Origin of the sequence: Campylobacter concisus (assembly GCF_902460895.1) — a bacterium.
GTDB lineage: Bacteria > Campylobacterota > Campylobacteria > Campylobacterales > Campylobacteraceae > Campylobacter_A > Campylobacter_A concisus_BC.
Map to the genome: position 1 here is coordinate 271,248 of NZ_CABPVL010000002.1, position 56,685 is coordinate 327,932.

A 56,685-nucleotide genomic window follows, 5' to 3' on the forward strand; every position below is an offset into this window, starting at 1 on the left:
TGTATAAAAAATGTTTTCATACCACTTGGATACACTTTTATATAAAGTTCTTTTGGATTGCCCACAGCCTTTTTATATACTCTATTGGCTGGCAACATTGCCCTTATATCTTTATCAAACAAATTTGCGGTAGAAACTCTTGGCATCTTTTGCTCCTTTTTTAAAAGTTACCTTTATGCAGTAAGAATTACCTTATATGTAACTAGAATTATCTGGAAGTAATTGTATATAAAAAAGAAGTAAAAAGAATTAGATAGCTACTTTTAGCCCATGAAATCGGAATTATAAAGAAATAAAAAGAATTAAAAAGAAGTATAAGGAATTATAAAAAACATAAAATGGTGGGTTCACCAGGACTCGAACCTGGGACCATCCGGTTATGAGCCGGATGCTCTAACCAACTGAGCTATGAACCCACAGTTGAAAGAAAATCGTATTATACAAGAAAAAGCTTATCTAAATATAAAAATAGCCTTTTTAGTATGGCGTATAAAAACGAACAAATTTAAAAAGAAAAAGCCCTAAAATAGGGCTTATAAATTATTTATAATTTTTTATCGCAGCGTCTAAAATCTCTTTTGCAGCGTTTGCGTCTTTAAATTCTTTCACTTTAACCCATTTGTTTGGCTCAAGAATTTTATAAGTTTCAAAGAAATTTTTGATCTTATTTAGTGTCGCAACTGGCAAGTCTTCGTAGCTTTTTATCGCCTCATATCTTGGATCGATCTTTGTAACTGGCACAGCCAAAAGCTTCTCATCCATGCCTGCTTCATCCTCCATCACCAAAACGCCTATCAAGCGGCAAGGGATGACGCTACCAGCTTGGAGTGGATACTCGTTTAGCACTAAAATATCAGCTGGATCGCCGTCAGCTGCAAGTGTGTTTGGCACAAAGCCGTAGTTTGCTGGGTAGAACATCGCTGAGTAAAGCACGCGATCAACCACGACTGCACCACTATCTTTGTCGATCTCGTATTTGATATTTGAGCCATAAGGTATTTCGATTACGGCATTGATTTTGTCTGGGTTTGAGCCAAATTTGATCTTTGAAACGTCCATATATTTGTCCTTTGTGTTAGAAATTTTCGTGATTTTAGTATTTTTTGCATTAAATACTCGTAAATTTAACTACCTTACAACCTCTACGCTATCTACGTCGATCTTCGTTTTTGTAAGCTCTTTATCCACCTCGCCTCTTATTCTTAAAGGCGTATCTTCGTTAGCTGTTACATTGCCCCACTTGTTATTGTCAATCTCAACAACGATAACGTCGCCATTTTTATCAACAAATTCATATTTGTCTGATTTGATGTGTGACTTTACCTTGCCCTCAAGCACGACTTTGGTGTCGTCATTTAGCTTTAATGCCTCTTTTACGCTTATAACATTTTCACTTTTTTGATTTGAGACAAAGCCTCCAGCCATTGCGATGCTAGCAGCTAGTGAAGCGATGATGATTTTTTTCATTTTTTCCTTTTTGGTTGGTTGCTAAATTTAAAGGATATTACATTTTTGGTGTTAATAAATGGTAAGTTTTAAAACCTTGCACCTTTTGATGCAAGGTCTGTAAATTATATAAGTTTAGCTAGTAAATTTTTGATGTCAGCTACGATCTCGTCGATGCCACGCTCGCCATTTACCACGTGAAGTAGCTCTTTTTCGCTGTAAAATTTGCGGATAGGTTTGATCGGATCAAGATAGACTTTCATGCGGTTGTTAAAGACTTCGTTGTTGTCGTCAGCGCCTCTTGCACGGCCAAGCACTCTAGCTCTTGCCACATCTTCGCTAACATCTACTTCGATGACACCTTTTAGAGAAATTTCATCTTGCTCGCTTAAGACTTTGTCAAGCTCAGTCATTTGCTCAACGCTTCTTGGATAGCCGTCGATTATGATGTTTGATTTATTCGAGCTTTTGATAGCTGAGACGATCGCATTTACAACAACGTCAAGTGGGACCAAATTTCCTTTTGAGATAAAGCCGTCTATTAGTTTGCCAAGCTCGCTACCGCTAGCTACTTCAGCTCTTAAAAGATCGCCAGTTGAAAAGTGAGCAAATTTCTCATCATGCTGTGCGATGATCGATGCGTCTGTTGTTTTGCCGCTGCCTGGAGCGCCGATGATTAAAAATAAATTCTTCATTTTTTCCCTTTTATTGCCTTTGTCTTTTGAGCGCTTTTTGCGGAGCTAGTAAAATTTAGCTTGATGAACTAAGTGTTCTATCTGCGCAAAATTTTACGTCGCAACCACAAAAATCATCTCAAACTACTTAGGCAAGTTTTGATTTAATTAGCCGCCAAGTTGGAGGCATCTTTTTTATAAATTTAAATTACAGGATGGAATTTTGTCTAAGAAAAATATCTAAAGACAAATTCCATCTCTTTTTAAAGGCAAATTTTAAGCCTTTTGCTCTTTTTCTCTTATCCTTAGTCCTAGCTCTCTAAGCTGCTCGTTGCTAGCGTAGCTTGGTGCCTTTGTGAGTGGGCACTGAGCGCGCTGTGTTTTAGGGAAGGCTATGACGTCGCGGATCGAGCTTGCTTTATTTACAAGCATATTTAGTCTGTCAAAGCCGATCGCGATACCACCATGTGGAGGCGCACCAAATGTCAAGGCATCAAGCAAGAAGCCAAATTTCTCACGCTGTTCGGCTTCATCTATGCCAAGAAGCTTAAAGACCTTTTGTTGGATGTCGTTTTTGTGAATTCTTATACTTCCACCGCCAAGCTCAAAGCCGTTTAGCACGACGTCGTGAGCGATAGAGAGGATATCTTCAAGATCAGGCTCGTCTATATTTTTTGGCATAGTAAATGGATGGTGCATCGCAGAGTAGCTACCATCGTCATTTTGCTCAAACATCGGGAAGTCAAGCACCCATAAAAACTCAAGTCTATCTTGATCGATGATGCCCATTTGCTCTGCTAGGAAAATTCTAAATCGTCCCATATAATCAAGCACGATCTTCTTCTTGCCAGCACCAAAGAATACGACGTCTCCAACTTTTAGCTCACATCTTGAGACGATCTCGTCAAGATCGCTTTGCTCGAAAAATTTGCAAAGCGGGCCTTTTAAACCATCTTCTTTCATCTGGAAGTAGCCAAGGCCTTGTGCGCCAAATTTACGTACAAATTCTTCAAATCTATTCATCTCGCGCTTACTAAAGATATTGTCGCCATTTGGCACTTTTAGCGCTTTTATGCGGTTTTTCTTCTTATCTTTTGCGATAGAGCTAAAAATTTCATTGCTTGAGCGCTCGAAAATATCGATCACGTCGATCATTTTTAGGTCATATCTAAGATCAGGCTTGTCTGAGCCGTAAGTCTCGGTTGCCTCTTTATAGCTCATACGTCTAAATGGCGTTTTGATGTCGTATCCGCAGGCCTTAAAGATATCTTTTAGCATCGTCTCAGCCATATTTATGATATCTTCTTGCTCGACAAAGCTCATTTCGATATCTATTTGAGTAAATTCTGGTTGGCGATCAGCCCTTAAGTCCTCGTCGCGGAAGCATTTTGCTATCTGAAAATACTTATCAAAGCCAGAACACATCAAAAGTTGTTTAAATAGCTGTGGGCTTTGCGGGAGCGCGTAAAATTGGCCTGGATACACGCGGCTTGGCACTAGATAGTCTCTCGCACCTTCTGGAGTTGCGCGTGTTAAAACCGGAGTTTCAAACTCGATAAAGCCCATTTTATCTAGGCTGTTTCTAGCTGCGATCGCCGCACGAGAACGCATTTTAAAGATATTTTGCAAGCGCTCGCTTCTAAGGTCTAAAAAGCGGTATTTTAGCCTGATGTCCTCATTTACGCTCTCATCGCCTATCATAAATGGTAGTGGCTCGCTTGGATTTTCGATGATAAGCTCGCTTACTATCACCTCTATCTCGCCAGTTTTTAGCTTTGGATTGGTTAGTCCTTCGCCTCTAGCCCTTACTTTTCCTTTTGCTTTTAAGACATATTCATCTCTTACTTTTGCAGCCACGTCGTGTGCTTCTTTGCTGTCAGCAGGGTCACAAACTAATTGTATAAGCCCGCTAACGTCTCTTAAGTCGATGAAAACAACGCCACCGTGGTCTCTATATGTGTTTGCCCAGCCACAAAGTATTACTTCTTTGCCGATGTCAGCTTTGCTAAGATCGGTGCAATAATGACTTCGCATAAAATGCTCCTTTGCAATGTTTTTTAGGCAATTATAATCGCTTTTTTCTTTTGAAAAGCTTTGTTAAAATAAAATATGTTACAATCATTTCTATGAAAAATGAACAAAAATTTAATACCACAAACGCCAAAAAAGTGGGACTTATCGCGAAAGATTATCCATTATTTAATCAGGATTTAGCAAAGCTAGAAAAAATTTTAAAAAAGTATAACGCAGAAATTTTACTTGAAAAAAGCTGCGCAAAGCAGGTAGAAAAAAGTGGCTTTGAGCTGATAAAACTAGCCAAAGAGTGCGAATTTCTTATCACGCTTGGCGGCGATGGCACGATCATCTCAACTTGCAGAAAGCTAGCTCACATCTCACCACTAATCCTAGGCATACACGCTGGTAGACTCGGCTTTTTAACAGATATCACGATAAATGAGAGTGAGAAGTTTTTTAAAGACTTTTTTGATGATAAATTTGAGGTGGAAACACCTTTTATGCTTGATGTGACGCTTCATAAAAATGATGGCAAAACTGAGAAAAAGATAGCATTTAACGACGCGGTCATCGTTAGTAAAAATGGCGGCTCGATGACGCATATCGAGGCACTTTTAAATGAAAAGTATTTTAACTCATATTTTGGAGACGGCGTCATAGTGGCGACACCTGCTGGCACAACGGCATATAATATGAGCGCAAATGGTCCTATCATATATCCGCTAAGCGAGGTCTTTGCGCTAACTCCCATCTGCTCGCACTCACTCACGCAGCGTCCAGTCGTGCTTACGAAAAATCACACGGTTAAATTTAGAACAAATAGCGACGCCATTTTAGTAATAGACGGCCAAAACCGCTTTGATATGAGTAAAATTTCAGCTGTTAGCATGAGCCTAAGCGATAAAAAAGCGAGGCTGATACGCCACATCGGTAGGGATTATTTTCAAATTTTAAAAGAGAAACTTCACTGGGGTTATAATGATTGATCGAATTTTGATTAAGGATTATCTAAATTTTAAAAATGTCGAGCTAAATTTCAAAGAGGGGCTTAGCGTATTTACGGGCGTTAGTGGCGCTGGTAAGTCGGTGCTGATGAGCGCTATAATGGCTGTTTTTGGGCTAAAAGATAGCGAGGCAAGGCTAATAGAAGCTGATGTGGAGCATAAATTTGAGCTTGATGAGTTTGGCATAGAAAACGAAGAGGTCAATATTTTCAAGCTTTTAAAAGATAAGAGCACGAGGTATTTTATAAACCAACAAGCCATCTCAAAGAGAAATTTAGCCCAAGTAGCGCGCGAACACATCAAATATCTCTCGGCAAAAGAGGCAAATGAATTTGAAAATGAGAAATTTCTAAATTTGCTTGACAGGCTTGAAATTTCAAAAAATGAGAAATTTAAAGAGATAAAGCAGGAATTTGAAGAGGCGTTTTTGGAATTTTCTAAAATTTCAAAAGAGCTAGCCACTATAAAAGAGGAAGAGAAAAAGGTCGAGGAGCTAAAAGAGCTTGCTAGTTTTGAGATCGAGAAGATAAGAAGTGTCGGGCCTAAAAAAGGCGAGTTTGAAGAGCTTATGGAGACTAAAAAGAGGCTTAGTAAAAAGGATAAGATAAATGAGGCGTGGGCTAGGGCTGAGCGGATATTTGAGCTAGAGCACAGCGTAAATGAGGCGCTAAGCATCAGCGACCTTGACAACGGCTTTTTTGAAGATGCGATGAACGAGCTAAGGGTCGCAAGAGATAGCCTAAATATGGAGGAGCTTGACGATATCGACGTGGAGAGCGTGCTTGATAGGATAGAAGCTCTTAATGCCATCATCAGGCGATACGGCAGCGAGGAAGAGGCGTTAGAAGCGCTTGCTAAAAAGGAAAAAGAGCTTACTAGATATGAAAATTTAAGCTTTGAAAAGAGCGAGCTTGAGAAGAAATTTGAAATTTTAAGCAAAAAGGCAAATGAGCTAGCCAGCACTTTAAGCAAGGCAAGGAGCGTAAATTTAAAAGAGCTTGAGGCGATGATAAATTTATACCTAAAAGAGCTTTATATGCCAGATATTACGCTAAGGATTGAGGGCAAAAAGCTTGATATCTTAGGCGCTGATGAAATTTGTCTAAATTTAAACGAGACCTCGCTTAAAAATTTAAGCTCAGGCGAGCTAAACCGCCTAAGGCTGGCCTTTATAGCTGCTTCTAGTGAGATCACAAAAACGGGCGGTGATGTCATAATTTTAGATGAAATAGATGCAAATTTAAGTGGAAAAGAGGCGATGAGTATCGCAAATGTCTTGCTTAAGCTTGCAAATTTCTATCAAATTTTTGCTATTTCACACCAGCCACAGCTTAGCTCAAAGGCAAATTCGCACTTTTTAGTAGAGCGTCACGGCGAGAGCTCAGTCGTAAGAGAGCTTGACAAAGAGGAGCGTGTAAATGAGCTTGCACGTATGATAAGCGGCGAGCATATCAGCGAAGAGGCGATAAATTTTGCAAAAGGACTTTTAAAATAGCTTGAAATTTAAGTTTTAAATTTAAGCTTTGTGATTAGGTTTATTTGTTAAAATCCGAGCTAATTTAATAAAAAATCGCAGGAATAATATGGAAAGAATTCTAGTAGTTGATGATAATAAGGCACTTGCTAAGCTAATCGTCATGCAGATGGAAAAGAGCATTGAGGATATGGCGATCGACGTTGCGTACGATTTTGCCGAAGCCCAGATGCTAATTAGCGAGCACGGCAAAGATTATTTTATGACTATCTTGGATCTAAATTTACCTGACGCACCAAATGGTGAGATCGTTGATTACGTCCTTGCACAAGGGCTCTGTGCTATCGTTTTAACTGGCAGCATTGATGATAAGACGAAAGAATTTTTTATAAACAAAGATATAGTTGATTACGTCTATAAAGGCAACATGGATGATATCAACTATATCTTTCAAATGATAAATAGACTAAGTAAAAATAGACAATACAAAGTCCTTGTCGTTGAGGACTCACTGCCTTTTAGAAATATGATAAAAAAAATCTTAACTAGCCTTCAGTTTAAGGTCCTAGCAGCAGCCCACGGCGAAGAGGCGATGAGCTATTTTGCTGATAATCCTGATATAAATTTAATCATAACTGACTATAGAATGCCTGTTAAAGATGGTTTAGAAGTCTTAAAAGAGGTTAGAAAAGAGAAAGATAAAAACCACCTTGGCGTGATCGTGATGACCTCGCCTAGCGAAAAAACAGATGCTGCGATATTTTTAAAAAATGGAGCTAGTGACTTTATAGCAAAGCCATTTTCTAAAGAAGAGCTTATTTGTCGTATAAATAACACCATCGAGGCGATGGAAAACATAAATAAGATAGCAAATTTTGCTAACCGCGACTTTTTAACTGGTGCTTATAATAGAAGATATTTCTACCAAGATATAGAAGAATACGTTCAAACAGCTGAAGAGCTTGATGAGCCTTATGCGTTTGCTATGCTTGATATTGATCATTTTAAAAAGATAAACGATACATACGGGCATGATGGTGGCGATAAGATACTAAAATCACTCGCAAAAATACTAACTGACAACACAAAAGGAAGCGATGTGGTCGCTAGGTTTGGCGGCGAGGAGTTTTGCGTCGTTCTTAAAAAGATAGCAAAAGAGGAGGCGATTAAATTTTTTGTAAATTTAAGAGCAAAAGTGGCTGAAAATGAGGTAGTGATAAAAGATAAAATCGTAAGAATCACTGTTTCTATCGGCATATCTTTTGGAAAAGGTCACTGCGAGATAGATGATATGCTCGAAGCTTGTGACTCAGCGCTTTATGTCGCTAAAGAAAATGGTAGAAATAGGGTAGAAATAGCTTTATGATTATAGATACGCATTGCCATTTGGATAGTAAAGTTTATGATTTTGACCTAGAGCAAATTTTATCTGAAGCTAGAAATTTAGGGCTAAAAGGCTTTATTATCCCTGGAGCTGATATTAATGATTTACCAAAAGCGGCTAAAATAGCGCACGAAAAAAATGACATTTTCTTTGCCGTTGGGGTTCATCCATACGATAAAGAGAATTTTGATATTGAAACTTTAAGAGAATTTGCCAAAGATAAAAAGTGCGTGGCTATCGGTGAATGTGGGCTTGACTACTACCGCTTGCCAAAAGATGAAGAAGAAAAGCTAAGAGAAAAAGAAGATCAAAAACGTGTTTTTCTAGCTCAACTTGATTTGGCAGTTGAGTTAAAAAAACCCGTTATCCTCCACATCAGAGAGGCTAATGAGGACTCTTTTAACATTTTAAAAGAGTATGCGCCAAAGCTTGAAGCTGGAGCGGTTTTGCATTGTTATAATGCCTCGCCACTTCTTTTGGAGCTTTGCAAATTTGGGAATTTTTACTTTGGCATAGGTGGCGTTTTGACATTTAAAAACGCTAAGAATTTAGTTGAAATTCTGCCAAAAATTCCTTTTGATAGGGTATTAATAGAGACTGACGCCCCTTATCTCACGCCAGAACCAAATCGTGGCAAGAGAAATGAGCCGGCGTTTACGACATTTGTTGCTAAAAAGATAGCTGAAATTTTAAACCTTGAATTTGAAGTAGTTTGTAAAACGACTTCAGATAATGCCAAAAGGTTATTTAAGTGCTTTGCCTAAATTTTGGGCATTGTGCTTGCTTAAGATGCTAGCATCATTAAGCTTTGACACGAAAAAGGATAGAAATGAAAGCAATGCTTAAGATATTTTTATTATTTGCATGTAGCACCTTGCTACTAGCAAACGCGCCTGAGAAGAGCTCTTACGACACTCAGGTTAAAATTTTAAAAGAGCTAGACATCGATGCTAGCTTTATGAAAACTTCTCACTATGCAAAGATGAGACAAGGCATACAAAACTCACAGGTAAGAACATTTACAGATGCCTTGAAAAATGGCTATATGTATATACCAATGATAAAAGAGCAGATCAAAAAATCAGGCGTGCCTGAGTCGTTTTTTTATCTAGCGATGATAGAGTCAGGCTTTTCAAATCACACTGTCTCAAATGCTAAAGCTACTGGTATGTGGCAGTTTATGGAGCAAACAGCAAAAATTCATGGCCTAAAAGTAGGGCAATACACCGATGAGAGAAAAGATCCGGTTGAATCAACTGTCGCAGCTACAAACTATCTAAGATCACTTAAAAATCAATTTGGCAAATGGTACTTGGCGGCAATGGCATATAACTGCGGCGATGGTGCGCTAAAAAAAGCTATACAAAAAGCTGGTACAGACGATCTTGTAACACTTCTTGATGCTGAGAAAAAATACCTCCCAGCTGAGACTAGAAATTTCATCATTAAAATTTTAAGAGCGGCATATATAGCAAAAGATGCGGACTTTTTGATCTCTAAAGAGTCATCTTTGCTAAATATAAATGGCGGCCTTAAACTTACAAAAGTAAAAGTACCTGGCGGTACAAATTTAGCTCAAATAGGCGATAGCATCGGTCTTAGCACAAAAAAGATGAAAAGCAACAACCCACATTTAAAATTTGTATTTACTCCGCCAACTCTAAAAGACTACTACGTCTACATTCCTGAGAATAAAAAGCAGCTTTTCTCTGAAAATTTCAAACCATTTAATGGCAAAAACAACTTCTATGCCTACACAGTTAAAAAGGGTGAGACGCTACTTTCTATATCTAAAAAGACAGGCGTTAGCCACAGAGCGATCAAGGACTACAACGAGCTTAGCACAAACGCAGTAAGCTATAATCAAAAACTAATAATCCCTTTTTCTACTCAAAACAAATCTCACAACTATGTAGTTCAAACAGGCGATACGATCGCATCTTTATCAAAGAAATTTAATGTAAGTGAAAAAGATATAAAAGATGCAAATTCTTTGGCTAGTTCAAATTTAAATGTCGGAGCAAATATTGTCATACCGTAAGAGCCTAAATTTCTACTTAGGACTAAGTTTTACACTTCTAATCACTGGTTGTTCTTGGAGTGGGGCTCCATTTACTCCAAGTGGCCCAACTAATGTAAGAGGCAACAACTCCGCCTCAGTTCAAAAAGCAACAATGAGACCATACACGATAAACGGCAAAACCTACTATCCAACCGTCGTAAGTGTCGGCGATAAAGCTAGCGGAACGGCAAGCTGGTATGGTCCAAATTTTCACGGCAAAACAACATCTAATGGCGAAGTTTATAATATGTATAATATGACTGCGGCGCATAAGACTTTGCCGATGAATACAATACTTAAAGTAACAAATTTAAGAAATCAAAAAAGTGTTATCGTGCGTGTAAATGACAGAGGACCTTTTGTGGCTGACAGGGTGCTTGACCTCTCAAAAGCAGCTGCGATGAAGCTTGATGTCATCGGCACCGGCACAGCTCCAGTTAGTATGGAGGTTATCGGCTTTAATGAAGACATCAATGCCGTTACAACCGCTAGCGCGCAACCAACAAAACCAACAAGCACTGGCATAAAAGTGCCAAATCCAGTCTCTCCAACAGCTCCAGTTGGTGGCATTGTGATCTCATCAGAGCAACGCGTTGTGGGTGGAGATTTTATGGTACAAATTGGCTCGTTTAAGAACCTTGAAGGCGCAAACAGATACCAAAGAGAGCACAAAAGCATAGATGGTTATAGATCAGTCGTTAAGACATTTACGATAGATGGCTCAACCATTTATAGGGTATTTTTAAATGGCTTTAGAAGCGAGGATGAGGCTAGGGATTACGCAAGAAGCGGTAAATTCCAAGGCGCATTTATAGTAAGAGGTTAGGGCGTGAGAGAGGATATTTTAGAACTAACTAGAAACACAAAAGAGACGCAAATTTCAATGAAACTTAAAATTTACGGCTCTGGGATTGCAAAGATAAGCACAGACATTGGCTTTTTTGACCATATGCTTGAAGCTTTTACAAAGCACTCTTTGCTCGATCTTGAAATTTCATGCAAGGGCGACACGCATGTGGATTTTCACCACAGTGTCGAGGATGTAGGCATAGTTTTGGGGCAACTTTTAAAAGAGGCTTTATATCCATTAAGCGGTGTTGAGAGGTTTGGCGAGGCGAGCGTTGTTATGGACGAGGCGGCTGTTTTTTGCGCGCTAGATCTTAGTAACAGAGCTTACCTTGTATATGAAAATTTTAATGAAAATGCTAAGGTTGGCGAGTTTGACACTGAGCTTGTGGAGGAGTTTTTTAGAGCAGTTGCTATAAATTCGGCCATCACTCTTCATCTAAATCAAATTCGTGGCAAAAATACTCACCACATCATCGAAGCAACGTTTAAATCATTTGCCGTAGCACTCCGCAGAGCGCTTGCCAAAAATGCAAGGATCGGCACTCCAAGCACTAAGGGTGTTTTATGATAGAAATTATATTTTTAGACGTTGATGGGTGCCTCACTGATGGCAAGATCATCTACAATGCAAACGGCGAAGAGCTTAAATTTTTTGATGTAAAAGATGGCTACGCGATAGAGAGCTGGCTAAAGCTTGGCAAGAAAGTAGCTATCATCACTGGCAGAAAGTCGGCTATCGTTGAGCGAAGGGCTGAGGATCTAAAGATAAACCACGTCTATCAAGGCGTTGGCGATAAATTTGAAGTAGCAAGCGAGATATTAAAATTTGAAGGGCTTAGCTTTAAAAACGCAGCAGCTATCGGCGATGACTACAACGACTATAAAATTTTAGACGCAGTTGCATGGAGCTTTAAGCCAAAAGATGCCATTAAAGAGCTTGATGTAAAGACAAAGCTAAAGCACAAAGGTGGCAATGGCGCTGTTAGAGAGATGATCGAGATGATCATAAAATCAGAAAATTTATATGACGAGTGGTCTAAGCGTTGGTTGTAAAAATTTTCTACTTCGTCGTGGCTATTTTTAGTGCTGTGATGATATTTTTAGCGGCTCAAGACCCATACTTAGCAAACGTGCTAAAGGTTGATACAAAGATATCAAATATGCAGGTAAATGATGTGGTTGATTACGAGATAAACTCGACTAAGATAAGCGGAATTTACGAGGCTGACGAGCTAAACAGATATAGCGACAGGGATGAATTTTTAGACTTTAAAGCGAGAATTTTAAGGGGAAATTTAAGACATTTTCTAAGCTCAGATAAGGCTATCTCGCAAAACGATGAGATAATCTTTCAAAAAAATGCAAACTATGAAAATAATGATAGTTTGAAATTTAAAAGCGATGAAGTTATATATAACACAAAGACAAAAATAGTAAGATCAGAGGCAAATTTCACCATCACTAGAAATGGCGACAAAGTACTAGGCGATAGTGGAAGCTACGATCTAAATAAAAAACAAACGCAGATAAAAGGGTTAAGGGCATGGGTAGAAGAAAAGCAGCGATTTTAGCGGTGATTTTGGGCTTTACATTTTTAAATGCAGAGCAAGTTGAGATCACTTCAAATGATTTTTTCGCAGATGAAAATAAGCAAATCAGCGAATTTGTAGGCAATGTAAATATCAAAAAAGGCTCATACGACGAGCTAAAAGCAAACAAAGTCGTTGTGCATTTTGATAAAAAGCGCCAGCCAGTAAAATATGTAGCAACAGGCAACGCTAGAGCTAAAATTTTTATGAAAGATAAGCACTATGACGGCAAGGGCGACACGCTCACATACGAGCCTGCAAAGCAAACATACACAGTAACTGGCAACGGCTATTTGCACGAAGTGGAGACTGACAAAAATGTCTATGGTGACAAGATCGTAGTCAATCAAAAAGATGGCACATATAGTGTAAATAGCGACGAGAAAAAGCCGGTTAAATTTATCTTTCAAATAGAGGATAAAACCAAGTGATAAGAGCTTTGAGCGCTAAATTTATCACTTCAAGCCCAAGCATAAAGGAGGCTCCAAGTTTTGTGACAAGCGAGGTGGTCTTTTTGGGCAGGTCAAATGTGGGTAAAAGTAGCCTCATAAACGCACTTGTCAATCAAAAAAATTTAGCCAAAAGCTCGTCCACTCCTGGTAAAACGCAGCTTATAAATTTCTTTGAGGCTGAGTTTTGCGAACAAAAAGATGAGCAAGAGGAAAAAGAGAAATTTAAGCTCATCTTGGTCGATTTACCTGGTTTTGGCTACGCAAAAGTAGCAAAGTCAAAACACGATGAGTGGCGTAAAAATTTAGATGAGTTTTTGAAATTTAGAAGCGACATCAGACTTTTTATACATCTAATCGATGCCAGGCACTTTGACTTAGACATTGACGTGAACGTGGATTCTTACCTAAAAAGCTTTTTAAGAGCTGATCAGAAAATCTTAAATTTATACACAAAAAGCGACAAGCTAAATCAAAGCCAAAAGAGTGCGATAATGAAATTTGACCCAAGCGGCATTTTAGTCTCGACACTCAGCAAAAGCGGCATCGACAAGGCACGGGAAGCTATCATAAACCACGCTCTTGGTAGGTAAAATGCAAACCATAAGCAGCTTGGACATTAAAATTTTTAAAGGCTTTTGGTGGGCCATTTTTTTGCTCTCTTACGAGATCGCAACTACGCAGTTTGGCTTCTTGCCGCCACTTATTGGCATTTTTTTTACATATATGATTTTGGAGTATTCAAGAAAACAAAAGCACTATGATGAGTTTAAGCCATCATGGTATTTTTCACTCATTTTCTTGGTCTTTGCCGAGCAAATTCATGGCTTTTATCTCTTTTCAACGATCATTGCATTTTTGCTATTTTACAACTTCGTGCTAGACTGGCTCTATACGACGATGAAGTGGCGAAACTGCCTGCTCATCATCTTTGTCGCCTCTGGCTATGTGCTAACTTTTCTTGTAAATAATCTTTTTGCCTACGTCTTAAACGAGCCAAATTTGACTTTTAGCGCAGAGTATCTATTTTTTATAGCGCTTGAAAGTGTGCTTGCTATCGTGCTTTTTAGGGATAAAGTGCTATGAGGATGCGTATCGTTTTTGGCGTGATCGCTCTTTTTTGGATCATGCTTTTGGGGCGAATTTACCACCTAAGTGTAAATTCAAACACCTACTACAACGAGATCGCCGAGCAAAATGCGATAAAAACTATCTACATCCCGCCAGTTAGAGGCATCATCTTTGATGCACACGACAAGCCTATGGCGGTCAATCGTCTAGGCTTTTCTATCTATGTAAAGCCGCACCTTAGCGCAAACAAAAAGGTGAAAATTTTAGACGATGAACTAGCCTATATTGGCTCGCTATTTGGCGATCTAAATGTCACCAAGCTTAAAAATGAATACATAAAAAACGACTCAGCCTACAACCAAGACTTCATAAACGTGGTCGAATTTGTTGATTATGATAAATTTTTGCCATTTTTTGCGCCACTTTCTCTGCGTGAAAATTTAGAGATAAGACCCGCTTCAAAGCGCCACTATCCATACAACGACCTAGCCTCTCACATCATCGGCTACGTCGGCAGGGCAAACCAAAAAGATATGGAAAACGATCCTTTGACAAAGCTTACAAACTATATCGGTAGAAGCGGAGTAGAGCGCTTTTATAACCCGATCTTGCAAGGAATTCAAGGCTTTAAAAAGATCAAGGTAAATGCGCTAAATGAGGAGATCGAGCAGGTGAGCTATCAAGCGCCACAAAGTCAAAACATAAAGCTCGCCGTCGATCTTGAGCTTCAGCAGTTCGTCGCTGATGTCTTTGGCAAAGATGCAGGAAGCGTCATAGTTATGAGCTTAAAAGATGGCGCCATCATCGCAGCAGGAAGCTTTCCTGAGTATGATCTAAATCCGTTTGTACTTGGAATTTCTCAGGCTGAGTGGGAGGAGCTTGTAAAAAACGTCGATCATCCATTTACAAATAAGCTGATAAACGGCCTCTATCCGCCAGGATCTGTCGTAAAAATGGGTATGGCACTTGCCTTTTTAGACAATGGCATGAGCAAATATGATAGCTTTTTTTGCAGTGGCTCGTATGAGCTTGGAGGGCGTAAATTTCGCTGCTGGAACTCGCATGGTCATGGCACGGTTAATATGAACACGGCAATTAGAGAGAGCTGTGATGACTACTTTTACAAGGGTAGCCAAAAGATCGGCATAGACGCCATTGTGCCGATACTTGAGCGTATGGGCTTTGGTAGAAAAACAGAGGTTGATTTACCAAATGAATTTGTGGGGACCTTGCCAAGTAGGGAGTGGAAGATGAGGAAGTATGGCAAGGCGTGGTTTCAAGGCGAGACGCTCATCACCTCTATCGGACAGGGAAATTTTCTAGTCACGCCTATGCAGGTGGCTAAATACACAGCAGGCCTTGCAACTGGGCTAAATGTGACGCCACATTTTTTAAAGAGCATAGATGGCAAGGATGTTGATTTTACGCCAACAGATGATGCTTTTACGCCGTTTGAGAAGTCGCAGCTACCTGCCATTAGGCATGCGATGTATGAGGTGGCAAATCACCCAAGAGGCACGGCAAATAGGCACTTTGTGGGAAGTCTTGTAAAGGTTGCGGCAAAGACTGGAACAGCTCAAGTCGTTGGCATCTCGCAAACTGAAAAGAAACGTATGAAAGAAGAAGATATGGCGTATCTGCAAAGATCTCACGCGTGGATGACGACCTATGCGCCTTTTGAGGATCCACAATACGTCATAACGATGGTTGTCGAGCACGGCGGTCACGGCGGTAGCGCTGCTGGACCAAAAATCTCTCAAATTTATAACAAGCTAGTTGAAATGGGATATATAAAACTTGATAAAGTTCAGACTGAGAAAGATAAAAAACAATAAATTCTATCTCTAAAAAATTACTAAATATGTGTATTTGTTTGCTCGCAAAACGTGAAATAGTTCTTAAAAGATAAAAATTATAATTAATGATTAGCTATCTTATGGGTGACATGTATTCTTAATTTTGATATTAATTAAAATGAATATTTAAATTTGTAATGAAGTGATTAAAAATAGTTTTTGAAATTTTAGCCCAAAATAGGGCTAAAATTTATGGATTATAGACCTTCAAAAGGATTTGAAGCTACGTCTTTGCGATCAACTATGTAAGGTATGATAGCTGCGTGGCGAGCTCTTTTGATCGCTTTTTCTACCATCTCTTGGTATCTTTTTGATGTGCCAGTTAGGCGTCTTGGCATGATTTTAAATCTCTCTGACAAGCAATACTTCAAAAGTGAAGTGTCTTTGTAGTCTATAAAGTCAATTTTTGCTTCTGTAAATTTGCAATATTTGCGTGAATATTTTCTTTTTTCTGCCATTTTTTATCCTTTAAAATTAAAACGGTATTTCTTCATTGTTGAAGCTATCAGCATCAACGTCTATATCAGGAACTTCCGAATAGCTCTCCTGCTTTCTTTGCGGCGCAGCTTGTGGTCTAGTTTCTTGTTGGCGGTTATATTGGTTATTTTGATATCCGCCTTGCTGTCCGTAGCCACCGCTATTTTGGCTATTCATAGAGTATCCGCCTTGTTGCGTTTGGTTATTTGAGCCAAGCATCTCCATGCTCTCAACGGCGATAGAGTGTTTTGAGCGATTTTGTCCGTTATTGTCGGTCCACTGATCAAATTTGAGTCTTCCTTCGATAAGCAGCTTCGATCCCTTGTTGAGATATTGGTTTGCTATCTCTGCACTCTTGCCAAAAAATGATATATCAATAAAGCAAGTCTCATCTCTTCTTTCCCCATTTGAGGTGATTTTGCGTGTCACAGCTATACTAGAATTTCCTATGGCAACGCCGCTAGTAGTATATCTAAGCTCTATATCTCTGGTTAAATTTCCAACTAATACTACTTTATTGAACATTTTTTATCCTTGATTATTCTTCTGTAAATGTTTGCTCGTCTACTTTTTCAGCTCTTGGCTCGCGTGGTGCTCTTGGCTCGCGAGGTTCTTTTTTTATAGTTTGCTTGATACCTTTGCAAAGTCTTTCCCAAGCTGCGATTTCGCGTTTGTTTTCATATTTAACGCTTAAAAATCTTATGATATCTTCAGTGATCCTTACGTTTCTTGTAAGCTCTGCAAGAAGTGCTGGTGGAGCTTTGTAGTAGATAACAAAATATGTTCCACGCTCATATTTTTTGATGGTATAAGCTAGTTTTCTAGTACCCATCTCAACGACAGTAGCGATCTCGCCGCCGTTTTTTGTTATGACTTCTTTTACGAAATCAACCTTAGCTTTAACTTCCTCTTCCGTCAATGTCGGCTTAAGAATAAATAAAAGCTCGTAATGTTTCATTTTTTCTCCTTATGGATATTTAGCTCACTTTGTGAGCAAGGATTTTGCATTAAGCAAGGGTGGATTTTAGCTTAAATTTACTTAATATTTGCTGTTGATATGAGGTGCTGCAGATTTAAAATGGTTGATAAAACGAAAATTTCTTTATCCATTTTCGTATTTGTTTTTAGTTCTAGCTCGGCTAAATTTAGCGTTTTAAATATCTCTAAATAGGCATTTAAACTTAGCTTTAAGCTATTTGCTTTTAGTAAATTTGCCACATTTACAGGAGGCTGATACCCTATCGCTTCGTCTAAATTTAAGCGGCCATTTATCTTGATGTAAGAGTAAATTTTAAATAGTCTAAAAAATGCTTTGTATAGTGAGTTTAGAAGTAAAATTTCATTAAAATTTGGATCTTCTAAGTAGGTAAAAAAGTCGTTTTTTATATCTTTTAGAGCCATAAATTTATTGAAAAAATCATCAAAATTTATCCCGCCAAGCCCAAAAACCAGCCTTTTTACATCGTCTTGTTCGATGTGAGCGTTTAGGCTCTTTAGTTTTGTAAGCTCGCTTGCTGCAAGGTATAAATTTTCATTATGCGTAAAATAAAGCTCATAAAGCGCGTTTTTGGTTATGTTTAGGCCTATTTTGGCTGAGTTTTTGGCTAGTAAATTTATCGCTTCATCTGGGTTTGAGGGCTTAAAAAATCTCGCAAAATTTGTCCCAAAAGCCTTTTGCGTATCAAAAACTAGCTTCATATCGGCCTCATAAAGCTCAAATAAAAAGTAGTTGTCATGGCTTTTTGAACAAAGCGAGATGAGTTCTTTTAGCTCTTTTGCCGGGATCTTTTTGTCGCTTTTTACATAAAGGATATTTTTGCCGCCAAAAAGCGACTGCTCGCTTAGGTGAGAGCTTGCTTGCGCATAGTTGTACTCGTCAAAATAAAGGCTTAATAAATTTGCATCTTCGCTTGCATAAAAGCTCAAAATTTCCTTACCAAAAAGCTCGATCTGAAACTCGTCCGCCCCAAAAAGCAAGAAGTAGTTGCTTAAATTTGCATTTGCTAAATTTAGCTCCAAATCTTTTCTATACATCGATCTTTCTTATCACTTTTGCAAAAATTTTAGCGCTCGCGATGTCGGCCTCTGTGATCTTTACGACAAGCTTTTGAAGTAAATTTGCACTGTATCCAGTGATGAAAATCCTAGCACCAACAAAATGATCATCAAGCTTAGCAACCAAAACATTTTGGTTTTCGCTAACGTAGCAACGCACCTCTTTGCCGATATTTGCGGCTGCCCAGCGTGCAAATTTCCTATCCATAAAGTCGTAGGCTACCTTGTCAGCCTCTCTTTCAAGCTCGCTTAAGGTTGCGCATGTGCTTTGGATGTTTAAAAGTAAGAAGTTGTAAAGCTTCTCATCTTTTGAAATTTTAGCCTTTAAAAGTCTGTGCAAAATAAGGTCAGAATAGCGTCTAATAGGGCTTGTAAAGTGTGTATATCTGTCAAATCCAAGTCCAAAGTGGCCTAAATTTTCACTTGAATATTCAGCCTTTTTTTGTGACTTGATGATGAGCTTGTCTATCTCTTCGCGGTTGCCTAGTTCATCGGCCTTTGCTTGGATCTTTCTTATCAAATTTGCAAGGTCACTCTCGTATGTAAAGTCAAGCCCCAAAAGCTGTAAGTCCTCAAGCAAGGTATCTATCTTTTTAAAATCAGGCGAAGCGTGGTTTCTAAAAACGCCCTTTGTGATGAGCTTTGCAGCAGCCTTGTTTGCTAAAAGCATGCAGTCCTCTACTAGTCTATGTGAGTCGGAGTCGCTTTCAAACATAGTTTGCGAAATTTGCCCTTCATCATCAAGGCTCATTCTAAGCTCTTTTGTCCTAAAGTCAAATGCGTGTAAAAGCCTTTTTTTGCGAAGCTTTGTGGTGAGTTTAAAAAGTGGCTTGATCCATGAAATTTCACACTCTCTTTTGCCTTCTAAAATTTCATCGATCTCGTCGTAGTTAAAGCGCCTTTTTGAAAGGATGATCGCCTCAAAAAGCTCCTCTTTTTTTACATCGTTGTTTGCATCGAGTGAAATTTTAAAACAAAATGCAAGGCGTGGCACGTCTGGCTTTAGCGAGCAGATATTTTCACTAAGTGCGCGCGGCAACATCGGCACTGAGATGTGCGGAAAGTAGATAGAAAAGCCTCTTTTTTTAGCCTCGCTATCAATGGCGCTATATGCAGTCACATACTCGCTTACATCGGCGATTGCTACGTAAATTTCTCGCTTTTTCTCATCAAAATATATGGCATCGTCAAAGTCCTTAGCATCGACTGGATCGATCGTGCAAAAGTCTAAATTTCTTAGATCGACCCTGTTTGGATACATGCTAGCATCGACTTCATCGCCAAAGGCCTTTGCTTCAAGCTCGCAAGCCTCGCTAAATTTATCATTTTTATTATAAATAGCAAGCGAAATTTTCTCGTCGCTTAGCGGATCTTCTAAATTTCCTAAAACCTCGACTATTTCGTTGTTTAGATTGTTTATCTTTAGTAGCGTCCCAAGCGGGAGCATCTTTAGGCTTTTTTGCGTTGCCTTTAGGGTTGTGCTTAGCCCAGTTTTTAAATTTACCCCTAAAATGGCCGCCCCAAAGCGTTTTGTATAGACCACGCTTGTCTCATTTGCAAGCTTTAGACTCATCACTATCTTAGCGCTTTGGCGTTTTTTCTTAAGCGGCAAAAGCTTTGCTAACACGATATCGCCAAGGTGAGAGTTGTTTAAATTTTTACTTTCTACGATGATATCTTGCTTGAAGCGCTTGTCAAATGGCATGATAAAGCCAGTTGCGTTTTGGCTGATGTCTAGCTTGCCGCAGACATAGCCGTTGTTTAGGTAAAATTTATCTTTATGTAAGCTTACGGCACCAAGGTTTAGGAGATTACGTAAGATCTCTTTATCTTCGTTTGATATCTCTTTTTCTTTGATGCCAACTAGAAGTGATGTTAAAAATTCTTTCACAAATTGTCTTTGACTTTGCTAACAGCCATTAAAAATGTATCTCTCTCAAAGCCATATTCATTTATAAGAAGTGTTGCGTTATTTACGCTTACATCGTCAAGTTGGTTAAAGATATTAACCGCTGTTTTTACTACTTTTAACGCTCTTGCGTACTCTTTTATATGATCAGGAGCCTCTTCTGGAGTGTTTGAGTAGAGGATAGAATTTCCAAGCTCGATCTCTAAATTCCACTGCTCAAAAATTTTAGCTGTGACCTCTTCGTTTGTGATGTCTAAAATTTCAGACTCTAAAAGTGCAAGGTCGTATGTAGATGAAATTTGTTTTAACTTTGTTTTAAACTCAGCAACTTGATTATTTTCTGTGAGCTCATGTGCTAAAACGATCTTGCCAACTTCAAGCATAAATGAAGCAGGAGAGAGAATTTCTAGATTTTTAGGTTTTATCTTTGAATACCAGTGATACATCAAAGCATTTTGCATGATTGAGATATTTAAAAAATCTTGTGCGGTAATGTCGTATGGCTCTAAATTTATAGAAAAGGTCTTTTTAATAGCACTTGATAGCGCAAAACCGCGGATAGTAGCCATGCCAAAAAGTGAAATGGCTCTTGCGATAGTTGTGATCTCTTGAGAAAATCCGTAAAGTGGTGAGTTTGCTGAACGCAAGATATTTGCTGTTAGCATAGGGTCTTTTTCGACCACTTTTGTGAGGTCATTTATCGAGCTATTTTCGTCAGCATGTAGGCGCTGGATCTGTATGACAGTGTCGTCTAGTGGCGGAAGCGCTTTGATTTTTTTAAAGATTGATTCATTCATGTAAAGTGACTCTTTTGGTTAAAAATTTTGTCACATTATAGCAAAAAGCTGCAGCATAAAACTTAAAGATACTTTTTTGCTCTTTTTCAGCAACGTTTTTGTTGCTAAAATGTATAATCTCGCCAAAATTTAACAATAGGAGAAACAATGGCTATAAGTGTTTATTATGATAAAGACTGCGATTTAAGCCTTATTCAGAGTAAAAAAGTAGCGATTATTGGCTTTGGCTCACAAGGTCACGCACACGCTGAAAATTTAAGAGACAATGGCGTAAGTGTCGTAATCGGTCTTGCAAAAGGTGGCAAAAGCTGGGCAAAAGCTGAGGCAAAAGGCTTTGAAGTAAAAACTGTAAGCGAAGCTACAAAAGGCGCTGATGTAGTTATGATCCTAACACCAGATGAGCTTCAAGCTGAAATTTATAAAAATGAGATCGAGCCAAATTTAAAAGATCACGCTGCTATCGCATTTGGACATGGTTTTAATGTTCATTTTGGACAGATCAAAGCTCCAGCAAACATAGACGTCATCATGATTGCTCCAAAAGCCCCAGGACACACAGTTAGAAGCGAATTTTTAAGAGGTGGAGGCATACCTGATCTTATCGCTGTTGAACAAAATGCAAGCGGAAAGGCTAAAGAGATCGCTCTAAGCTATGCTTGCGGTATAGGCGGCGGTAGAACTGGCATCATCGAGACAACATTTAAAGATGAAACTGAAACAGATTTATTTGGCGAACAAGCTGTGCTTTGCGGTGGTCTTTGCGCACTTGTAAATGCTGGATTTGATACGCTTGTAGAGGCTGGATATGAACCTGAGATGGCGTATTTTGAGTGCTTGCACGAGCTAAAACTAATCGTTGATCTAATGTATCAAGGCGGCATGGCTGATATGCGCTACTCTATCTCAAACACAGCTGAATATGGCGACTACGTAAGTGGCGTAAGAGTAGTTGGTGAAGAGAGCAGAAAAGCTATGAAAGAAGTTTTAAGAGAAATCCAAAATGGTAAATTTGCAAAAGACTTCATCCTAGAGAGAAAAGCAGGATATGTTAGAATGAATGCTGAGCGCGGCATAGCTGAGAGAAGCTTGCTAAATAAAACTGGCAAAAAACTTCGCGCAATGATGCCTTGGATAACTAACGGCAAACTTATAGATCAAAGCAAAAACTAAGCCTTGAGCGAAAAAAAGACTACAAAGAAGCGTCCTGTAAAAAAGAGTGCAGGTCGCTCTCATAATAAAATTTTCCTTGGTATCGGCGTCATCGCTGCTATTTTGATAGTAGCACTTATCGCAGCTCTTAGCATCAAAAACAAAGATGTTGAGCAGATAAGCAAAGTAAATGAGCCAAAGAGCGAGAAGCAAATTCCAAAAAAAGCTGAGCAAAAAGTTGCTAGCAAAGATAAAAAACAAGAGTACGAGAAGAGAAAATACCCTCTAAAATTTGATGAAGATGAAAATTTAAGTAAAATTTTTACCGATCCTAAACATAAAAGCGAACTTGCTCTAAAGCCAAAAACTGAGCCAAAAGAGCAAAAAAAGATAACTCCTGAGACAAAATCTGAAGTAAAAGTAGAAACTAAAAAAGAAGAGCCAAAAAAAGAGCAAAACGATACGAAAAATCTACTTGCAAATTTATATAAAAATATGCAAAGTAGCGTAGATGCAAGCCATGAAGCAAAGAGTGAAGAAAAGCCAGAATTAAAGGTCGAGCAAGTAATCGAGCCATTTTACGCAGGCAAAAATGAGACAAAAACAGAGACAAAAACAGAGCAAAACAAAAGCACTGAAGCAAATTTAAGCATAAAAGAAAATTTAAAGCATAGTGAAATTTTAAAACCAGAGCCTACTAAAAAAAGTGAGACCGAGCCTGGCAAAAAAGACAAGAAGCAAATTTACAGCGAAAAACCGCAAAAAGAGAGTGCAAAAAAAGATGACTTCGCTGTGGTGCCATTTACTCCAAATAGCAGCGTGAAAGGGCGTGCAAAGCTGGTGCTAATAATCGATGATGTGGCGACATTTGAGCACGCTAGTATGGTAAAATCAATCGGTCTAAGGATAACGCCGTCCATTTTCCCAGCGACAAAAACCCATCCAGATACGCCAAATATCGCTAGAACATTTGAGTTTTACATGATACATCTGCCGATGCAAGCAAAGCACTTTGATAGCCCAGAGATAGGCACGCTCACGGTAAATGAGAGCTTTGAGAGCATGCTTGAGAAGATAAAAAAGATACGAAGAGACTTTCCGCGCGCAAAATATACAAACAACCACACAGGATCACGATTTACTAGTGATTATGACGCGATGGATAAGGCATATAGAGCGCTGATAGAGCAGGGCTTTATCTTTGTTGATAGTAAGACGATCGCTCAAACAGCCGTAGCAAGGGCTGCGAAAAAATACAACCAGCCTTACATTTCAAGAGATATATTTTTAGATGATGATCCATCTGCTGCAGCTGTCAGACGCGAGCTTGTAGCTGCTGTAAATTTAGCCAAAAAAAGGGGCTACGCGATCGCCATCGGACATCCAAAGAAAAACACGATCGCAGTGATAAAAGCTAGCAAAAACAATATCTTAAAAGATGTAGAAGTTGTTTATCTAAAAGATATTTTATGAAGCTTGAAATCATCTCAGAGGCGCTAAATAGGCTAAAAAATCCCCCAAAAGAGCTAAATTTCATAGGCGACACCTCGCTTCTTAGCATGCCAAAAGTCGCAGTCGTTGGCTCAAGAAAGGCAAGTGTCTATACAAAAGAGTGTGTCACGGCACTTTGCGCAGCGCTAAAAAACGCAAATGTCTGTGTGGTAAGTGGTGGGGCTATCGGTGTGGATATCACGGCACACAAGGCTGCCATGCCACTAACTATCGGCGTTTTTGCAAATGGACTTGACATCATCTATCCAGCGCAAAATAAAGCAGTGATAAGAGAAATTTATGAAAAGGGCTTGGCTCTAAGTGAGTATGACGAGGGCGAGCCGCCGATCGCGTATAGGTTTTTAGAGAGAAACCGCATAGTTGTGGGGCTTGCGCAAGCTCTTGTGGTCGCACAAGCTGATCTAAGAAGCGGCTCGATGCAAAGTGCAAGGCTTGCAAATGAGCTTAAAATCCCTCTCTTTGTCCTGCCTCAGCGCATAAATGAGAGTAGTGGGACAAATGCCTTGCTAGCTAGCAAAAAGGCCGAACTTATCGATGATTACGTTAAATTTGCCTCACTTTTTGGCGAGGTAAAAGAGCAAGCAAAAGCTGATGATGAGATCTTGAAATTTTGCAAAAATGGCGTTAGCCTTGATGAAGCATTGGCTAAATTTGGCGAGATCATCTATGAGTACGAGCTTGACGGGCTAGTTGAAATTTCAAATTTAAGAGTAAAAAGCGCGCTATGAGAGAGAAATTTATGGCGATCGATGTTGGACTAAAGCGCATAGGGCTTGCTTTTGGCTTTGGCGAGGTCGTGACACCCCTTGAGCCAGTGCTTAGAAAAAATAGAAATCAAGCCGCAAGAGATGTGAGCCAAAAAGTAAATGAATACGCTCCAAACACGCTAGTAGTGGGCGTTCCGATCGGCGGCAGTAGCGAAGATGAGATGAGAAGGCGCATAGAGCATTTTGTCTCGCTTCTTGATGTGCAGGCTAATATCGTCTATCAAGACGAAGCCTTTAGCAGCAGCGAGGCAAGTGAAATTTACACAAATACAAAGCGAGATGGTAGGCTTGATAGCGTCTCAGCCACCATCATCTTAAAGAGATATCTAAAAATTTTATAAATTTCTAGCCACCACCCCTAAAGTCTCGTGCAAGCTATCGCTAGTAAATGGCTGTCTAAGCGTAGTCATCTTCTCACTTTTGATGCTTTTGGCTTCATCCTTGCTGATGATGACGATGTAGAAATTCTTAAGCTTTTGATAAGTTAGCATCTCATCAAGCCTTGCTTTGTCGCTTAGATACTCCTTTTGCACGAAGATGATGTCTGGCTTAAAAATGGCATCTTTTATGTGTAAATTTAAACTCTCGAAGCTCTTTTGTTTGCTGAGCTTTAGCCCCGTAAAGCTTAGCTCATGACTGAGCGTTAAAAATAAATTTTCATCATCGCAAGCTATTATCGCATTTTTGCCTAGAAGGCTTGCTATCTCTACGCTTTGCCTTTTAAATGTCCCACTTTTTGGTAGCGGCACGCTTATGCTTATATTAAAGCCGTCCTCAGATTTACTCATCTTGGCATTTAGCTCTTTTAGTAGCTCGCCAGCTTCTTTTACCAGCCTCTCATTTGGCTTTTGCGGGCATGAAGTGCATCTTATATGTATATCAAAATGCACCAAACTTAGGCTATAGCTTACTAGAGTAAAGGAGATCAGCAGTTTTGAGTTGCTTACGTCATTTAGGTAAAATTTGCTTAAATTTTTGATCGCGCCTATTAGCTTATGCGCTTCAAAGCTTAGATAGCGTGGGTAGTTTGGGTTGTAGTTAAAGACGATGGCGTTGTTTCTAGCTGTTGCGTCCTTAAAAAGTGCCTCTAAAAAAAGCTCCATTTGCGCGACAAAATCGACATTTTTCATATCACAAGCATCCCATCGCCATAAGAGTAAAATCTATACTTTTCGCTAACTGCCGTTTCATAAATCCTCATCGTCTCTTCAAGCCCTATAAAGCTAGTAACTAGCATGATCAGTGTTGATTTTGGCAGGTGAAAATTTGTTAAAAGGTAGTTTTGCCTGATCGGTCTATTATTTAGATTTAAAAATAGCTTGCAAAAGCCGCTTGGCTGCTTGCTTCTAGCAAACTCTTCAACGCATCTAGTAACCGTCGTGCCAACGCCAAGGATGGGCTTATCAGAGTTTATGATCTCTTGAGCTTTTTTGCTTAGCTCATAAAACTCAGAGTGCATTTTGTGGTCGTTTATGTTTTGGCACTCCACGCCCTTAAATGTCCCAGCACCCACGTGAAGCGTGATGTAGGTGACCTCGTGCTTTGATTTTATCTGCTCTAGCATCTGCTCGCTAAAGTGCAGGCTAGCTGTCGGAGCTGCGACTGCGCCGCTATTTTTAGCAAATATACTTTGATACCAGCTCTCGTCATCCTTTGTATCAGCCCTTTTGATATATGGCGGGAGTGGGACGTGGCCGATCTTTTCAAGCTCGCTAAAAAGTCGCGCCGTATCTAAAATAACGCCATTTTTGGTGAAATTTACCACCCTTGAGCCATCATCATTTAGCTCAAGCACATTTACTTTTATATCATCAGCGAAATTTAAAACGCTACCGACACCTACTCTGCCTCTTATATAGACGCTAAATTTATTATCGCTAAGTGGTTGATTTAGCATCACTTCGCAGGCTCCGCCACTTTGTTTGTGTCCCAAAATGCGAGCCTTAACTACCTTTGTATTGTTAAAAATGACTGCCGCGTCTTCTGGGATGAGGCTGGCTAGATCTTTAAATTTATAGTGTTTTATCTCTTTTGTTTTTTTAAGATAAACAAGCAATCTTGCCTCTTCTTTGGGCAAAATTGGCTCTTTTGCTATGAGCTCACTAGGCAAAAAATAATCATAACTTGAGATGTCGTTTATATCACTCATCGTCTGCGTCGCTATTTGTGTCGCTATCTTGCTCATCGTCGTCGCTTTTACCGGCTCTTTTGGCGACTATGATAGAAATTCCATAAAGTCCGATGAGTGGCAGTGCCATTAAAATTTGACTTATAACATCTGGTGGTGTGACGATAGCTGCAAAGATGAAGATGACAACTACTGCGTATCTGAAATAATCTTTTAGCATCTTGTCATCAACAAGCCCTATCTTTGCTAAGAAAAATGTAATGACTGGCAGCTCAAATGAAATTCCAAAGCCGATCAGAAGTTTTGTAAAAAAGCCAACGTACTCGCCTATGCTTGGCAGTGCCGTAAAGAGCTGACCGCCAAAATTTACCAAAAATGTAAAGCCAAGCGGGATAACCACGTAGTAGCAAAACGCCGCCCCGCACGCAAACATAAATGAAGCAGAGAGGACAAATGGGATCACATATTTTTTTTCATTATCATAAAGTCCAGGTGCGACAAATAGCCAAAACTGCCAAAAAATGATAGGCAAAGCGACCACGAGGCCAGCAAAAAAGGCGACCTTCATCGCTGTGAAAAATGGCTCTTGAATTTGAGTAAAGATGATGTTTGAGCCAGCTGGCAAGACCTGCTTTAGCGGCTCGCTCATCCATGCAAGCAGTGGATTCCAAAATGTAAAACAGATGCCAAAACAGACGAAAACGCTTACTATGCTTATAAAAAGCCTCTTTCTAAGTTCGATCAAATGGGGTCTTAGCTCTTCAAACATCACGCCTCTTTTTTATCGTTTAAGATCGCATCTTTAACTAAATTTGTTGGATTTTGTATATTTTCTACCGTTTTTTTGGTGTCGCTTACGACGTTTTGTATGCTCTCAGTGACGTCGCTTGCGCTTTTTTTGATCTCGTCAAGCTCTTCAAATGTGAGCTTTTTACGCACGCTTTGCGCACTTTGAGTTATGCTCTCTTTGTATTTTTGAGCGTCTTCTTTGAGCTCGGCTATCTTCATCTCTTGATCAAATGTTGATTTTGCGTCGTTTATGCCTTTTTTAAACATCTTTAGAAATTTGGCGATCTGCACCATAGCGCTTGGCAGCTTGTCAGGGCCCAAAACTAGCACAGCGATCACGGCGATGACCAAGATCTCAGAAAAACTCATTCCAAACATTTTTGCCTCTGTTAAATTTTATTTAAGCTTTGTATTTTATCTTGACTTTGCTCAAATTTTTATAAATTTAGCCCTCGATAAAGAGTGTGATCTCGTCGCTTAGTAAGAAATTTGGGTTGTAAAATTTGCCATTTTTAAAGAGTAGTTTTTCATTTTCTACAAGTAAATTTGCTCTTTTTTTCTGAGCTTCATTTAAGCGCCCAGCCTCCACGCCTACGACGCTTCTAAGCCCTAAAAATATATGCTCTCTTACTAGCTCGCTTTGGCTTAAAATTTCTCTTTCTCTATGTTTTGGCTGCGTGATATAGGCATCTATGCTATTTTTGGCGTAGTATCTGGTGCCATTTATAAAGCCCACGCTAAAAGCCCCTACACCAAGGTAGTTTTTGCCCTGCCAGTAGCCAAGATTGTGCTTGCAAATTTCTCCAAAATTTGAAATTTCATACTGCTTAAAGCCAGCCCTCTGGATCTGCTCTATCATAAATTTAGCCAAAGTGTCGCTATCCTTTTTATAGCTTTTTTTGCCAGAAAATGGGGTGTTTTCTTCAAGTGTGAGCGAGTAGGCGCTTAGATGCGTGATAGCAAGGCTTTTTAAATTTTCAGTCTCAGCTAAAAGGCGCTTTTTGGTATCAAATTTAGTGTCATAGATGAGGTCTAAATTTATGCTCTTAAAGCCAGCTGCATGGGCATTTTCAACTGCTTTAAAAATTTGCTCCCTGCTGTGGATGCGCCCTAGAAATTTAAGCTTATCTTCAAAAAAGCTTTGAGCGCCAAAGCTTATGCGGTTTGCGCCTAAATTTTTTACATGCTTTAGCCAGGCTAAATTTGCAGAATTTGGATTTGCTTCAAAGGTGATCTCAGTTTTAGGCGTGCAAAGTGGAGCTAAAATGCTAAAAATCTCATCATAAAGCTTAGCATTTACCGCACTTGGTGTGCCACCGCCAAAAAAAATGGTTGAAATTTCTTTTACATTTTGGCTTTTTAGCTGGAAATTTAGATCAAAGCAAAGCGCTTTAAAATAGGCGCCAACCTTCTTAAATTCGTCATCGCTTGAGCCAAAGGCGCAGTATGGACACTTGCTCTCGCAAAATGGCACGTGGATATAAACTTGCAAATTTCTCTCTTTTTAAAATTTGGGCGATTATAAGAAATTTGGCATTTAGAGCAGTTTAAAAGTAGCTTTTTTGCCTTATTAGCTCGCTTGGTAAAAAGCCAAAAGTGCCTTTAAAAATTTTTGCAAAATGCGCTGCATTTGTGTAGCCAACGATGCTGGCAGCCTCTTTTATGCTGATATCATTTTGCTTTAAAAGGGCAAATGCCAGCTTTAATCGCTCTTTTGCTAAAAGCTGATAGATCGTCTCTTTGAAAAAGAGTTTGAAATTTTTCTTAAGCCAAAAGTCATTAGTGCCGCAAAGATGGGCTAGCTCTTTGATGCTTGGGGGATTTTGCATGCGAGTAAGTAAGATTTTCTTAGCCTTTAAAAGCACTTTTTCTTCGTCACTGCTAAAATAAATTTTCTCATCTTTTAAAGCTTTGCTCTTATAGATAAGCTCTAAAATTTTTGACTCTATAAAGATCTCTCTCATCATGCCATCATATAAATTTGTCGTCTCAAGCTCGTTTAAAACGCAAATTTGATCCTCATCTTTTTTATATTTTATAAGATCAAATTTCTCTTCAAGCCTAAGCTCACTAAAAATTTCAAGCTTATTTGCGTAGTTTTCTTCAAAAAGCAAGGTTTTGGTTTTATAAAATTTATTTTGATATTCAAAAACGCCTTTTAAGCTATCATTTACCAGCCCTATGCAAAACTCATCCCTGCTTAAAAGATACTCTTTTTTATCAAGCTTGAAGCAAAGATTATCTTTTGCTTCGTTAAACATCAAAAATAGATATTTTCTATCTCCCTGGCTCTCTCTTTTTATGATTTCATTACATAAAATCTCGCTTTTTAGGTAGCTGATGCCATTAGCTTGTTTAAAAAATTCTACATTTATCCGCTTGTTACTTTGTGAGATTTTACTTATGCCATATCTTTTATCTAAATTTGTCATTTTATCCCTTGAGCGTTAAATTTAATCCCTCTAGCGTTATGTCTGATATTGATAACGATTATTTAATTTTAGTAAAATATGATTTAAATTTTAATAAGGAGTTTTTTTGTGAGAAGTCTATTAAAAATTTCTATTTGTGCGGCAGTTTTTATAAATTTACCGCTTTTTGCAAATGAAGATAAAGTTCTGCCAGAGGTTAAAGTAGTGAGTGCAACTGGCTTTGAGCAAAATATCAAAGACGCCCCTGCAACGCTTAGCGTCATCACTCAAGATGCGCTAGAAAAGAGAAATCACAAGGACGTTGAGAGCATGGTAAAAGATGTGCCAAGCCTTTTTGGAACGACTCCCGAAGCGGCAAATAGACGAGGAATTTCTATACGCGGATTCTCTCCAAGATTTACTAAAATTTTAGTAAATGGCATACCAGTGCCAGGAGATAACGCTTACAAGGGGCTAAGAAGCGTTGGAGGCTCATACAGCTTCATCCCGCCAGCAAGTGCGATAAGCCGTATCGAGGTGATACGCGGCCCTATGAGCTCGCTTTATGGCAGTGACGCACTGGGTGGCGTGATAACATCATAACAGACGAGTTTAGCAACGACTTTCATGCAAATCTTGGCTCAAGCTATAAATTTGCAAGAAATAAAAACATAAGCGGCGAGTTTTACAACAGCCTCTATCTACACTCTGGGCTAATAGACGATGTTTTAAGCATCTCAGTTTATGGTAAAAATTTAAACAAATCAGAGGATAAAATCTCATACGCAAACAGAGAGCAAAAGGATAGAAATTTTGGCACGAAGCTCTTTTTTAGGCCAAATGAAAACAACGACATCACGCTTGAGCTTGCAAGAAGCGACGTAAAGTATAAAAGAAGCAAGGGTAAAACTTTAGCCTCTGGTACAAATAATAGCTCAGTCGATCTTGAGCGCATAAAAGGTGATATGATAAATTTAAGCCACGAAGCAAGGCTTGATGATATCTTGCTTCAAAGCTATTTATCTTATGGAAGGATAAAAGAGATAGCACAACAAAATTTGACGCTAAAAACACTAAATTTTGATACAAAAGGTTCATATTTTACTGATAACAACGCCTTTACATTAGGACTAAATGCTAAAAAAGAAAAGCTTGACGAAAAGGCAACCACCGCAGACGCTGCAAATGTAAAAAGATATGACATTTCGCTTTATGGCGAAGATGATTATCACATTACAAAAGACTTTATCTTAAGCACTGGCATTCGCTATAACTACGATGAGAACTACGGTTCGCACGTTTCACCAAGAATTTATGGTATCTATAACTTAAATGACTTTTTTGCCCTAAAAGGCGGAGTTAGCACAGGATACGCGACACCTGACATCAAACAACGCACGCAAGATCTTGCATTGCCATTTGCTGGAGGACGTGGAGCACAGCTTGGTAGAAGCAGCCTTAAGCCAGAGACAAGCGTGAGCTATGAATTTGGCGGCGTTTATAATAACAATGAAGGTTTTGAAGCTTCACTAACTGGCTTTTACACAAGCTTTAAAGATATGTTAAGCTATAGCCCTATCTGCTCAAGAGGCAGTGTTTGCAGACATAAAGGCAAAATTTATCCAAATGGTATTTGGGAGAGTGTAAATATCGGCAAAGCTGAAATTTACGGAGTTGAACTAACAAATGAGTGGCAGGTGACAAATGCTCTTAGGCTAAATCAAAGCTACGTCTATACAAGATCAAAGCAAAAAGATGGAGCGGAGATCGGCAAAAGCTTAAACAACTATCCGCTTCATACATTTAAATTTGGAGCGAACTACGAGCTAAACAGATGGCTAAATTTCTGGTCTCAGATAAATTATTATGGTAGGACTAAAAACTCATTTAGCTATGCTGATGATATGAGACCTTACGTGATCGCTGATCTTGGTATAAACTACAACGTAACAAAGAATTTCAGTCTAAATTTGAGCGTTTATAACCTCTTTAATGAGTATTTTACGACAAGATCTGGCAGATACGACATCTTGATAGCTGACGGACAAAAGATCGAGCTTGGTTTTAATCTAAAGTTTTAAAATGATAAAAATTTTGAAAAAATTTCATCTTATTTTGGCTTTTATCTTTGCCTTGCCGCTTCTTGTGCTTAGCATTAGCGGGGCGATCATCTCGTATCATGATGAGATAATCGATATCTTTAGCAAAGATGAGGTCGTGGCTGGCAAAAAGCCTTTAGAGATAGATGAAATTTTAAAAATTTTTAGCAAGAGCGAGCCAAATTTTAATCTTAGCTACCTAAAGATAAAAGCAGAGGCAAACAAGGCTTACGTCATAAGCGGAACTAACGAAAATGGCGAGTTTGAGTCGTTTTTTATAGATCCTTACACTGGAGAAATTTCTGGCAAAAACAAGGCAGAGAAATTTATAGGGTTGGTTTTAAATTTGCATAAAAACTTAGCCCTTTCGCTTTTTAAAAATGAAAAATTGAGCAAATTTGCAAGCGAGCTAGTAGCACTTTCTACGCTTGCATTGCTTTTTATCTTGATAAGCGGGGCGGTGATATATTTTTGGAGGTTTAGAAGCAGGGTAGGGGAGGCATTTAAGCTAAATTTAAAAGCAAAGAAATTTGCGTTTTTGTATTCGCTACACGGCTTTTTAGGTATCTATCTTGGCGCCATTTTAAGCGTGATTTGCATTAGTGGGCTTTACTTTTCTTATGAGAGCTTTGCTAAGGTTATAAATCAAATTTGTGGCGAGGAAAAGGTCTTTAAAAAGCCAAATTTTACAAACAAAAATGGCTTTAACTTAAGCAATGAGCAAAAGGTGGCAAACCTTAAAAAAGCCTATGAAATTTTCATTTCTAAATTTGGGGACGAGTTTGAGGCTTTAAATTTTATAGCAAATAGTGGTGGCATCAAATTTATGCTCTTTTACCTGCCAAAGGGGGCTAGCGAGAGAGATGGCGTTAGGCTTTTAGTAGATACAAAAAGCGAGCAAATTTCAAAAAATGCCATGCCAAAGTCATTTGAAATTTATAAATTTATGCTTGATCTGCACGCTGGATATATCTTTGGCGAGCTTGGTAAATTTATATTTTGCCTAGCATCATGCGGTGTGGTTTTGCTACTTTTTAGTGGAGGTGCGATTTATTACAAACGGCGTAAAAACTAACTCTTATTTATCTATCTCTTAACTCTTTTTCGTTATCATCTCAAATAAAATTTTTTTGGAAAAAACATGCAAAAAAAATATAGACCAAATGTAGCAGCTGTCATTTTGTCTAGTTCTTACCCTTTTAAATGCGAAATTTTAGTCGCAAAAAGGGTTGATATGGACGATATCTGGCAGTTTCCTCAAGGTGGCATAGATGAAGGCGAAAGTCCAAAACAAGCGCTAAAAAGGGAGCTTAAAGAGGAGATCGGAACTGATAAATTTGACTTCTTAGAAGAGTATCCTGAGTGGCTTAGCTACGACTTTCCAGCAAATGCGTCAAAGAAATTTTACCCATTTGATGGGCAGACGCAAAAGTACTTTTTAGTTAGGCTTAAAAATGGTGCGAGCATAAATTTAAAGACTGAGCATCCAGAGTTTAGCGAGTATAAATTTGTAGATATCAACAAGGCTTTAGAGGGGATAAATCACTTCAAAAAGCCTATTTATGACAAAGTTTTGAGTTATTTTAAAGAGAAAGGATATTTTTGATGTTAATCGTTCAAAAATTTGGCGGAACTAGCGTAGGCACGCTTGAGCGCATCGAAGCTGTGGCAAACAGGGTCATAGAGACTAAAAACAGCGGCGCTGACGTGGTTGTGGTAGTTTCTGCGATGAGTGGAGTTACAAATCAATTGGTTGAATATAGTGAGTATTTCTCAAAGCACCCAGACGGAGTTGCTACTGATATGCTTTTAAGCTCTGGAGAGCAAGTAACCACCGCACTTTTAACGATTGCACTTAATGCAAAAGGCTATGCGTGCGTAGGACTAACTGGCGCAATGGCTGGGATAATAACAGATGAAATTCACACAAAAGCTAGGATAGAAAAGATAGACACCACTAGGCTAAAAGCTGAGCTAAAAGCTGGCAGGATCGTCGTCGTAGCAGGCTTTCAAGGCATAGACGACAAAGGTGATATCACTACTCTTGGCAGGGGCGGAAGCGACCTTAGTGCGGTTGCGCTAGCTGGTGCGCTCGAAGCTGATCTGTGTGAAATTTTTACCGACGTTGATGGCGTTTATACGACTGATCCAAGGATAGAAAAAAAGGCAAAAAAGCTAGAAAAGATAAGCTATGACGAGATGCTTGAGCTTGCCTCTGCTGGGGCAAAAGTGCTTCAAAATCGCTCAGTCGAGCTAGCAAAAAAACTAAATGTCAAACTAATCACAAGAAGCAGTTTTAACCACAACGAAGGTACATTAATAGCAAAGGAAGATAATATGGAAGCGGTTTTAGTAAGCGGTATAGCACTAGATAAAAATCAAGCAAGAGTAACTTTAAGAGGCGTAGTCGATAAGCCTGGCATCGCAGCTGAAATTTTCACAGCTCTAGCTCATCAAAATATAAATGTAGATATGATCATCCAAAACGTAGGACACGATGGCACGACAAATTTAGGCTTTACAGTGCCACAAAACGAGCTTGATCTAGCAAAAGAGACTATGCAAAAGCTCTCAGCTGCAAAACATGTCGAGTATGACGATGCGATCGTGAAAGTCTCAGTCATCGGCGTAGGCATGAAGAGCCACAGCGGCGTAGCATGTCTAGCATTTGAGACGCTTGCAAAAGAGGGGATAAATATCCAGATGATCTCAACAAGCGAGATAAAGATATCAATGATCGTCGATCAAAAATATGGCGAGCTCGCAGTTCGCGTGCTTCACGATGCGTATAAGTTAGATAAATAATGCAAGATTTTATCCAATGGACGCTTGAGACTATAAGAAGCGAAAGATATATGAGCTGGATGGAGGAGAAGCGCGTCGAATGGACGCCTTTGCTCGCATCTAGGCTTAAATTTTTGCTTGATAGCAAGGCTTTTATAGTCATCTGCGACGATGAGCGAGAGTGGTTTGAAAACTATCTTTTAAGAAATATCAACCGCACAAAAAGCGAGCGTCCATTTTTGCCATTTTTTAGCCTAAGATCGCTCTATCCAGCCTTTGACAGCGTCGAGACAAACGAGCAAAAGCAGCTTTTAAAAGATATGCTAAGCCTTGCCTTTCCAAATGGCTACATCTTTTTTTACATCGGCAAAAGCATAGACAAGCGTGCAAATTTAGCTAAGACTGATGAAAACAGCTATATGTGGCTCTTTGATGAGCAGGCGCAAAATAGCTTCACGCTAAGCTCGAGCGATGAAAACTTAGACATCAAACTTCTAAATTTATACAAACTTTTTGACAAGAGCATAGACGCCGTGCTATTTGCAAAGGTGATACTCTAAATGCTAAATAAAATCGTCATAACAAGCGATTTTGAAAATTTAAAAGCCAAGCTTGAAGCCGAGTTTGGCGTAAATAACTTAAGATTTTTTATAAGCGATGATTTTTTACTAGAAAATGCAAAAGAGGTCATCGCTGAAGCCTACATCGCCGAAAAAGATGAGAAAATTTTAGTCATAGAGGCGAAGTCTTTTCGCACCGAGGCTCAAAACGCACTTTTAAAGATCATTGAAGAGCCCCCAAGAAATATCAAATTTATAATAGTAACGCAGAGTAAAAATTTACTTCTACCAACGATAAGATCGAGGATGCTCATAGAAAATAAGCTCACCAAAAAGCCAAAAATGAGTGTGGAGCTAAATTTAAAATCGCTCAGCCTAAAAGAGCTAACAAGCTTTATCGACCAAAAGATAGCAGAGGAACAGGCGCAAAAATTTGGCAAAAACGAGCTAAAAGAGCTTGTGGGCGCTATCGTAACAAAGGCGGTTGATAGCGGGTATAAATTTAGTGGCGATGAGATGGAGTATTTTTTCTCGCTCATCAAGCTTGCTGATCTAAACGCCAAGTCTCACGCCGTTTTGACGCCTCTTTTGCTTACTATCTTTGAGAAAGGACGACGTTGAAATTTTATAAGATAAATAACAAAAGCGACTTTGATGAAATTTGCAAGGCCGTCTCGCCAAGTCCGGCTGGTGCGAAGCTCATGCAAGAAAAGAGCGAGATAAATTTTATTTTTATCGATGAGATAAAGACCCCAGCGGCAAATATCCTAAAGCAAGACGCCCTAAGTGTTGGCGCCGAGCTTGTGACGCATAATGATACGATCTTGGGTCGCGAGAGCCTAAACAAAGCCTTGCTAATGGCGACAAACGCGCAGCTAAGGCAGCTAGCTAAAAAAGAGAAGCTGCAAGACTTTGGGCTTAAAAAGCTTGCCGTCTTTTTAGAGACTAAATTTACAAAGCCCACAAAGCCACTTATAATGGGCGTTGCAAATATAAATAGAGATAGTTTTAACGAGCAAAGCCGCATAAATACGCAAAATGGCATAGCAAAAATCGAAGCCATGATCGAAGCAGGCGCAGACTACATCGACCTTGGCGGCGTTAGCTCAAGGCCAGGGAGCGAGTATTGCGGACGTGAGGAGGAGTTTAGGCGCATAAAAGATATCATAGAAGAAATTTATAGGCTAAATTTACATGAAAAGGCAAAATTTAGCCTTGATAGCTTTGATGAGTATTGCTTAGAATTTGCGCTAAATCACGGCTTTAAGATGATAAATGACATCACGGCAAATGCAAATTTAGCCCCGCTTGCTGCAAGATACGACGCGCAGTTTTGCATGATGCACATGCAAGGCGATCCTGCCACGATGCAGATCGCGCCAAAGTATAACGACTTAATTGGCGAAATTTCAGACTTTTTTGAGCAAAAGATCGTCCTAGCTAGGGAGCTTGGCGCTAAAAAGATAGTGCTTGATGTTGGCATCGGCTTTGGCAAAACTGCTGAGCAAAATTTACTGCTTATTAAGCATTTGGAGCATTTTTTGAAATTTGGCTGCCCGCTGCTAGTCGGCGCTAGCCGTAAATCAGTCATAAATCACTACTATAAAAGCGAGGTCAAAGACCGCTTGCCAGGCTCGCTTTATCTGCACCTAAAGGCTTACGAAAATGGCGCGCAGATCATAAGAACGCACGATGTGGCCGAGCATAAGCAGCTTTTTAATATGCATGAGGCGATGAGCCAAGCCACGCTTTGGTAGAGCGCTTGGCCAAAAAGAGGCTAGATGAAGAATTTATTGCCACCACCTTGGATCAAATTTCCAAGTATAGATCCATTTTCCATCGGCTGGAGGATGGGCGCTGGCGAGGATTATAAGTTTAAATTTAATGGCTGGCTAAAAACGCTAAGCCAAGATGAAAAACGTCAATACGAGCAGCTCTTTGCTGAGCCTGCGACGTGGCGTGGATACTGGGATGAGAGGCTAGGCAAGGATGAAAGCACGCTTTTTATAAATGGCGACTTTGTTATAGACCTTTGGGAGCGTGAGCCTAGATATGATCTAAAATGGCTTAAAAAGCGCTACAACGCTGGCAAGTCGGATAAATTTCTCTTATTTTGGGGTCATCAAAAGAGCGCAAATTTAAGCGCAAGCTGCCTTAGTCAGTGGTTTAACTCTATCTTTTGGCAAGACGAAACTAAATACATTTGCGCTGAGCAATATATGATGGCTAAAAAGGCTCTGTGTTTTGGTGATAAAGAGGCTTTGGAGCAAATTTTATCCGCCAAAGATCCAGCGCAGATGAAGGCGCTTGGCAGGCAGGTGCGTGGCTTTGATGCTAAGGTATGGGACGAGGTCAAATTTGGCGTCGTGCTAAATGCGAGCTATCTAAAATTTAGCCAAAATGCCATTTTGCGTGACTTTTTGCTACAAACTGGGAGCAAAATTTTAGTCGAGGCAAGCCCAGTTGATAAAATTTGGGGCATAGGCTTGGGCGCAAGCGATGAAAATGCGCAAAATCCTATGAAGTGGCGAGGGCAAAATTTACTTGGCTTTGCGCTGATGAGAGCTAGAGATGAGATAGCAAAGGTCTATAAAAATGTCCATTTATGTGACGCGAGAGAGTTAAATTTGGATCATTTATAAAGTATGTTTAAGATAAAATGCGGTGTAAATTTGGAGCAAAAATGACAAAACAAGAGTATGAAAAAGCGGTAGATACGCTAAATGCGTGGGCAAAGGCCTACTACGACGAGGACGAGCCGCTTGCAAGCGACGAGGAGTATGACGCGCTATATCACGCGGTTTTGGCTTTCGAGCAGGCAAATCCGAGTGAAATTTCGCTATTTTCGCCGACTAAGCGAGTGGGCGGAGGCGTAAAAGAGGGCTTTAGCAAGGCAAGCCACATAAAGCGCATGTGGAGCATGGAGGATATCTTTAGCCTTGGCGAGCTTGATGCGTGGCTAAAGCGCGGCGATAAAGAGAACTTAACCTTTGTTGCTGAGCCAAAATTTGATGGTGCGAGCCTAAATTTACTATATGAAAATGGCGTTTTAGTTAGAGCGATCACAAGAGGCGACGGCGTTACCGGCGAAGATGTGACGCAAAATGCAAGGACGATAAATTCTGTTTTAAAGAGCATTAACTACAAAGGGCTCATTGAAATCCGTGGCGAAGTCGTCATAAGAAAAGATGACTTTGAGCTACTAAACGCAGAGCGCGCAAAAGAGGGCGAAGCGCCACTTTCAAACCCTAGAAATGCAGCTGCTGGAAGCCTTAGACAGCTTGATAGCGCGGTAACTGCAAAAAGAAAGCTACTTTTCATACCTTGGGGCGTGGGCGAGCAGAGCCTTGGGCTAAAAGATCACAGCGAGGTGATGAAATTTGTGCGAGATCTTGGCTTTGAGAGGGATGAATTTTTCAAAATTTTAAAAAAAGATGAGCTTGAGGCTGCGTATAACGAGCTACTAGCGAGCCGTGAGGCAAAGAGCGTGATGATGGATGGCATGGTGATACGCGTAAATGACCTTGCGCGCTGTGAAGAGCTAGGCTACACAGTCAAATTTCCAAAATTTATGGTGGCGTTTAAATTTCCAGCCATTGAAAAGGTGACTAGACTAAGAGATGTCGCGCTTCAAGTTGGTAGAAGCGGCGTAGTAACGCCTGTTGGCGTGCTTGATGAGGTAAATATAGATGGCGCAAATGTAAAATCCGCCACCCTTCATAACTTTGACGAGATAGAGCGCCTTGGCGTCATGAAAAACGACTACATCGGCATCATCCGCTCAGGAGATGTGATACCAAAGATCACAAAGGTTTTTAAAGATAGGCGAGATGGCAGCGAGCAAGCGATAGAGAGGCCTAAATTTTGCCCAGTTTGTGGCTCGCACCTGCTTGATGAAGGTGTCTTTGTAAAGTGTCAAAATTTAAGCTGCAGGGCAAGAGTGGTGGGCTCAATAATTCACTACGCATCGAAAAAGTGCCTAAACATAGACGGTCTTGGCGATGCGATCGTAAATTTGCTATTTGACAAGGGGCTGATCGCTTGCATAAAAGACATTTACGGCCTTAAATTTGATGATCTCATGGCACTTGAGGGCTTTAAAGAGAAAAAGGTAAATAACCTTTTAAATGCGATAGAGGCTAGCAAAGGTGCGGAGCTATCGCGCTTTATCACCGGTCTTGGCTGCGAGCACATCGGCGAGGTGGCGGCTAAAAAGCTAGCAAGCAGTTTTGGACTAAGCTGGCTTGATGCTAGTTTTGAGGAACTTGTCTCGCTTGAGGGCTTTGGCGCGGAGATGGCAAATAGTTTAACCGACTTTGCCGAGGTAAATAGAGATGAAATTTTAGCCCTAAGCCAGATCGTGCAGCCAAGCGTGACGCAGGTGCAGAGCATCTCAAACGCACTAAGTGGCAAAACGGTCGTGATAACTGGCACGCTAAGTCGCCCAAGAGATGAGATAAAGGCCGAGCTTGAGAGCTTTGGCGCAAAGGTTTCTGGCTCAGTTTCTAAAAAAACGGACTTTGTCTTAGCTGGTGAGGAGGCTGGCAGTAAGCTTGATAAAGCAAATGAGCTAGGCGTGCGAGTGATCGATGAGAGCGAATATGAGAGGCTAAAACTTGAGGTTTGATAACTACGTCGCAAGCGTTTTAAATATAAGTAGAAACAAGGCGAGCGAGCTAATAAAATCTGGCAAGGTGCTAACAAACGGAGAGATTTGCACCAAGGTTTCAAGCGAGGTTAGCGAGGCTAAAATTTCACTGCTTGATGAAATTTACGTTGGGCGAGGGGCTTTGAAGCTAAAAAGCTTTTTAGAGGCGATGAAATTTGACCTAGCTGGCAAAAACGCACTTGATATCGGCAGCTCAACTGGCGGCTTTATGCAAATTTTGCTTGAGCGTGGCGTAAAGAGCGTGACTGGTGTCGATGTGGGCACTGATCAGCTAGATGCCAGCCTAAGAAGCGACGAGCGGGTGAAAATTTATGAAAAAACTGACGTCAGGGAGTTTGCCAAATCGCATCAAAATAAATTTAACCTCATAACCTGCGACGTGAGCTTTATCTCTTTGGCTGAAATTTTGCCTGCTATTTGCGAGCTTGCAAGCGAAAATTCGCTTATCATCACGCTTTTTAAACCGCAGTTTGAAGTGGGCGTTGGCGTAAAACGCAACAAAAAAGGCGTTGTCACCGACGTTAAGGCTGTAAATTTAGCGATGAAGCGCTTTGAAGTGCTAGCAAGCAGCTTGAAATTTGAACTGATAGCTTGCAAAGAGTGCGAGGTCAAGGGAAAGGAAGGAAATGCCGAATTTTTCTACGCTTTTAACAAAAGATAATATCACTGCCGTTGCGATAGGGCATTTTGACGGCGTACACAGGGGGCACAAGCAGCTTTTAAAGCAGCTAGGCGAGTTTGGCGGCCTTGTTGTCATAGACAAAAACAAAGCCAACATCACGCCAAAGCTAAAGCGAGCCGAGTACTCGAGCTACCCATGTTTTTTGTATGATTTTGACGCTATAAAGGGGCTTAGCGGGGAGGAATTTATCGCGCTTTTAAAGCATGATTTTAAAAATTTAAAAAAGATCGTTGTTGGATTTGATTTTAGATTTGGCAGAAATAGGGCTTGGGATAAGTATGATCTGGAGAGAATTTTTGATGGCGAGGTAGTCGTCGTTGATGAGGTTTGCTATGACGGCATGGGCGTGCATAGCTCCTCCATCAGAGAGCTGATACGCCAAGGCAACATCGATGAGGCAAACAGGCTAATAGGCAGAGAGTACTCGATCGAAGGCAACGTGATAAAAGGGCAGGGCATCGGCGCAAAAGAGCTGGTTGCTACGCTAAATTTAGATATAAAAAGCTATCTTTTGCCGCGCGAGGGCGTCTATGCGACAAGAACGAGGATGGGCTCATACACCTATGGCTCGGTCACTTTTATAGGCAACAGACTTAGCACTGATGGAAATTTTAGCGTCGAGACGCACATCCTAGACGAGGTCGCGCCAAAAGTGACAAAGCACGTCGCCGTTTGCTTTATAAAACGTTTGCGCGATAATAAGAAATTTAATAATCTAAGCGAGCTAAAAGAGCAGATAAAACGCGATATAAACGAGGCTAGGCAGTGTGTGGGCGTGTGTGATCTCTTTTTTGGAGAGACGATGAGATACTTTGACGGATATGGAGCTGGTATATGAGAGATGAAATTTTTAAAGAACCTATAAGCAAGCAGTTTGAATTTGATGATTTTGTGGCGAGCGTTTTTGATGATATGATCTCGCGCTCGGTGCCATTTTACGATGTTAGCTCAAATTTAAATGCAAAGTTGCTATCTAAAATTTTGCCAAAATCAGCAAAAGTGTGCGACCTTGGCTGCTCTACGGCAAATAGCCTGCTTTTGCTAAACAACCTTAGAAACGACCTCGTGCTAAGCGGCGTGGATAACTCTGAGTCGATGCTGGCAAACGCTAAAAACAAGGCAAAAGCTTATGGGGCTGATATTGAATTTATTTTAGATGACATCTTAGAGTGTGAGCTAGAAGGCTTTGACGCGGTTTTGGCAAACTACACTTTGCAGTTTATCAGACCGCCAAAAAGGGCTGATCTTGTGCAAAAAATTTATAACGGACTAAATGAAAATGGCGTCTTTTTGTTTAGCGAAAAGATCATCTTTGAAGATAAAAAGCTTACAAAAAGCGTCATAGAAATTTACGAGGACTACAAGCAGGCGCAAGGCTACTCACGCTACGAGATCGCCCAAAAAAGAGAGGCACTTGAAAATGTGCTGGTGCCATACACTGAAGAAGAAAATAGAAGCTTAGCCCTAAATGCCGGCTTTAAGCGTGTCGAGAGCACGTTTAAATGGGGAAATTTTATGAGCTTTTTTGCGTTTAAGTAAATTTAAAAATATCTGCTTTTGTATTTAAATATAAAATTTAATCATAAACATTGAATTTAAAATTTAGATTTTGCTTTGCAATGTCAGCATTTTTGGATAATGAAATTTAATAGTAAAGAAATTTAGCGGGATAGCTCCCGCTAAATTTACTCATTTATCGCTGCGTTTCCATGGTGGTGGAAGTCATCGTAGATGATCTTTGAAGTTTGGAATTTCTCGCGTTTTAGCTCGCGAACTCGTAAAAATTCCTCTTCATCGATCTTTTTGATCTGGATAGCTGCTTTAAATGTCGGAGTCTTGCTGATGTAGTCCCAACCGCTGCTTGTTAGCTCGTTGCAAGAGCTCTCCCAGTAGTGGAAAGTCATCTGGATGATACCATCAGGCACGATGTCAGTCACTTCAGCTTTTACGACTATGTAGCCGTATCTACTCCAAGCTTTGATAAAGTCACCTTGTTTTAGTCCGTATCTTTCTGCAAGCGCTGGGCTCATCTCTGCGATAGGTCCGATGCTATCTCCGCCCTCTTCGATAGCACGTGAGCGTCTTGTCATGGTGCCAACTGTGTATTGATAAACTTTTCTTGTAGTTAAAAGCTGTATCGGATACTCAGCGTCAGTCTTCTCATCGACTGAACCAGCCATGATAGGATACTCTGGTGACATATTCATCTTCTTAGCAAACTCAAGTTTTGCGCTCTCGATCTCATCAGCTTTATCCACAAACAAGCAAGGCACAAAGCGACCTTTGCCATCAGGGGTAAAGAATTTCTTATCAAGATAGAGGCTTTGACCACCCATATCATCTTCAGTTGGGCATGGCCAGTGAAGTCCGTGATATTTTTTAAGTCTATAGTAGCTCATACCGCCGTAGCGTCTAGGGTCGCATTTTCTAACTTCTTCCCAAATCTCTTCTGGTGAATTGAAGTTAAAGCCCTCAGTTGCGCCCAAACGACGTGCGATCTCGCAAACGATCCACCAGTCTTGTCTAGCATCACCTGGAGGTGTGATGACTGCTTCGTTGTGCTGGACACGGCGCTCTGCGTTTGTGTAAAGACCCTCTTTTTCGCTACTTGCAACGCCAGGGAGAACGACGTCAGCTTTTAGTGAAGTCTCAGTTAAGAATAGATCTTGAACCACGTAGAAATCGACATTTGCGATGCCTTTTAAGAAGTGGTTTGTATTTGGCTCAGAGATGACTGGGTTTTCGCCGATAGTCCAGAAGAAATGCACTCTGCCATCAAGGATCGCATCAGGTACTTCAGTTTTATGGATACCTATCTTTGAGTTTAAAAATCCAGGTTCTAGGTGCCACATTTTCTCAAACCAAGCTCTTTGCTCAGAGTCGGTGACTGAGCCAAGATTTGGGAAGATATTTGGTAAAACGCCCATGTCGCAGCAGCCTTGAACATTCTCTTGACCTCTAAGCGGCAAGTCGCCTGTGCCAAGCTCACAGATGTTGCCAGTGATCAAGAATAAATTTGATACATCACAAACTCCGCCAACACCGTGGTTAAAGTGAGTTACGCCCATACCGTGGGTGATGACGGCTGGTTTTGTCGTAGCGTACATTCTAGCAGCTGCTCTGATATCCTCTGGATTTAGCCTTGTGTATTTTGCTACAACCTCTGGGGCATAGTCTTTTACAGCCTCTTTGACGTACTCGATGCCTATTGTGTGATCTCTTACAAATTCCTCATTTACAAGGCCTTCTTCAATGATAGTATAAAGAAGTGCGTTGATAACTGGGATGTTGTGCTCAGGCTCTAGCTGCAAGTGGATGTCTGCTCTACTTGCAAACTCAGTCTTGATAGGGTCGATAACGATCAGTTTTGCACCGCGGTTTAGCGCTCTTTGGATGTGCATAGCTGCGATTGGGTGGCCATTTTCTGGGTTTGAGCCTATCATTAATATACAGTTACTATAAGTGCCAATCTCTGTAAAGCTATTTGTGGCAGCTCCGTTTCCGATTGTTTTAGCAAGTCCTGCTACTGTCGGAGCGTGTCAAATTCTAGCGCAGTGATCGACGTTATTTGTGCCTATAACTGCGCGCATTAGCTTTTGAGCGACGTAGTTGTCCTCTAATGTACAGCGTGCTGAGAAGTTTCCTGCTAATGAGTCAGGGCCGTATTTCTCTTTTGCTTCTTTCATTTTTTCTACGACAAGATCAAGCGCCTCGTCCCAGCTTGCTTCTTCAAATTCACCATCTTTTGAAAAAACGCCGTTTTTCTTTCTGATGAGCGGTTTTGTTAGCCTATCTGGACTTGCTACGTAGTCCCAGCCATAAAAGCCTTTTAAACATAAATTTCCTTGATTGACTGGATTGTCTTCGACGCCAGTAGCGGCACGAACAACGTTGTTTTCCACGTGCAAGGTTACTTGACAGCCTGTCCCGCAATAAGGACAGATGACTTTGCCTTCTTTCATCACTTTCTCCTTCTAATTATGCATTTTCTGCATATTTATTTTGAGTAATATTACTAGTGCGAAACTTAATCTTTTATGAAAAATTCTTTATTTAAAAAATAAATTTTAATTTTAAGTTATATTTTATATAAAAAATAAAAAGCCGAATATATAGGAATTTAAAAAATATGCTAAATTTGCATGAATTTCTAAAATTTATCAAATAAGAAATAAATTGTGTAAATTTGACACAGAAGCTAAAATTGTTAAATTAATTTTACATATTTACGAAAAAGAGAAATTTAGGTGAAAAGAATTTGGAAATTTAAAGGGAGAGCAGGTCGCTCTCCGTGAGATTATTTATCTCTTAAGCCAAGCTCAGAGATTAGTTTTGAATATGTAGTATAGTCTTTGTTTTTAAGATACTTTAAAAGTCTTTTTCTTTGACCAACTAGTTTCAAAAGACCTAAACGTGATGAAAAGTCTTTTTTGAAAATTTTAAGGTGTTCTGTAAGTTCAGTTATTCTAGCTGTTAAAAGAGCTATTTGAACTTCTGGAGAGCCTGTATCTCCCTCTTTTCTAGCGAATTTCGCAACTATTTGAGCTTTTTTAGCCGAATCCAAAGCCATGATGACCTCCTGATTGGTGAATTTTGGAAGAGCGATTATAGCATTTAAAACATAAAGTTAGATAAAATTACGCTTTTTAAAAATTAATGAAAAATGCAGTAAAAATTTAATAAAATTAGGGCTATTTAAAGAGTTAAGGAAGATAAATGCTTTTTACAAAGGCAAGCGAATACGCTCTACTTTCGCTTATTTTAATATCTCAAAAATCATCGCCAGTTGATGTTGATACGATCTCAAATGAGCTTAAAATTTCAAAAAGTTTTCTGGCAAAAATTTTACAAAATTTGGCAAAAGATGGAGTTTTAAAGTCATTTAAAGGAGCAAATGGCGGTTTTGCACTAAACGGCGAACCTGAAAATTTAAGCATAAAAAAGATAATCGAATGCGCCGAAAAGCGCGAACTAAGCGTCTTTGAGTGCTCATCTTCAGCGCTTGGTTGCCCATCAAACAAAGCCTCAAGCTGTCAAATTTGGTCGATGTTTAGCGGCCTTCAAGGCAAGATCGACGAGATGCTTGACGCGATAAAACTAAGTGACATCGTTAAGAAGTAAAGTTGGCAAAGCAAAAAAATAATATCTTGACTCTTGTCGCACCGTTTCTTGCGCCAATTGTCAAATTTAAAAGTCTCAGCATAGTTGGCATCATCGTTGCCATCCTTGCTATCATCATCGTGCCGCTTCCAAGCGCGGTGCTTGACTTTTTCTTAGCACTTTCGATCTCGATTTCAGTGCTTATTATTTTGATCTCTATCTACGTGCCAAAACCAACTGACCTTAGCACGTTTCCAACTCTCATTCTCATCATCACGCTTTTTCGCCTCTCGCTAAACATCGCAACGACGCGTATGATCTTAAGCGAGGGTCACAACGGTCCAGAAGCGGTCAGTGAGATCATCTCAAGCTTTGGAAATTTCGTCGTTGGTGGCAACTTCGTCATCGGTACCATCGTATTTTGTATCTTGGTACTCATAAATTTCATGGTCGTAACAAAGGGTTCAACCCGTGTGAGTGAGGTGCAAGCTCGTTTTACACTCGATGCTATGCCTGGTAAGCAAATGGCGATAGATGCGGACCTAAACGCAGGTCTAATCGACGAAAAAACGGCGCGCGAAAGACGTCAAGCCATCATTGGCGAGGCAAATTTCTATGGCGCGATGGATGGTTCGTCTAAATTTATAAAAGGTGACGCCGTCGCTGGCATCATCATCACTATCATAAACATCATCGGCGGCTTTGCTATCGGCTCGTTTCAACACGGCCTTGATATGGCGACATCGGCCCAGTACTATACGATCTTAACTATCGGCGATGGCCTTGTTAGTCAGATCCCAGGACTTATCACTTCAACAGCGACAGCTATCATCATCACAAGGGCTAGCAAAGACGACGAGGACTTTGCAGAGGGCACGCTAAATCAGCTATTAGGGGACTATAAAACATTGCTGATAGTGGGCTTCATACTATTTATGTTTGCCCTTGTGCCAGGTCTGCCAACCCTATCTCTTGGCTTTATAGCGCTGCTATTTTTGGGGCTTGGCTACATCATCAAGCAGACCAAAGATGGCGGGCTAAATTTAAGCCTTGCGCCAAAAGAGAAAACTGCTTCTAAAAAGGCTGGAGCTGCTACGCCAAGTGGGGCAGGGGCGGCAGCTGCAAGCGGCGGGGCTGCTAAGGCACCAAAGAAGAGCGACGAAGAGATCGCAAGAGAAGAAGAGACAAAGATAAATGACATCTTAAAGCTTGAAATTTTAGAGCTTGACCTGGGATATGGCCTACTAAAGCTAGCTGATGTGGATCTCATTGAGAGAATTCGCGCTATGAGGCGAAATATCGCTTCAAGTCTTGGCTTTTTGATGCCAAAGATAAGGATCCGCGACAACCTCCAGCTACCGCCAAACGAGTACCGCTTCAAGCTAAAAGGCATTGTGATCGGTCAGGGCGAAATTTATGCGGATAAATTTCTAGCCATGGATAGTGGCTTAGTTAGCGAGGATATAGAAGGAATTCCGACAAAAGAGCCAGCTTTTGGGCTGGATGCTCTTTGGATCGATGCTAGCGTCAAAGAGGACGCCATACTCAGTGGCTACACGATAGTTGATCCTGCAAGTGTCATCTCAACGCACATGAGCGAGCTTATCAAGCAAAATGCAGCCGAACTTCTAACTCGCCAAGAGACGCAAAATTTACTAGACAAACTAAAGATCGACTACCCAGTCGTGGTCGAGGATACGCTAAGGATCGCACCTATAAATTTGATCCAAAAGGTCTTAAAAACGCTGCTTAAAGACAATATCCCGATCAAAGACCTACTTAGCATACTTGAAGCCATCAGCGATATCGCCGAGGTTAGCAAAAATTTAGATATGATCATCGAGCACGTGCGTGCAGCGCTTTCACGCGTCATCACCTCGCTTTATGTAGATGAAAAGGGACAGCTAAATTTCTACATCCTAGACACCGCCGTGCAGCAAAAGCTGATGGACGCGGTGCAGTATAAAGACGGCGCCTATCACCTGATGATAAACGTGGCGCAGACATCATCTATCGTGCAAGCACTTAGGCGTGAAAAAGAGAAACGACCGATGAGCCAGCACGGAGAGATGGTGCTTTGCGTGGAGCCAAGCTTGCGCAAATTTATAGCAAATATCTGCGCAAATTTTGCCATCGATATAGTGGTGCTAAGCTTTGCTGAGATCTCGGCAAATACGCCATTTGAAACAGTTGGCGTAATAGAAATAGAAAATTTATAAAGGAAAAAGATGAAAATTTATCACCTCTCACACACCGATCTTGACGGATACGGCGCGCAATACATAACAAATTTTTACTTCAAAGATGTGAAATTTCTAAACTCAAACTACGGCAGAGAGATAGATGATAAATTTGCTCAAATTCTATCTGAGATAGACGCCTCAAACGATGATAAAAACGTCATTTTGATCACCGATCTAAATTTAAGCCTAGCTCAGTGTGAGAGCTTTGAGGAGATGATAGATGGTAAAAATATAAAGCTATTTTTGCTAGATCATCACCAAAGCGGTGCCGAGTGCGCGAGCGCTTACTCATGGTACTTTTTAGATAGTTCAAGGTGCGCTACAAAGATCACTTACGACTTTTTTGCGGGCATTTTTGGCAAAAACAAGGAGCTTGAAATTTTTAGTGACGTCGTAAATGCCGTGGATATCTGGCTAAAAGATGATAAAAATTTCGAGATGGGCAAGGTCTGCTTGGGGCTTGTGGCAAACGCTAAAGAGATAAATAAGGTGATGTTTGAAGCCGAAAACAACCTCTATATGGATCACATCTTAAAAGAAGCGAGCAAATTTTTTAACGAGAAAAACGACTATATCGGCCTTGACATGCAGGTGCATGCCATTAAAAAGTCATTTTTCAAAGAGGATAAAGACGATACGCTAAGCAACTTGATCTCAAACTACGTCGTAAAAAAACTTAGTGAAAATAAAGAGAAATTTAGCATAGACTATAAAGATCATAAAGGAATTTTAACCTACAATGTCGGCAACGTTTCGGTTATCGGCAACGACTTTTTGGTGGCAAATCCTGAATTTGACTTCTTTATCGACGTGACAAATAAAAAAACGCTAAGCTTTCGTGCAAATGGCAAGCTTGATGTTAGCGCCATGGCAAAACACCTAGTTGGCGGCGGCGGACACGTGAACGCTAGTGGCGGGCTATTTGCAAATTTCAAAGATGGCTTTAGCTATGAGCCAATCAAGGCGCAGATAGTTGATCTAATAACTAAAAAAACACAGGAGGAGATATGAAAGAAGAAGAGGTAAGCGTAGAGGAGCTTAGCTACGAGCTTAGCATGGTGCTTGAAGCGATGTTTTACTATGCTGGCGTGAAAAAAGACAAGCTTGAAGAGGCGGCAAATCTCTATGTCGAGTGCATCGATGATGCGCTAGAAAACTCTGATGCTAGCGGTAGCGACGAGGTCATAGAGATAGTTGAATATATGAAAAAACACCATCCAAAGTTATTTAAATAAGGAGAAAATATGAAGAAAATTTTAGTTTTAGCGGCGGCACTTTTTGCGTTAAATGCTATGGCAAATGAAAATTTAGACAAGGCAAATGAGCTTTATGCAAAGAAAAATTTTAACGAGGCCTATCTTGCTTTTAATAAAGCTTGCGGCGAGGGCGAGAAAAAGGCTTGCACGATGAATGCGATCATGCTATTTAACGGCGATGGCGTGGCGAAAGATAAAGCTCAGGCTGAGAAAATTTTTACAAAAATGTGCGACGAAAATGAGGGCATGGCCTGCGAAAAACTAGGCGAAATGACAGCTTATGGCCTCATAAAAGACAAAGATGATAATGAAGCAAAAAGCGAAGAGAAGGCAAAAGCTTTGTTTAAAAAAGCTTGCGATAACGGCTACAAACCAGCTTGCGACTTTGTAACAAAATAGATCAAAAAGGGCTTAAAATGGGCTACAAACATAAAGATTTGATAGGAACTAGAGAGCTTAGCAAGGAAGAAATTTTATATTTTCTAGAGGCGGCAAAAGAGTTTAAGGAGCTAAATTTAAGCCAAGTGAAAAAAAATGACTACCTTCGTGGAAAGACTACGATCAACGCATTTTATGAAAACTCGACAAGAACTAGAACATCCTTTGAGATCGCAGCAAAGAGGCTTGGAGCTGATACGATAAATTTCAGCTCGTCAAGCTCTAGCGTGACAAAGGGCGAGAGCCTAAATGACACGATGAATAACATGGCTGCTATGAGAACTGATATCATCGTGCTTCGTCACCCAAGCTCTGGAGCGGCGAAATTTGCAGCTGATAGGACAGAGGCTAGCGTCGTAAATGCAGGGGACGGCACAAATGAGCACCCAAGCCAAGCTCTGCTTGATCTTTTCACACTAAGAGAGCATGGTAAAATTTTAGATAAAAATTTAAACGTGGCGATCATCGGCGATATCGCTAGAAGTCGCGTGGCGAGGTCTGACATCTGGGCGATGAAGAAATTTGGCATAAATTTAAAGCTATTTGCGCCAAGGATGATGATGCCAAAAGACGCTGAGGTCTTTGAATCTCAAATTTGCAAAAATATGGAGGAGGCTTGCGAGGGCAGCGACGTCATCATCATGCTTCGCATCCAACTAGAGCGTGGCGGTGCGGACGTGGCATTTCCAAGCTCGAGAGAGTACTCGAAATTCTTTGGACTAAATAAAAATAGGATAAAGCTAGCAAAGCCTGACGCGATCGTGCTGCACCCAGGACCGATAAATAGGGGCGTGGAGTTAAATTCAGACGTGGCTGATGGCACGCGCTCAGTCATACTAAATCAAGTTGAAAACGGCGTTGCTATAAGAATGGCGATACTAAATACGCTTGCAAAAAATAGGGACTAACGATGAAAATAGCAATAATTAACGGCACTATCGTAAATAGCGACGAGAAATTTAAGGCAAATATCCTAATAGAAAACGGCAAAATAGCCAAAATCGGAGGTGAGAAATTTGAGGCTGATAAGGTCATAGACGCTACAAATAAGCTTGTCATGCCAGGACTTATCGACATGCACGTGCATTTTCGCGATCCTGGTCAAGAGTATAAAGACGACATCGTCTCAGGCTCACAAGCAGCCGTAGCTGGAGGAGTGACCACCTGCCTTTGCATGGCAAATACAAACCCAGTAAATGACAACGCTTCAATCACAAGGGCAATGATAGAAAAGGCTAAAAACTGCGGACTGATCGATCTTTTGCCAATCGCAGCCATTAGCAAAGGGCTTGGTGGCAACGAGATCGTTGAAATGGGCGATCTTATAGAAGCTGGTGCAGTTGCATTTAGCGACGATGGCTTGCCAGTGACTAGCTCAAGCGTGATGAGAGCGGCACTTGAGTACTCAAGTATGTTTAATAGCTTTTGTATAAGCCACTCAGAGGACTGCTCGCTTTGCAGACAGGGCGTCATGCACGAGGGCAAGGTCTCGGCCATACTTGGACTTCGAGGCATGGCGAGAGAGAAAGAGGAGATCGCAGTGAGCCGTGACATGCTACTTGCAAAGCTCACTAAAGCGCACATCCACATCGCTCACGTAAGTTCGGAGTACTCGCTAAAGATCATCGAAATGGGTAAAAAAGAGGGCATAAACATCACTTGCGAGGCCACACCTCACCACTTTAGCTTTAGCGACGATGAAATTTTGAAAAATGCCTACGATACAAATTTCAAAATGTCGCCGCCACTTCGTGAGATAAGCGACGTAAAAGCGGTAAGAGATGCGCTAAAAAGCGGTCTTATAGACGTTATCGCCACCGATCATGCCCCACACCATACAGACGAAAAGATAGTGGAATTTGACAAGGCACCATTTGGTATCATAGGACTTCAAACCCTTGTGCCGCTCACTCTTAAGCTCGTAAATGAGGGCGTTATAAGCTTAGAGCGTATGGTGGAGCTAACATCTACCAATGCAGCTAAGATGCTAAATTTAAAAGATAAAGGCAGGCTTGCTGAGGGCATGCTAGCTGATATCGCGGTGATAGACCCTGAGATCGAGTATGTTTATGATGAAAAGATAAACCGATCAAAATCGGTAAATTCTCCACTTTTTGGCAAAAAGCTAAAAGGCGCAGCGACTACTACTATAAAAAGTGGCAAGATCGTTTATGAGTTTGGAAAATAATCCAAATTTGCTTTAGATGCCTTGAGATATAAAATTTGCTAGAAATTTCTAGCAAATTTTACTTTTTATGAGTTATATTTTTTAACGATACCGCGAACTACTTTTTCGATAAAAAGTGCAGAAGCTACTTCGCAGTGCTCTCTTGTAGAGTGAGGTGAGTAGATGTTTGGTCCAATAGAACATGCACTAAGACCTGCCTTTTTCTCCAAAAGCACTCCACACTCAAGTCCAGCATGCACAGCTGTTATCCTAGCTTCTGGCTTATAAATTTTAAGCTCTTCTAAAATATCATTTGCAAATTTATCATTTATAGGTTTCCAAGCTGGATTTCTATCTTTACTAATGACGCTAAAACCGAGTGCCTTTGCAAGCTCAGAAATTTCAAATTCCATTCTATTTAGCCCGTCTTTACTCATTGATCTTGCGAAAAACTCCACTTCAAGTGTGCCGTCGTCTTTGATCTTTGCAAGTGAGAGATTGACACTATCTTGCGGTATGCCTAGCTCGCAGTTATAGGCTCTTACGCCTTGTGAAAATGAGTTAATAAGCGCTAAAATTTTCTCGCCATTTTCTAAAATTTCATCCCCAGTGCCAAGCTTTTTCACGCTTAAATTCTCACACTCGCTCTTTAGCTCTTTATCACTTAAAACTAGAGCGGTTGCGCTGCTTGGGATAGAGTTGCTTCGCTCGCCACCTTCAAATTTAACAAGCCTGCAGCCATTTTTAGTCACAAATGCCGCCAAAACTTTGATCGCATTTGGGATATTTTTATGTATCTCATTGCCAGAGTGTCCGCCAGGTAGGCCACTCACTTTTACTTCGTAAAGCGTACTCTCTTTTGTCTTTTTACTATTAAGCGAGATAGTGGCAAATAAATTTACACCGCCAGCGCAGCCGATAGTTACGCGGTCGTCCTCTTCGCTGTCTAAATTTAAAAGCTTATCGGCTTTTAGATCACCGCTAAAGCCAGCAGCTCCGACCATGCCGACCTCTTCGTTGTTTGTAAAGAGGCACTCAATGTCATCAAATTCGCTTATCATCTGCATCATGATAGCCACGCCTATGCCGTTATCGGCACCTAAAGATGAGTTTTTAGCCCTCATGTAGCCATCATCGCCATAAACTATCTCGATCTTTGGTGCGTCGCCCATGCAGACCATATCGTAGTGGCTCTGCAAGCAAATTTTTGGCTTGCCTTTAAACGCATGAACGTTGCCAAAGCTATCGACCACGACCTCACAGCCCTTATCTTTTGCATAGCTAGCCAGAAAATCACGCATCTTGTCAGTCTCATAACTGCAGTGCGGTATCGCCGCAAGTGTCTCAAATTTCGCTAAAACTTCGCTCTTTGACATATTTGCCTCCTTTAAATTTATCTTATCTCACCCTTATAGCCAGTCGCATCGACCGCCTTTAAAAGCTCTTTTTCATCGACCTTGTCATCTGCTATAACGACAGCTTTTCGCTCTTTTAGCGATACGTCTGCCTTTTTTACGCCCTCAACGCTAAGTGCGGCCTTTCTTACTATCGCTGTGCAAAGCGGACAGTGCATGCTAGGCACTGAAATTTCTATCGTTTTCTCAGCGTAGCAGCTAAGTGTAAGAAGGGCTAAAACTAAAATTTTACGCATAAATTTCTCCTAAAAGCTCCGGATATGTAAGGAGTAAAAGTAGTATCACTCCAAAAAGTATATATATAAGTATCCATTTTTTCTTTTTATAGCTTAGATTGCAGCTTTTTGGCTTGTAAAATATAGCCACACCTGAGATCACAAAGCAAATGACGGCCACAACGCTTAAAGGGACGCGGTACTCGTATAAATTTTGTGTCCAAGATAGAAATGAAAAAGATGTGCCAAAAAGCAAGAAAAGAAGTGCCGGCAAGCAGCACAAGGTAGCGCCGATAGCACTACCTATGGATGTTAGTATCAGCCAAAAGGCTCTCATTTTAGCTCTGTTGAGACGTAGTCGTAGCTAAATTCTTTTGGCGAATAGTAGTTTTGTGTGTTGCCATCAACCTCAGCGTATGGATAGCCAAAGTTGTTTAGCGGAGTTTGCTCTGGAGTTGGCTTTAAGATAAAGTCACGTCCGTAGTTAAAGCCTATCCAGCACATCTCCCAGTTACCAAAGCAATAATCCCTAACAGCTACAATCTTAGCGTCGTCGTTTGTTAATTTCTCACCTAGTCTTACCTTTGTAACATCAGCTGGATCAACTGGTATCCAACCATAGCCTTTTAGGTAAAACTCAGCCCTGCAGTGCTGTCCGCCTGAAATTTTAGCCACGCCGTCTTTTGCGCTGCCCATCTGATCTGAAAATCTAGACTGACCAACTCTAATGCCAAAAATTTCTCTTGCTGGGATGCCGACTGATCTGCAAAGTCCCACAAAAACTGAGTTTATGTCGGTGCATTTGCCAACTAGCTTGCCACTTTCAAGTATGGCTTTAACATCGCCAGTACCACATCCAATGACGCTGTTATCACGCTGCATAGTGTTTGCAACCCACGTATATATCGCTTTTGCGCGCTCCAAATCGCCCTTTAAATTTCCAACGATCTCAAGCGCTTTTGCCCTTACGACGCCATCTGTTGGGATGTGTGAAGTTGGCTTTAAAAACTCCAAAACAGCAGGATCGACCTTCTCATTTGGATCGAAATTTACCTTGCTAAAGTCGGTATTGCGCTCTGTTGTTTGGATTTTAAACTGGATATTTAAAATAGGTCTTTGCTCATTTTCTTCAAATTCGCCATACATTGTAGGTATTAGCGTATCTGAGATATAGACGTTTTTAGCGGTTGTGTTTATGATGTAGTCTTGGGTTAGTTGCTGATAAGTGGTGCTTAGTGGGAGCGGTAGCCAAATTCTCGAGCTTTTGCCCTTTTCAAGTATCTGGTGTTTGAAATTTACATCAAAATTTCTAACTACTGGGTTTGCTGGCTCGTCGCTAGCTAGAGTGACACTTGGAAGCAGACTTGCTGCACCTAAAAAACTACTGAATTTAAAAAAATCTCTTCTTTGCATAAAATGCCTTTTGCTTAATCTTAGCCAAACTTGGCTCTAAAACTGCCTGCTATTCTAGCATAAAATTTTTATTTATGATAAAATCCGCCACATGAAAAAGATTATATTTTTAGGCTTTATAGCGCTATTTTGCAACGGTTGTCTTTATATGAACGAGCGTGGAGTTTCGACGCAATATTATAATGATTGTAAAGAGTATTATGACGCGACTGGCACCTACCAAAAAGAGTGTCCGCACAACATCGTCGACTGGAAATAGCGTGGATCTTAGCAAATTTAACGAGCAGCAAAAGCAAATTTTAAATAAAATAGAAAATTTAGCAAATTTTGATTGCGAATTTAGCCTCTCTGATAGCGTAAATGTCAAATTTAAAAATTTAGACCAAGCCAAAAAAGATGAAATTTACAACCTCGCCCTTAGCCTAAAGCCTTGGCGAAAAGGGCCATTTTTACTTGATGATATATATATAGATAGCGAGTGGCAAAGTTTTATTAAATTTAACATCCTTGCCCCGCATCTAAATTTAGCTAACAAAAGTGTGGCTGACGTGGGTTGCAACAATGGATATTATATGTTTAAGATGCTTGAGTACGCCCCAAAAAGCATAACTGGCTTTGATCCTAGCGTGCATACATATTTGCAGTTTGCTTTTTTAAATAAATTTATCCGCTCAAATATCAACTATGAGCTTCTTGGAGTAGAGAGCTTGCCTGAATACGCAGCGAAATTTGATACTATTTTTTGCCTTGGTGTCATCTACCATAGAAGCGATCCTATAAAGATGCTAAAAGAGCTAAAAACCGCGCTAAATCCTGGCGGCGAGCTATTTTTAGATACGATGTATATAGATATGGATGGCGATTTTGCGCTAAGCCCAAAAGATAGGTACTCAAAAATTCCAAATATCTACTTTGTACCAACGCTTAGTGCGCTTTGTAACTGGTGTGAGAGGGCTAAATTTAAGGACTTTACCCTGCTTGAGACAAAGGCGACTGATCTAAATGAGCAGCGAAAAACGCAGTGGATAGACGGAGAGAGTCTTGGAAATTTCCTAGACCCAGATGACAGCACAGAGACCATCGAGGGCTATCCAGCCCCAAAAAGAGCCTATGTAAGAGTTAAAATTTAAGGATAAATATGGCAGATGAAAATATTTTTGAAGCAAAAGACGAGTCGCAAATAATCCTCCCAGAGGACGAAAACCCGCTAAGAAATGAGATAAAAACAGCTCCTTTAACAAAGCTAAATTTTAGTGGAACGGCATTTTTACTTGAGAAAAATCACGCAAAAACTAGATTTTTTACCACGGCTGACATGGTAAGTGACGCTGAGGGGCTCATACATAGCGGTTTTGTCTTCATGGGGGCAAACTACGCAGCACTTTTAGCTATAAACGAAGAATTTTGCGTTAGCATCGGTGCTAGGATAAATTTCTTTGGACCGCTCAAACTTGGCGATGTGGTTGAATTTGACGCACAAGCAAGGTTTGAAGAGAGTAGAAAAAGAGAGGTAAAAGTGATAGGCTACGTAAAAGAGATCAAGATCTTTGAGGGCATCTTTCAGCTAGTCACACTTGAAGAGCATATCTTTGTCACTCAGCAAAAAAATATCCAAAAAGAAGCCGCTATAAGACAAAAGAAAGAGCGCGAAGAGGCGCAGGCTAAAAACAACGGCTAAATTTAACTGATGAGATATAAATTTCTCATCTTTTAGCTTCAAACAAACTCAAATTTTTAAAGACAAATCTTATCTTATTATCTTATTTTAGTAAACGA

At 40.3% G+C, this 56,685-nt stretch carries 60 protein-coding genes, 1 tRNA gene and 1 pseudogene; 39 read left to right on the forward strand and 23 right to left on the reverse strand.

The window, feature by feature from the left end:
* Positions 1 to 339 precede the first annotated feature (339 nt).
* The 5 genes from F3G98_RS02515 to aspS all read right to left on the reverse strand — a co-directional run bounded on the left by F3G98_RS02515 (position 340) and on the right by aspS (position 4,154).
* A tRNA-Ile gene (locus F3G98_RS02515) sits at positions 340 to 416 on the reverse strand.
* A gap of 124 nt (positions 417 to 540) precedes the next feature.
* Complete coding sequence (gene ppa, locus F3G98_RS02520; protein ID WP_021090924.1) at positions 541 to 1,059, reverse strand: inorganic diphosphatase; 519 nt, start codon at positions 1,057 to 1,059, stop codon at positions 541 to 543.
* Between the two features lie 69 nt (positions 1,060 to 1,128).
* Complete coding sequence (locus tag F3G98_RS02525) at positions 1,129 to 1,467, reverse strand: NirD/YgiW/YdeI family stress tolerance protein (protein WP_149725688.1); 339 nt, start codon at positions 1,465 to 1,467, stop codon at positions 1,129 to 1,131.
* A gap of 104 nt (positions 1,468 to 1,571) precedes the next feature.
* Positions 1,572 to 2,141: an adenylate kinase gene (locus F3G98_RS02530; protein ID WP_004317610.1), complete on the reverse strand. Its 570-nt coding sequence runs from the start codon at positions 2,139 to 2,141 to the stop codon at positions 1,572 to 1,574.
* A gap of 255 nt (positions 2,142 to 2,396) precedes the next feature.
* Positions 2,397 to 4,154, reverse strand: coding sequence for an aspartate--tRNA ligase (aspS, locus tag F3G98_RS02535; RefSeq protein WP_009294191.1), 1,758 nt, complete (start codon positions 4,152 to 4,154; stop codon positions 2,397 to 2,399).
* A 92-nt stretch (positions 4,155 to 4,246) separates the two neighbouring features.
* Between aspS and F3G98_RS02540 the strand changes: the two genes are divergently transcribed.
* From F3G98_RS02540 to mrdA, 13 genes are all read left to right on the forward strand, one after another.
* Positions 4,247 to 5,122 carry an NAD(+) kinase gene (locus F3G98_RS02540; RefSeq protein ID WP_149725689.1) on the forward strand — a complete coding sequence of 292 codons (876 nt, stop codon included), beginning with the start codon at positions 4,247 to 4,249 and terminating at the stop codon, positions 5,120 to 5,122.
* A complete protein-coding gene (locus F3G98_RS02545; protein WP_188116961.1) occupies positions 5,115 to 6,635 on the forward strand; it encodes an AAA family ATPase in 1,521 nt (506 codons plus the stop codon). Before F3G98_RS02540 ends, F3G98_RS02545 begins: the two co-directional genes overlap by 8 nt.
* An 88-nt stretch (positions 6,636 to 6,723) precedes the next feature.
* A complete protein-coding gene (locus F3G98_RS02550; protein WP_103608591.1) occupies positions 6,724 to 7,980 on the forward strand; it encodes a GGDEF domain-containing response regulator in 1,257 nt (418 codons plus the stop codon).
* A complete protein-coding gene (locus F3G98_RS02555; RefSeq protein ID WP_035143379.1) occupies positions 7,977 to 8,762 on the forward strand; it encodes a TatD family hydrolase in 786 nt (261 codons plus the stop codon). Before F3G98_RS02550 ends, F3G98_RS02555 begins: the two co-directional genes overlap by 4 nt.
* 65 nt (positions 8,763 to 8,827) lie before the next feature.
* Positions 8,828 to 10,039, forward strand: a complete 1,212-nt coding sequence (locus F3G98_RS02560) for a lytic transglycosylase domain-containing protein (protein ID WP_103608589.1) — start codon at positions 8,828 to 8,830, stop codon at positions 10,037 to 10,039.
* Entirely contained in the window at positions 10,026 to 10,886 is an 861-nt protein-coding gene (locus tag F3G98_RS02565) for a septal ring lytic transglycosylase RlpA family protein (protein WP_009294185.1), read from the forward strand. Before F3G98_RS02560 ends, F3G98_RS02565 begins: the two co-directional genes overlap by 14 nt.
* A gap of 15 nt (positions 10,887 to 10,901) precedes the next feature.
* A complete protein-coding gene (gene hisB / locus F3G98_RS02570; protein WP_180999500.1) occupies positions 10,902 to 11,477 on the forward strand; it encodes an imidazoleglycerol-phosphate dehydratase HisB in 576 nt (191 codons plus the stop codon).
* Positions 11,474 to 11,962, forward strand: a complete 489-nt coding sequence (locus F3G98_RS02575; RefSeq protein ID WP_004317467.1) for a KdsC family phosphatase — start codon at positions 11,474 to 11,476, stop codon at positions 11,960 to 11,962. Before hisB ends, F3G98_RS02575 begins: the two co-directional genes overlap by 4 nt.
* A complete protein-coding gene (gene lptC, locus F3G98_RS02580) occupies positions 11,953 to 12,480 on the forward strand; it encodes an LPS export ABC transporter periplasmic protein LptC (protein ID WP_012140079.1) in 528 nt (175 codons plus the stop codon). The genes F3G98_RS02575 and lptC overlap by 10 nt, the downstream gene beginning before the upstream one ends.
* Complete coding sequence (gene lptA, locus F3G98_RS02585; RefSeq protein WP_012140078.1) at positions 12,453 to 12,929, forward strand: lipopolysaccharide transport periplasmic protein LptA; 477 nt, start codon at positions 12,453 to 12,455, stop codon at positions 12,927 to 12,929. The genes lptC and lptA overlap by 28 nt, the downstream gene beginning before the upstream one ends.
* Positions 12,926 to 13,540 (forward strand): ribosome biogenesis GTP-binding protein YihA/YsxC, encoded by a 615-nt coding sequence (gene yihA, locus F3G98_RS02590; RefSeq protein WP_103570340.1) that lies wholly within the window; start codon positions 12,926 to 12,928, stop codon positions 13,538 to 13,540. The genes lptA and yihA overlap by 4 nt, the downstream gene beginning before the upstream one ends.
* A gap of 1 nt (position 13,541) precedes the next feature.
* On the forward strand, positions 13,542 to 14,033 hold the full coding sequence (locus F3G98_RS02595; RefSeq protein ID WP_103608587.1) for a hypothetical protein: 492 nt from the start codon (positions 13,542 to 13,544) through the stop codon (positions 14,031 to 14,033).
* Positions 14,030 to 15,853 carry a penicillin-binding protein 2 gene (gene mrdA, locus F3G98_RS02600; protein ID WP_087580959.1) on the forward strand — a complete coding sequence of 608 codons (1,824 nt, stop codon included), beginning with the start codon at positions 14,030 to 14,032 and terminating at the stop codon, positions 15,851 to 15,853. Before F3G98_RS02595 ends, mrdA begins: the two co-directional genes overlap by 4 nt.
* A 218-nt stretch (positions 15,854 to 16,071) precedes the next feature.
* Here the strand turns inward: mrdA and rpsR are convergent, their stop codons facing one another.
* The 6 genes from rpsR to F3G98_RS02630 form a co-directional block, all read right to left on the reverse strand.
* Positions 16,072 to 16,332 carry a 30S ribosomal protein S18 gene (rpsR, locus tag F3G98_RS02605; protein WP_087582546.1) on the reverse strand — a complete coding sequence of 87 codons (261 nt, stop codon included), beginning with the start codon at positions 16,330 to 16,332 and terminating at the stop codon, positions 16,072 to 16,074.
* Between the two features lie 16 nt (positions 16,333 to 16,348).
* The gene (locus tag F3G98_RS02610) at positions 16,349 to 16,876 is read right to left on the reverse strand and encodes a single-stranded DNA-binding protein (protein ID WP_012140073.1); all 528 of its coding nucleotides are present in this window, start codon (positions 16,874 to 16,876) and stop codon (positions 16,349 to 16,351) included.
* 13 nt (positions 16,877 to 16,889) lie between these two features.
* Complete coding sequence (gene rpsF, locus F3G98_RS02615) at positions 16,890 to 17,309, reverse strand: 30S ribosomal protein S6 (protein WP_004317779.1); 420 nt, start codon at positions 17,307 to 17,309, stop codon at positions 16,890 to 16,892.
* A gap of 77 nt (positions 17,310 to 17,386) precedes the next feature.
* Positions 17,387 to 18,385, reverse strand: a complete 999-nt coding sequence (gene holA / locus F3G98_RS02620; protein ID WP_103608586.1) for a DNA polymerase III subunit delta — start codon at positions 18,383 to 18,385, stop codon at positions 17,387 to 17,389.
* The gene (locus tag F3G98_RS02625) at positions 18,378 to 20,297 is read right to left on the reverse strand and encodes an RNB domain-containing ribonuclease (RefSeq protein WP_149725690.1); all 1,920 of its coding nucleotides are present in this window, start codon (positions 20,295 to 20,297) and stop codon (positions 18,378 to 18,380) included. The genes holA and F3G98_RS02625 overlap by 8 nt, the downstream gene beginning before the upstream one ends.
* Positions 20,294 to 21,112, reverse strand: coding sequence for an HDOD domain-containing protein (locus tag F3G98_RS02630; protein ID WP_012140069.1), 819 nt, complete (start codon positions 21,110 to 21,112; stop codon positions 20,294 to 20,296). The genes F3G98_RS02625 and F3G98_RS02630 overlap by 4 nt, the downstream gene beginning before the upstream one ends.
* Positions 21,113 to 21,259: 147 nt before the next feature.
* On the opposite strand from F3G98_RS02630, the gene ilvC reads away from it, so the two are divergent.
* The 4 genes from ilvC to ruvX are packed head-to-tail and all read left to right on the forward strand — an operon-like array spanning position 21,260 to position 24,881.
* A complete protein-coding gene (ilvC, locus tag F3G98_RS02635; protein WP_103608584.1) occupies positions 21,260 to 22,282 on the forward strand; it encodes a ketol-acid reductoisomerase in 1,023 nt (340 codons plus the stop codon).
* A 3-nt stretch (positions 22,283 to 22,285) separates the two neighbouring features.
* A complete protein-coding gene (locus F3G98_RS02640; protein ID WP_149725691.1) occupies positions 22,286 to 23,734 on the forward strand; it encodes a divergent polysaccharide deacetylase family protein in 1,449 nt (482 codons plus the stop codon).
* Positions 23,731 to 24,501 carry a DNA-processing protein DprA gene (locus tag F3G98_RS02645; protein WP_149725692.1) on the forward strand — a complete coding sequence of 257 codons (771 nt, stop codon included), beginning with the start codon at positions 23,731 to 23,733 and terminating at the stop codon, positions 24,499 to 24,501. Before F3G98_RS02640 ends, F3G98_RS02645 begins: the two co-directional genes overlap by 4 nt.
* Positions 24,498 to 24,881 carry a Holliday junction resolvase RuvX gene (gene ruvX, locus F3G98_RS02650; protein WP_004317765.1) on the forward strand — a complete coding sequence of 128 codons (384 nt, stop codon included), beginning with the start codon at positions 24,498 to 24,500 and terminating at the stop codon, positions 24,879 to 24,881. Before F3G98_RS02645 ends, ruvX begins: the two co-directional genes overlap by 4 nt.
* On the opposite strand, the gene F3G98_RS02655 is transcribed toward ruvX, so the two are convergent.
* The 6 genes from F3G98_RS02655 to F3G98_RS02685 form a co-directional block, all read right to left on the reverse strand.
* Positions 24,876 to 25,670, reverse strand: a complete 795-nt coding sequence (locus tag F3G98_RS02655; RefSeq protein WP_103608581.1) for a hypothetical protein — start codon at positions 25,668 to 25,670, stop codon at positions 24,876 to 24,878. The genes ruvX and F3G98_RS02655 overlap by 6 nt on opposite strands.
* Positions 25,667 to 26,689, reverse strand: coding sequence for a tRNA preQ1(34) S-adenosylmethionine ribosyltransferase-isomerase QueA (gene queA / locus F3G98_RS02660; protein ID WP_103608606.1), 1,023 nt, complete (start codon positions 26,687 to 26,689; stop codon positions 25,667 to 25,669). The genes F3G98_RS02655 and queA overlap by 4 nt, the downstream gene beginning before the upstream one ends.
* Positions 26,682 to 27,437, reverse strand: a complete 756-nt coding sequence (gene tatC, locus F3G98_RS02665) for a twin-arginine translocase subunit TatC (RefSeq protein WP_103608580.1) — start codon at positions 27,435 to 27,437, stop codon at positions 26,682 to 26,684. The genes queA and tatC overlap by 8 nt, the downstream gene beginning before the upstream one ends.
* Positions 27,437 to 27,835, reverse strand: a complete 399-nt coding sequence (gene tatB / locus F3G98_RS02670) for a Sec-independent protein translocase protein TatB (protein ID WP_012140063.1) — start codon at positions 27,833 to 27,835, stop codon at positions 27,437 to 27,439. The genes tatC and tatB overlap by 1 nt, the downstream gene beginning before the upstream one ends.
* A gap of 67 nt (positions 27,836 to 27,902) precedes the next feature.
* The gene (hemW, locus tag F3G98_RS02680) at positions 27,903 to 28,949 is read right to left on the reverse strand and encodes a radical SAM family heme chaperone HemW (RefSeq protein ID WP_103608579.1); all 1,047 of its coding nucleotides are present in this window, start codon (positions 28,947 to 28,949) and stop codon (positions 27,903 to 27,905) included.
* 55 nt (positions 28,950 to 29,004) lie between these two features.
* Entirely contained in the window at positions 29,005 to 29,889 is an 885-nt protein-coding gene (locus F3G98_RS02685; protein WP_103645294.1) for a helix-turn-helix domain-containing protein, read from the reverse strand.
* A gap of 150 nt (positions 29,890 to 30,039) precedes the next feature.
* Between F3G98_RS02685 and F3G98_RS02690 the strand changes: the two are divergent.
* From F3G98_RS02690 to cmoA, 12 genes and pseudogenes are all read left to right on the forward strand, one after another.
* Positions 30,040 to 31,949, forward strand: a pseudogene (locus F3G98_RS02690) (TonB-dependent receptor domain-containing protein).
* A gap of 1 nt (position 31,950) precedes the next feature.
* Positions 31,951 to 33,042 (forward strand): PepSY-associated TM helix domain-containing protein, encoded by a 1,092-nt coding sequence (locus tag F3G98_RS02695; protein ID WP_103608577.1) that lies wholly within the window; start codon positions 31,951 to 31,953, stop codon positions 33,040 to 33,042.
* Positions 33,043 to 33,108: 66 nt separating this feature from the next.
* Positions 33,109 to 33,573, forward strand: coding sequence for an RNA pyrophosphohydrolase (locus F3G98_RS02700; RefSeq protein WP_004317768.1), 465 nt, complete (start codon positions 33,109 to 33,111; stop codon positions 33,571 to 33,573).
* Positions 33,573 to 34,772 carry an aspartate kinase gene (locus F3G98_RS02705; protein WP_002939482.1) on the forward strand — a complete coding sequence of 400 codons (1,200 nt, stop codon included), beginning with the start codon at positions 33,573 to 33,575 and terminating at the stop codon, positions 34,770 to 34,772. Before F3G98_RS02700 ends, F3G98_RS02705 begins: the two co-directional genes overlap by 1 nt.
* On the forward strand, positions 34,772 to 35,311 hold the full coding sequence (locus tag F3G98_RS02710) for a HobA family DNA replication regulator (RefSeq protein WP_021087775.1): 540 nt from the start codon (positions 34,772 to 34,774) through the stop codon (positions 35,309 to 35,311). The genes F3G98_RS02705 and F3G98_RS02710 overlap by 1 nt, the downstream gene beginning before the upstream one ends.
* Complete coding sequence (locus tag F3G98_RS02715) at positions 35,312 to 35,932, forward strand: DNA polymerase III subunit delta' (RefSeq protein WP_021084343.1); 621 nt, start codon at positions 35,312 to 35,314, stop codon at positions 35,930 to 35,932.
* Positions 35,929 to 37,068, forward strand: a complete 1,140-nt coding sequence (gene folP / locus F3G98_RS02720) for a dihydropteroate synthase (protein WP_103608576.1) — start codon at positions 35,929 to 35,931, stop codon at positions 37,066 to 37,068. The genes F3G98_RS02715 and folP overlap by 4 nt, the downstream gene beginning before the upstream one ends.
* Positions 37,069 to 37,092: 24 nt before the next feature.
* Complete coding sequence (gene ybiA / locus F3G98_RS02725) at positions 37,093 to 37,953, forward strand: riboflavin biosynthesis intermediates N-glycosidase (RefSeq protein WP_149725693.1); 861 nt, start codon at positions 37,093 to 37,095, stop codon at positions 37,951 to 37,953.
* Between the two features lie 41 nt (positions 37,954 to 37,994).
* Complete coding sequence (gene ligA, locus F3G98_RS02730) at positions 37,995 to 39,938, forward strand: NAD-dependent DNA ligase LigA (RefSeq protein ID WP_149725694.1); 1,944 nt, start codon at positions 37,995 to 37,997, stop codon at positions 39,936 to 39,938.
* On the forward strand, positions 39,928 to 40,641 hold the full coding sequence (tlyA, locus tag F3G98_RS02735; RefSeq protein WP_149725695.1) for a 23S rRNA (cytidine-2'-O)-methyltransferase TlyA: 714 nt from the start codon (positions 39,928 to 39,930) through the stop codon (positions 40,639 to 40,641). Before ligA ends, tlyA begins: the two co-directional genes overlap by 11 nt.
* Positions 40,607 to 41,500: a bifunctional riboflavin kinase/FAD synthetase gene (locus F3G98_RS02740; protein WP_149700615.1), complete on the forward strand. Its 894-nt coding sequence runs from the start codon at positions 40,607 to 40,609 to the stop codon at positions 41,498 to 41,500. The genes tlyA and F3G98_RS02740 overlap by 35 nt, the downstream gene beginning before the upstream one ends.
* Entirely contained in the window at positions 41,497 to 42,201 is a 705-nt protein-coding gene (gene cmoA, locus F3G98_RS02745) for a carboxy-S-adenosyl-L-methionine synthase CmoA (RefSeq protein ID WP_149725696.1), read from the forward strand. Before F3G98_RS02740 ends, cmoA begins: the two co-directional genes overlap by 4 nt.
* 146 nt (positions 42,202 to 42,347) lie before the next feature.
* On the opposite strand, the gene fdhF is transcribed toward cmoA, so the two are convergent.
* On the reverse strand, positions 42,348 to 44,624 hold the full coding sequence (gene fdhF, locus F3G98_RS02750) for a formate dehydrogenase subunit alpha (protein WP_107856459.1): 2,277 nt from the start codon (positions 44,622 to 44,624) through the stop codon (positions 42,348 to 42,350).
* 335 nt (positions 44,625 to 44,959) lie between these two features.
* Positions 44,960 to 45,232: a 30S ribosomal protein S15 gene (gene rpsO, locus F3G98_RS02755; RefSeq protein WP_004317763.1), complete on the reverse strand. Its 273-nt coding sequence runs from the start codon at positions 45,230 to 45,232 to the stop codon at positions 44,960 to 44,962.
* 146 nt (positions 45,233 to 45,378) lie between these two features.
* Between rpsO and F3G98_RS02760 the strand changes: the two genes are divergently transcribed.
* The 7 genes from F3G98_RS02760 to F3G98_RS02790 are packed head-to-tail and all read left to right on the forward strand — an operon-like array spanning position 45,379 to position 51,887.
* Positions 45,379 to 45,783, forward strand: coding sequence for an Rrf2 family transcriptional regulator (locus F3G98_RS02760; RefSeq protein ID WP_004317794.1), 405 nt, complete (start codon positions 45,379 to 45,381; stop codon positions 45,781 to 45,783).
* A 2-nt stretch (positions 45,784 to 45,785) separates the two neighbouring features.
* Complete coding sequence (gene flhA / locus F3G98_RS02765; protein ID WP_103608570.1) at positions 45,786 to 47,981, forward strand: flagellar biosynthesis protein FlhA; 2,196 nt, start codon at positions 45,786 to 45,788, stop codon at positions 47,979 to 47,981.
* 9 nt (positions 47,982 to 47,990) lie between these two features.
* On the forward strand, positions 47,991 to 49,016 hold the full coding sequence (locus F3G98_RS02770; RefSeq protein ID WP_103608569.1) for a DHH family phosphoesterase: 1,026 nt from the start codon (positions 47,991 to 47,993) through the stop codon (positions 49,014 to 49,016).
* Positions 49,013 to 49,240 carry a hypothetical protein gene (locus F3G98_RS02775; RefSeq protein WP_002942640.1) on the forward strand — a complete coding sequence of 76 codons (228 nt, stop codon included), beginning with the start codon at positions 49,013 to 49,015 and terminating at the stop codon, positions 49,238 to 49,240. The genes F3G98_RS02770 and F3G98_RS02775 overlap by 4 nt, the downstream gene beginning before the upstream one ends.
* A gap of 9 nt (positions 49,241 to 49,249) precedes the next feature.
* On the forward strand, positions 49,250 to 49,660 hold the full coding sequence (locus tag F3G98_RS02780; RefSeq protein WP_002942627.1) for a tetratricopeptide repeat protein: 411 nt from the start codon (positions 49,250 to 49,252) through the stop codon (positions 49,658 to 49,660).
* 17 nt (positions 49,661 to 49,677) lie between these two features.
* Positions 49,678 to 50,607, forward strand: a complete 930-nt coding sequence (locus F3G98_RS02785; protein ID WP_103608568.1) for an aspartate carbamoyltransferase catalytic subunit — start codon at positions 49,678 to 49,680, stop codon at positions 50,605 to 50,607.
* Positions 50,608 to 50,609: 2 nt separating this feature from the next.
* Positions 50,610 to 51,887, forward strand: a complete 1,278-nt coding sequence (locus tag F3G98_RS02790; RefSeq protein ID WP_103608567.1) for a dihydroorotase — start codon at positions 50,610 to 50,612, stop codon at positions 51,885 to 51,887.
* 65 nt (positions 51,888 to 51,952) lie between these two features.
* On the opposite strand, the gene F3G98_RS02795 is transcribed toward F3G98_RS02790, so the two are convergent.
* Genes F3G98_RS02795 through F3G98_RS02810 form a run of 4 tightly spaced genes read right to left on the reverse strand, consistent with a single transcriptional unit; the run spans position 51,953 to position 54,909 of the window.
* Positions 51,953 to 53,242: a M28 family peptidase gene (locus tag F3G98_RS02795; RefSeq protein WP_149725697.1), complete on the reverse strand. Its 1,290-nt coding sequence runs from the start codon at positions 53,240 to 53,242 to the stop codon at positions 51,953 to 51,955.
* Between the two features lie 17 nt (positions 53,243 to 53,259).
* Positions 53,260 to 53,517, reverse strand: a complete 258-nt coding sequence (locus F3G98_RS02800) for a heavy-metal-associated domain-containing protein (protein ID WP_149725698.1) — start codon at positions 53,515 to 53,517, stop codon at positions 53,260 to 53,262.
* On the reverse strand, positions 53,510 to 53,833 hold the full coding sequence (locus F3G98_RS02805; protein WP_103587078.1) for an aryl sulfotransferase: 324 nt from the start codon (positions 53,831 to 53,833) through the stop codon (positions 53,510 to 53,512). Before F3G98_RS02805 ends, F3G98_RS02800 begins: the two co-directional genes overlap by 8 nt.
* Positions 53,830 to 54,909 carry a transglutaminase-like domain-containing protein gene (locus F3G98_RS02810; RefSeq protein ID WP_103607632.1) on the reverse strand — a complete coding sequence of 360 codons (1,080 nt, stop codon included), beginning with the start codon at positions 54,907 to 54,909 and terminating at the stop codon, positions 53,830 to 53,832. Before F3G98_RS02810 ends, F3G98_RS02805 begins: the two co-directional genes overlap by 4 nt.
* 91 nt (positions 54,910 to 55,000) lie before the next feature.
* Here F3G98_RS02810 and F3G98_RS10335 point away from each other — a divergent pair, with 91 nt between their 5' ends.
* From F3G98_RS10335 to F3G98_RS02820, 3 genes are read left to right on the forward strand one after another with little or no spacing between them, the layout of a single operon-like run.
* A complete protein-coding gene (locus F3G98_RS10335) occupies positions 55,001 to 55,168 on the forward strand; it encodes a hypothetical protein (RefSeq protein WP_002942642.1) in 168 nt (55 codons plus the stop codon).
* Between the two features lies 1 nt (position 55,169).
* Complete coding sequence (gene cmoB, locus F3G98_RS02815; protein WP_262974962.1) at positions 55,170 to 56,039, forward strand: tRNA 5-methoxyuridine(34)/uridine 5-oxyacetic acid(34) synthase CmoB; 870 nt, start codon at positions 55,170 to 55,172, stop codon at positions 56,037 to 56,039.
* Positions 56,040 to 56,047: 8 nt separating this feature from the next.
* Entirely contained in the window at positions 56,048 to 56,587 is a 540-nt protein-coding gene (locus tag F3G98_RS02820) for a thioesterase (protein ID WP_012140023.1), read from the forward strand.
* Positions 56,588 to 56,685 lie beyond the last annotated feature (98 nt).

Bases quoted from the DNA above. Each gene is read 5' to 3' on its own strand.
- ppa (WP_021090924.1), bottom strand. From the start codon at position 1,059: ATGGACGTTTCAAAGATCAAATTTGGCTCAAACCCAGACAAAATCAAT.
- F3G98_RS02525 (WP_149725688.1), bottom strand. From the start codon at position 1,467: ATGAAAAAAATCATCATCGCTTCACTAGCTGCTAGCATCGCAATGGCT.
- F3G98_RS02530 (WP_004317610.1), bottom strand. From the start codon at position 2,141: ATGAAGAATTTATTTTTAATCATCGGCGCTCCAGGCAGCGGCAAAACA.
- aspS (WP_009294191.1), bottom strand. From the start codon at position 4,154: ATGCGAAGTCATTATTGCACCGATCTTAGCAAAGCTGACATCGGCAAA.
- F3G98_RS02540 (WP_149725689.1), top strand. From the start codon at position 4,247: ATGAAAAATGAACAAAAATTTAATACCACAAACGCCAAAAAAGTGGGA.
- F3G98_RS02545 (WP_188116961.1), top strand. From the start codon at position 5,115: ATGATTGATCGAATTTTGATTAAGGATTATCTAAATTTTAAAAATGTC.
- F3G98_RS02550 (WP_103608591.1), top strand. From the start codon at position 6,724: ATGGAAAGAATTCTAGTAGTTGATGATAATAAGGCACTTGCTAAGCTA.
- F3G98_RS02555 (WP_035143379.1), top strand. From the start codon at position 7,977: ATGATTATAGATACGCATTGCCATTTGGATAGTAAAGTTTATGATTTT.
- F3G98_RS02560 (WP_103608589.1), top strand. From the start codon at position 8,828: ATGAAAGCAATGCTTAAGATATTTTTATTATTTGCATGTAGCACCTTG.
- F3G98_RS02575 (WP_004317467.1), top strand. From the start codon at position 11,474: ATGATAGAAATTATATTTTTAGACGTTGATGGGTGCCTCACTGATGGC.
- lptA (WP_012140078.1), top strand. From the start codon at position 12,453: ATGGGTAGAAGAAAAGCAGCGATTTTAGCGGTGATTTTGGGCTTTACA.
- F3G98_RS02595 (WP_103608587.1), top strand. From the start codon at position 13,542: ATGCAAACCATAAGCAGCTTGGACATTAAAATTTTTAAAGGCTTTTGG.
- mrdA (WP_087580959.1), top strand. From the start codon at position 14,030: ATGAGGATGCGTATCGTTTTTGGCGTGATCGCTCTTTTTTGGATCATG.
- rpsR (WP_087582546.1), bottom strand. From the start codon at position 16,332: ATGGCAGAAAAAAGAAAATATTCACGCAAATATTGCAAATTTACAGAA.
- F3G98_RS02610 (WP_012140073.1), bottom strand. From the start codon at position 16,876: ATGTTCAATAAAGTAGTATTAGTTGGAAATTTAACCAGAGATATAGAG.
- rpsF (WP_004317779.1), bottom strand. From the start codon at position 17,309: ATGAAACATTACGAGCTTTTATTTATTCTTAAGCCGACATTGACGGAA.
- holA (WP_103608586.1), bottom strand. From the start codon at position 18,385: ATGTATAGAAAAGATTTGGAGCTAAATTTAGCAAATGCAAATTTAAGC.
- F3G98_RS02630 (WP_012140069.1), bottom strand. From the start codon at position 21,112: ATGAATGAATCAATCTTTAAAAAAATCAAAGCGCTTCCGCCACTAGAC.
- ilvC (WP_103608584.1), top strand. From the start codon at position 21,260: ATGGCTATAAGTGTTTATTATGATAAAGACTGCGATTTAAGCCTTATT.
- F3G98_RS02645 (WP_149725692.1), top strand. From the start codon at position 23,731: ATGAAGCTTGAAATCATCTCAGAGGCGCTAAATAGGCTAAAAAATCCC.
- ruvX (WP_004317765.1), top strand. From the start codon at position 24,498: ATGAGAGAGAAATTTATGGCGATCGATGTTGGACTAAAGCGCATAGGG.
- F3G98_RS02655 (WP_103608581.1), bottom strand. From the start codon at position 25,670: ATGAAAAATGTCGATTTTGTCGCGCAAATGGAGCTTTTTTTAGAGGCA.
- queA (WP_103608606.1), bottom strand. From the start codon at position 26,689: ATGAGTGATATAAACGACATCTCAAGTTATGATTATTTTTTGCCTAGT.
- tatC (WP_103608580.1), bottom strand. From the start codon at position 27,437: ATGTTTGAAGAGCTAAGACCCCATTTGATCGAACTTAGAAAGAGGCTT.
- tatB (WP_012140063.1), bottom strand. From the start codon at position 27,835: ATGTTTGGAATGAGTTTTTCTGAGATCTTGGTCATCGCCGTGATCGCT.
- F3G98_RS02685 (WP_103645294.1), bottom strand. From the start codon at position 29,889: ATGACAAATTTAGATAAAAGATATGGCATAAGTAAAATCTCACAAAGT.
- F3G98_RS02695 (WP_103608577.1), top strand. From the start codon at position 31,951: ATGATAAAAATTTTGAAAAAATTTCATCTTATTTTGGCTTTTATCTTT.
- F3G98_RS02700 (WP_004317768.1), top strand. From the start codon at position 33,109: ATGCAAAAAAAATATAGACCAAATGTAGCAGCTGTCATTTTGTCTAGT.
- F3G98_RS02705 (WP_002939482.1), top strand. From the start codon at position 33,573: ATGTTAATCGTTCAAAAATTTGGCGGAACTAGCGTAGGCACGCTTGAG.
- F3G98_RS02710 (WP_021087775.1), top strand. From the start codon at position 34,772: ATGCAAGATTTTATCCAATGGACGCTTGAGACTATAAGAAGCGAAAGA.
- F3G98_RS02715 (WP_021084343.1), top strand. From the start codon at position 35,312: ATGCTAAATAAAATCGTCATAACAAGCGATTTTGAAAATTTAAAAGCC.
- ybiA (WP_149725693.1), top strand. From the start codon at position 37,093: ATGAAGAATTTATTGCCACCACCTTGGATCAAATTTCCAAGTATAGAT.
- ligA (WP_149725694.1), top strand. From the start codon at position 37,995: ATGACAAAACAAGAGTATGAAAAAGCGGTAGATACGCTAAATGCGTGG.
- F3G98_RS02740 (WP_149700615.1), top strand. From the start codon at position 40,607: ATGCCGAATTTTTCTACGCTTTTAACAAAAGATAATATCACTGCCGTT.
- cmoA (WP_149725696.1), top strand. From the start codon at position 41,497: ATGAGAGATGAAATTTTTAAAGAACCTATAAGCAAGCAGTTTGAATTT.
- rpsO (WP_004317763.1), bottom strand. From the start codon at position 45,232: ATGGCTTTGGATTCGGCTAAAAAAGCTCAAATAGTTGCGAAATTCGCT.
- F3G98_RS02760 (WP_004317794.1), top strand. From the start codon at position 45,379: ATGCTTTTTACAAAGGCAAGCGAATACGCTCTACTTTCGCTTATTTTA.
- F3G98_RS02770 (WP_103608569.1), top strand. From the start codon at position 47,991: ATGAAAATTTATCACCTCTCACACACCGATCTTGACGGATACGGCGCG.
- F3G98_RS02775 (WP_002942640.1), top strand. From the start codon at position 49,013: ATGAAAGAAGAAGAGGTAAGCGTAGAGGAGCTTAGCTACGAGCTTAGC.
- F3G98_RS02780 (WP_002942627.1), top strand. From the start codon at position 49,250: ATGAAGAAAATTTTAGTTTTAGCGGCGGCACTTTTTGCGTTAAATGCT.
- F3G98_RS02785 (WP_103608568.1), top strand. From the start codon at position 49,678: ATGGGCTACAAACATAAAGATTTGATAGGAACTAGAGAGCTTAGCAAG.
- F3G98_RS02790 (WP_103608567.1), top strand. From the start codon at position 50,610: ATGAAAATAGCAATAATTAACGGCACTATCGTAAATAGCGACGAGAAA.
- F3G98_RS02795 (WP_149725697.1), bottom strand. From the start codon at position 53,242: ATGTCAAAGAGCGAAGTTTTAGCGAAATTTGAGACACTTGCGGCGATA.
- F3G98_RS02800 (WP_149725698.1), bottom strand. From the start codon at position 53,517: ATGCGTAAAATTTTAGTTTTAGCCCTTCTTACACTTAGCTGCTACGCT.
- F3G98_RS02805 (WP_103587078.1), bottom strand. From the start codon at position 53,833: ATGAGAGCCTTTTGGCTGATACTAACATCCATAGGTAGTGCTATCGGC.
- F3G98_RS02810 (WP_103607632.1), bottom strand. From the start codon at position 54,909: ATGCAAAGAAGAGATTTTTTTAAATTCAGTAGTTTTTTAGGTGCAGCA.
- F3G98_RS10335 (WP_002942642.1), top strand. From the start codon at position 55,001: ATGAAAAAGATTATATTTTTAGGCTTTATAGCGCTATTTTGCAACGGT.
- F3G98_RS02820 (WP_012140023.1), top strand. From the start codon at position 56,048: ATGGCAGATGAAAATATTTTTGAAGCAAAAGACGAGTCGCAAATAATC.